Below are 56,382 nucleotides of genomic sequence, written 5' to 3' on the forward strand. Positions count from 1 at the left end.
CGGCTGACTCGTTGGGGGCGCGACGGCTGGGCGACATCGCGTTCGCTGCTGCGGTCGACTGCGAGGTGCGCTCGGTGCTGGTCAGCGACCAGGCGATCGTCGAAGCGCGACAACGGCTCTGGCGCGAGCTGCGACTGGTCGTCGAGCACGGCTGTGCCGCTGCGGTCGCCGCCCTGGCCACCGGTGCCTATCGTCCCGGTCCTGCTGAGCGGGTCGGGGTGGTGCTCTGCGGCGCCAACACCGACCCCGCCGATCTGGGCTGACCCGTGGCCGGTCCGCAGGTGGTAGCGCTGGTGGTCTCCCCCGGCCACAACTACTGGTTCCACTCGCCGGACCCGTCCGTCGGCGTCGGCCCGCACCCGACGGTCTATCCCGATCACGTCGATCTCGTTGCCGGGCAAGGGATTCGCGGCGACCGCTTCTACGGCAAGGTGTCCCGGTTGGCGTCCGCGGTCAGCTTCTTCGCGGCCGAAGCACTGGAGGCGGTCGAGGACGAGCTCGGGCTCGCCAGTGGTTCGCTCGACCCGCGGCTGACCCGGCGCAACGTCATCGTCCGCGGCATCGACCTGAACACCCTGCGGCACAATACTTTCAGCCTGGACACCGGGGACGGACCGGTGCAGTTCGAGGCAGCCGGCGAGACCTCGCCGTGCGCCTGGATGGACGACCAGCTGGCCCCGGGCGCCCGAGACGCGCTACGCGGGCGTGGTGGGTTGCGCGCCAACCCGACCACCTCCGGGGTGCTGCGAGTCGGACCCGCACGGCTGGTCACGGACGTCGAGCAGGACCCGGCCCGGGCCGGTGACCGGGTGCGCCGGCGCTCCCGACTCCCGTGAGCCCCGGCCCGAGCGGGGCTACCGGGTGCGGACGACGAGGCTGGGCAATCCTGCCCGATCAGCGGAACCGGCGCAGCCGCAGGCTGTTCGTCACCACGAAGACCGAGCTGAGACCCATCGCCGCACCGGCCACCATCGGGCTCAACAGGCCCGCAGCCGCGACCGGGATCGCGGCGACGTTGTACGCGAAGGCCCAGACCAGGTTGCCCTTGATGGTGCGCAGCGTCGCCCGGGACAGCCGGATGGCGTCCGCCGCGAGGCGCAGGTCGCCGCGCACCAGCGTCAGGTCGGAGGCCTCGATCGCGACGTCGGTTCCGGTACCCATCGCGATGCCGAGATCGGCCGCCACCAGTGCCGCCGCGTCGTTGACCCCGTCGCCCACCACCGCGACGACCGCCCCCTGCGCCTGGAGGCGGCGCACCACGTCCAGCTTGCCGACCGGCAGCATTTCGGCCACCACGTCGTCCGGTTCGATCCCCACCTCAGCGGCCACTGCGAGCGCTGTACGGCGGTTGTCGCCGGTGAGCAGGAGCGGCCGCAATCCCAGGCGCCGCAACGACTCCACCGCCTGCGGCGAGGTGTCCTTCACTCGGTCGGCAAGCACCAGCAGTCCGCGTGCCCGGGACTGCCAGGCTACCCAGACCACGGTGCTGCCGGCCTGCTCGGCGCGTTCCGCGGCGGCCAGCAGGACGTCGTCCAGGTCGATCCCTTCGGCCTGCAGCCAGCTGCGGCGCCCGACCTGCACCAGCCCTGCGGGCACGATGCCGTGCACCCCGAGCCCGTCCAGGCTGACGAACGACTCCACGGGCGCGGGGGCAGCGTCGCGGGCGGCGGCAAGCGCAACGGCCCGGGCGATCGGGTGCTCCGAGGCGTGCTCGACGGCACCGGCCAACGCCAGCACCTGCTTGGTCGACTCACCGTCGGCGGCGACGACGTCCTGCACGCTCATCCGACCGCTGGTCACGGTGCCGGTCTTGTCCAGCACGACGGTGTCCACCCGACGGGTGGACTCGAGCACCTGCGGACCCTTGATCAGGACGCCGAGCTGCGCGCCGCGTCCGGTGCCGACCAGCAGCGCAGTCGGGGTCGCGAGCCCCAGCGCGCACGGGCAGGCGATGATCAGCACCGACACCGCAGCGGTGACTGCCGCGGACGCCGAGGCACCGGACAGCAGCCAGCCCGCGAGGGTCAGCGCCGCCACCACGAGGACGAACGGCACAAAGACGCCGGACACCCGGTCCGCCAACCGCTGGACGTCGGCCTTGCCCGCCTGGGCCTGCTCGACGAGTCGGGCCATCTGGGCCAGCTGGGTGTCGGCACCGACCCGCTCTGCGCGGACGACGAGCCGGCCACCCGAGTTGAGAGTGGCGCCGACGACCTCGTCGCCGGGACGCACCTCGACCGGGACCGGCTCGCCGGTCAGCATGGACGCGTCGACGGCCGAGCTGCCTTCAACCACGACGCCGTCGGTGGCGACCTTCTCACCCGGCCGGACGACGAACAGGTCGCCGACGACGAGCGCTGACGCCGGAACCCGGCGCTCGGTCCCGCCGTCGAGCAGCGCTACGTCCTTGGCGCCGAGGCCGACCAGCGAGCGCACCGCCTCGCCGGAGCGGCGCTTGGCCCGCGCCTCGGCGTACCGGCCGGCCAGCAGCAGCACGGTGACGACGGCGGCCACCTCCAGGTAGCTCGCCTGATCGAGCCACCAGCCGGCGATCGACCACAGGTAGGCGGCGGCGACGCCGAGGCTGACCAGGGTGTCCATGGTCGCGGTGGCGTGCCGGGCGTTCAGCCAGGCGGCGCGGTGGAACGGCCACGCTCCCCACACCGCGACCGGTGTGGCCAGCGCGAGCGCCACCCAGCGCCAGCCGACGAACTGCAGCGCTGGGACCATGGACAGCAGCAGCACGGGCGCAGCCAAGACCGCCGAGACGACCAAGCGGCGACCGAGCGAGCGGATCTCGGCCAGCTGGTCGTCCTGGTCGACCGGTTGGCCGACCTGGTCAGCCCGGCGCGGCACGGCGCGGTAGCCGATCGCCTCGACGACCGCGACCAGCTCGGCGGTGGGGGTCGACGTGGCGGTGGCCACGGTCGCGGTCTCGGTGGCGTAGTTGACGGTGGCGGTCACCCCGTCGATCCGGTTGAGGCGCTGCTCGACCCGTGCGGCGCAGGACGCGCACGTCATGCCCCGGATGTCGAGCTCGACCTGGCTGCTGTTCATCGGACTCCCGCTCAGCTCGCCACGCCGGCGCTCACGAGCGCACCAGCCGGGCGATCGCGTCGGACGCCTCGCGCAGCTTGGCGTCGCCCCGCTCGCCACCTTCGGCGACCGCGTTCGCCACGCAGTGCGACAGGTGCTCGTCGAGCAGGCCGAGGGCGACCGCCTGCAGGGCCTTGGTCGCGGCGGAGACCTGGGTGAGGACGTCGATGCAGTACTGGTCCTGCTCGACCATCCGGGCGATCCCGCGCACCTGGCCCTCGATGCGGCGCAACCGCTTGAGGTGGGCCTGCTTGGTCTCGCTGTAGCCGGGGACCGCCGGGTCGGCCGACGGCGTGGTCGAGTCGAGGTCGAGGTCGAGGTCGGACACGGCAGGCTCCTGGGTCGGGACGAGTTCCGTCCTGACCCACTATACCCCTAGGGGGTAGTGCCGCCCATCCGTTGGTGATCGTGACGTAGTCGACGAACCCCATCGTGGCCCCAAAGGCCGTGTCGTAGGGTTGCGCTGGTTACCGACCAGTAGCATCATGGGAGTTACTGGTGGGTAACTGCACCCGCAGAGACCGCGCCGGCACGCAGCCGGGCCGCTAGCTGGAAGGACCGCGACCATGGGCCACTACAAGTCCAACGTCCGCGACATCGAGTTCACGCTCTTCGAGATGCTCGGGCGCGACGACCTGCTGGGCCATGGCCCCTACGGCGAGATCGACGGCGACACCGCGCGCGAGATGGTCCGCGAGGTGGCCCGGCTCGCCGAGCACGAGCTCGCCGAGAGCCTGCTCGACTCCGACCGCAACCCGCCGGTGTACGACCCGAAGACCTACGAGGTCACGGTGCCGCCCTCGTTCCGCAAGAGCTACCAGGCCTACCTGGACGCCGAGTGGTGGCGCACCGACATCCCCGCCGAGCTCGGCGGCACCGTCATCCCGCCGTCCCTGCGCTGGGCCATCGCCGAGCTGGTCCTGGGCTCCAACCCCGCCGTGCACATGTACTCCGCCGGCTTCGCCTTCGCCAAGGTGATGTACACCCTGGGCACGGACGAGCAGAAGGAGCTCGCCAAGCACCTGGTCGACAACCACTGGGGCGCCACCATGGTGCTCACCGAGCCGGACGCCGGATCGGACGTCGGCGCCGGCCGCACCAAGGCCGTGCAGCAGCCGGACGGCACCTGGCACATCAGCGGCGTCAAGCGCTTCATCACCAGCGCCGAGGCCGACTTCTACGACAACGTCGTGCACTTCGTGCTGGCCCGCCCCGAGGGTGCCGGCGCCGGCACCAAGGGCCTGAGCCTGTTCATCGTGCCGAAGTACCACGTCGACCTCGTGACCGGCGAGAAGGGCGAGCGCAACGGCGCCTTCGTCACCAACGTCGAGCACAAGATGGGGCTCAAGGTCTCCACCACCTGCGAGGTGCGCTTCGGCGAGGTCGACGCCATCCCAGCCGTCGGCACCCTGCTCGGCGAGGTGCACGACGGCATCGCGCAGATGTTCAAGATCATCGAGTTCGCCCGGATGATGGTCGGCACCAAGGCGATCGCCACCCTGTCCAGCGGCTATCTCAACGCTCTCGACTTCGCCAAGGAGCGGGTGCAGGGCGCCGACCTGACCCAGATGACGGACAAGGCGGCGCCGCGGGTGACCATCACGCACCACCCCGACGTCCGCCGTTCGTTGATGTTGCAGAAGGCGTACGCCGAGGGGCTGCGCGCGCTGGTGCTCTACACCGCCAGCCAGCAGGACACCGTGGACGTCGCCGCGCACAGCGGCGGCGGCAGCGAGGAGTTCGAGCCCGGCTCGGCCGCGGACATGGCCGTGCGGGTCAACGACCTGCTGCTGCCGCTGGTCAAGGGCTGCGGCTCGGAGCGGGCCTGGGTGCTGCTGGGCACCGAGTCGCTGCAGACCTTCGGTGGATCGGGCTTTCTGCAGGACTACCCCATCGAGCAGTACGTGCGCGACGCCAAGATCGACACCCTGTACGAGGGCACCACGGCGATCCAGGGCATGGACTTCTTCTTCCGCAAGATCGTGCGGGACAAGGGCCAGGCGCTCGGTCACCTGGCCACCCAGATCCAGGAGTTCGCCAAGGGTGGTGGCGGCGACCTCGGCACCGAGCGCGAGCTGCTCGGCAAGGCGCTCGAGGACGTGCAGGGCATCGTCGGCACGATGGTCGCCTCGCTGATGGCGTCCGACACCCGCCAGGGCGGCGACGTGACCAACATCTACAAGGTCGGACAGAACGCGTCCCGCCTGCTGCTGGCCACCGGTGACCTCGTCGTCGGCTGGCTGCTGCTGCGCCAGGCCGAGGTGGCCGGCGAGGCGCTGAAGGGCGAGGTCTCCAAGGCCGACAAGGCGTTCTACACCGGCAAGATCGCCGCGGCGTCGTTCTTCGCCCGGACGGTGCTGCCGAAGATCGCCGCTGAGCGCGCTATCGCCGAGGCCATGGACAACGCGCTGATGGACGTCCCGGAGGACGCCTTCTGAGTCACCCGATCGGATGAATCGGCCGAAACCTGCCCTTTTCGAAATGCGGTCCGAAGCCCCCTGTGAGTAACTGAGAGCCTTCGAGGGCAGCACTGACCCTCACGAGCTGGAGGTACTGACAATGGGCATCGGCGCGAGCGTCTTCTTGATCGCCGTCGGCCTCATCCTGGCACTGGCCGTGAACGTGGACATCTCGGGGCTGGACATCGCGGTCATCGGATGGATCCTGGTAGCGGCCGGCGCACTCGGCCTCATCCTGACCCTGGTGATCTTCGCCCCACGGCGCAGGCGAGCGGTCAATGGTGGCGTGGTCGAGGAGCGCCGCGTCTACGACGACCGCGACGTCGTCTGAACGAACCTCCGCAGCAAGGGCCGGCTCCAGCGTGGAGCCGGCCCTCGCGCGTTCCTGACATTGCCGCGATGGCCGAAGCCTCCGCGGCCGCACTGCGCCGTCAGGCCCTCACAGGTCAGGCACCTCGCAGGTCGAGATGCAGCACGGTCGGGGAACCTGGCGCCAGTTGCACCGGGATGCCCCAGTCCTGCTGGTAGAGGTGGCACGCAGCGAACTCGGGAACCTCGCCGGTCTCGGGGTCGCCATCGCAGGCGGCGGCCTGCACGCTCACGTGCAGCACCCCGCCGTCGGGCAGATCAGCCAGCCGCAGCGTTCGACGCAGCCCCGGCTCGCTGCCGGCTCCGTCGAGAAGCAGCTCAGGTGGCGTCGCGCCGACCACCAGCCGGGACGGGTCGCCGTATCGGTGGTCCAGCTTCTGACCCGTCGGCGGGACGAACCCGACGATCAGCTCGACCGTGCCCGGCGCCAGGTCGGTGGCCGGGCGCTGGGTCCGCCGGGCACCGCCGTCCATCCGCTGCGCGTCGGCCGGCACCGCCACCCGTGTCAGCCGGTGCGCCGCGGACTCGACGACCACCAGCACCGGATCGCCGGAGGTTGCGTCCACCACGGCGTCGCTCGGCTCGAGCAGGCCGGTGGCCAGCGTGGTCACCTCGCCGGACAACGGGTCGAACCGCCGCACCGCGCCGTTGTAGGTGTCGCACAAGGCGACCGAGCCGTCCGGCAGCACCGCGACGCCCAACGGGTGCTGCAGCAGTGCCTGCGCGGCGGGGCCATCCACGTGCCCGAAGTCGAACAGACCGGTGCCGACGTCGGTCAGCACCTCGAACCGGGAGCCGTCCACCTCGCGGGCGTGCACGTGCCGCAGCGCGGAGGTCTCGGAGTCCGCCACCCACAGCGTCGCGCCGTCCGCCGAGACGGCCAGACCGGACGGCTGGGCGAACCACGCGTCCGCCGCGCCGCCGTCCCGGATTCCCTCGGCGCTGGTCCCCGCGAGCACCTCGACGGTGCCGGCGACCGGGTCGAACCGCCAGAGCTGGTGGGTGCCGGCCATCGCGACCACCACCGCGTCGTCGAACCACGCGAGGTCCCACGGCGACGAGAGGTCTTGTGCTGCAGCGGATCCGCCGCCAGATCGCTGGCGCAGCTGGCGTCCGGTGCCGGCCACCGTGCTGACCCGCCCGTCGGACAGTCGCAGTCCACGCAGCGCATGGTTCACGGTGTCCGCGACCACCACGTCGTAGCCGACCTGCGCGGCCACGGCCTCGGGCAGCTGCAGCAGCCCCTGCGGCTCGCTCAGCTGAGCCTGGGCGGCCATGCCGTCCGCCGGACCCCTTGTGCCAGAACCGATCCGCCGGCGCTCGGTGACCAGGTCGGCATCCAGCTCGACCAGCTGATGGTGGGCCGTGTCGCTGACCAGGAACCTGCCCTCGGGCAGCGCGAGCAGCTTGCCCGGGAAGCGCAGCGACGTGGACGGCGGCGCCGGCGGCACGTACGGACCGCTGCCCCGGTGCAGCGTGCCCTTGACGTCGTGCTCGGCCACCAGCTCGTCGAGCAGGATGGCGAGCCCGTGCGCGTGACCCTCGCCGGACAGCTGGGCGACCACGTAGCCCTCGGGATCGATCACCGTCAGCGTCGGCCAGGCCCGTGCCGCGAAAGCCTTCCAGGTCACCAGATCCGGGTCGTCCAGCACCGGATGACGCACCTCGTACCGCTCGACCGCCGCCACCAGCGCGTCGGCGTCCGCCTCGTGCTCGAACTTCGGCGAGTGCACGCCGATGGTGACCAGCACGTCGCCGTTCTTGTCCTCCAGCGGGCGCAGCTCGTCCAGCACGTGCAGGCAGTTCACGCAGCAGAAGGTCCAGAAGTCGAGCAGCACGATCTTGCCGCGCAGGCCGGCCAGGCTGAGCGGCTCACCGCCAGTGTTCAGCCAGCCGCGCCCGGTCAGCTCGGGGGCGCGGACGCGGGCGCGGGTTGGGCTCGACATGGTGATCACATCCTACGAAGCACGCTCACTCGGTCTCGTCGTCGCCCCGAGCGCGAGCGTCAGCATCGGCCCTGGCCTGCAGGCGCATCAGGTAGACCTGGACGAATGCGGTGCCGATCAGACCGCCAACGAACAGCTGCACGGCAAGCGCGTCGTTACCGGCCAGGGCGATGGCCCACGAGACCAGGCTCGCGGCCAGCAGCAGCACCCACATCACCGGCGCACCGGTGTTGACCACGTAGCGCGTCATGCTGCCTGAGCGGCGGTACGAGATCGGCAGCAGCACCACGGAGATGGCCGCGAACACGAGGAACGCCACGGACTACAGCCGCCGATCAGCGAGCACCGGGAACCGCCCGCGCACGCCGGCCAGACCCGCGACGTCCAGCTCGACGGACAGCACCTGCGCACCGTCGCCCGCCTCGGCCAGCACCTCACCGCTCGGCCCGACGACCTGGCTGGCACCGCCCATGGCGTGCCCGCTGTGCGTGCCGGCCGTGTTGCAGGCGACCACGAAGACCTGGTCCTCGATCGCCCTGGCGCGGCTGAGCAGCGTCCAGTGCCCTACTCGGGCAGCCGGCCAGGCCGCGGGCATCACGACGACCTGCGCGTCGGCGTCCAGCAACCGCCGGAACAGCTCGGGGAACCGCAGGTCGTAGCAGGTCGCCAACCCGAGCCGGACGGCGTCCCCGCCGGTTGCGGACTGCGGGACGTCTAGCACCACGACGTCCTCGCCGGCCTCCAGCAGCTTCGGCTCGCCCTCACCGAAACCGAACCGGTGCACCTTGCGGTAGGTGCCCAGCAGCGCGCCGTCCGGGCCGAACACGAGCGAGGTGTTCCACAGGCCGCGGCCCTGCGCACCGCGGTCCGCGCCGTCGGGTGCCCGCTCGATGATCGAACCGGCGTGCAGCACCACACCGGCGTCGCGGGCCGCCGCGCTCATCGCGATGGCGGTCGGGCCGTCCAGCGTCTCGGCCCGGTCCGCCCACAGCCGGTACGAGAAGCCCTCGGGTGCCCACAGCTCGGGCAGCACGACGAGGTCGTGGCCGGCCAGGGCCCGGACCTGAGCCGCGACGCGCTCGATGCGATCCCGGACCGGCTCGCCGTCGCCGTACTCGACCTGCACCACGGCCACCCTCACCGGCGGACCTCCCTGTCGTCGTCGTGCGCGGCCAGCTCGGCCAGCCGGGCGTTGTACTCCGTCAGCTCGGCCTCGCCGTCCCGGTCGGCCTGGCGGTCGCGCCGCTTGGCCTCCCGGTCGTCCGACCGGACCCAGGCGATCGCGATGCCCATGCCGAGCAGCAGCACCGGCAGCTCACCGACCCCCCACGCGACCGCGCCACCGTACTGCTGGTCGGCCAGTGGCGAGCGCCCCCAGGTGCGGCCCAGCTGGGTGAGCACGTCCGGCGCGAGCAGCTGGCTGCCCTGCACGAGCGCGACGCCGAAGAAGGCATGGAACGCCATCGTGGCGAACAGCAGCAGCAGCCGCATCGGGTACGGCGGGCGGGCCGGCCCGGGGTCGACGCCGATCATCACGTTCGCGAACAGGTAGCCCACCAGCAGGAAGTGCGAGTTCATCAGCACGTGGCCGGTGTGCGTGCGCAGCGACAGCCCGAACAACGGCGAGTAGTAGAAGGCGATGAGGCTGCCCGCGAACAGCGCGCAGGCGACCAGCGGATGGCCGAGGACGGCCAGCACCCGGGAGTGGACGACGCTCAGCAGCCACTCGCGCGGACCGCGGCTGCCGTCCTGGCGGGCCGGCAGGGCGCGCAGCGCGAGCGTCACCGGTGCGCCCAGCACGAGCAGCGCGGGCACGACCATCGACATGGTCATGTGGCCCATCATGTGCGCGCTGAACAGCACGCGTCCGTAGATTCCGGGCGCGCCACCCGTGGCCCAGACCAGCACCAGGCAGCCGGCCACCCAGGAGACCGTCCGCAGCACCGGCCAGCCGTCGCCGCGGCGGGTCAGCCGTGCGGCGCCGACGAGGTAGAGCACGAGCAGCAGGCCGGCCACCGTCGTCCAGAGCAGGTCCAGCCGCCACGCGGTCAGCCAGGACGCCAGGTGCAGCGGCGCCGGCATCGGGTAGCCGGTGAGCACCAGGGCCGCGTCCGTGCTGACCGTCTCCGCCCGGGGCGGTGCGCTGTTGGCCAGCGCCACGGCGACGCCGATGGCCACTCCCATCACGACCAGCTCAGCGGACACCAGCCGCCAGAACGCCGCCCGGGCAGACGCCGCAGCACCCTGTGCCGCAGCGGTCGTGGCCTCGATCGCCGCGATGGTACGGCGTCGGTGCAGCAGGCCGGCGAGGCCGAGCAGCAGCAGCGCGACGACCTTGGCGATCACCAGCAGGCCGTACCGGGTGGCCAAGCCCTCCCAGCCGCCCAGGCGCAGCCAGGCGTTGACCGCACCGGACGCCGCGACGGTGACGAACGCCCACAGCGCCATCGTCGAGTAGCGCCGCACCACGGCGATCTGGCCGCCGCGCACCGAACCTCGAAGCAGCACCAGCGCGGCCAGCCCGCCGACCCACACCGTGACGCCGACCAGATGGAACGCGAGGCTGTCGACGGCGGCCTCGTGGTCCAGCGAGCCCGCGGCGTGGCCGGTCAGGGCCACCGGCAGCAACGCCCCGACGGCCAGCACGGCCATCCAGCCGACGGTGTTCACTCGCGTGGCCACGATCGCGCCGGTCGCGACGACCACCACGACCAGCGAGCTGATCAGCAGCGAGCGCAGCAGGTCGATCTGGGTGATGAACTGGCCGAGCTGCTCGGCGAACCCCGGCGCACCCGGCGCGATGCCAGCCAGCCGGGCGTAGCTCAGCACCAGCACGGCACCACCGGCCGCCGCCCACACCAGCGCCGTCCCGCCGGCCAGCCGGACCATCGCGAGGGTGACGCCCTCGAGCTGCGGGGAGCCGGCACCGCGCGCCGCCGGGCCCGCCCCACGGCGTCCCGTGCCGTTCGGTGGCAGTGCGACCGCGGCCAGCACGAGCAGTCCGACCGTCAGGCTCGCGGCGACGTCGCTGAGCACCCGGACCAGCGGCAGGCCCCACCGAGTCAGCGCTCCGGCGTCGGCCAGCGCGAGCGAGTCACTCGCGCCCGTGAGCAGCAGTCCGGCCACCGCGGCGAGCACGGCAGCCGCCGTGATCGTCGCCGCCACCGTGGTGAGCCGCAGCCCACGGGGGAGCGTCTCGGTGGCGGCCATGTCTCAAAGGGTAGGCGCCGAACCGAAGGCGATTTGCTCCAGAGTCGGAACAGGGTGCACTCTGGAGCGGTTGTTTGTATCAAGCAACTATTCATGGATGCCGAAGGAAACACGTATGTCCGATCTCGTCCCCGCTACAGCCGAGCTCGGCGAGCAGGTCGTGAGGCTGACCCGGCAGATGGGTGCGCTGAAGGCCCACGCGTCGTCCAAGCACCGGCACGGCGTCGAGTGGTCGTCGTACGTGCTGCTCTTCCACCTCGTCAAGCACGGCCAGCCCATGCGGGCGAGCCTGCTCGCCGAGGTGGTCTGCGCGGACCCGTCCACGATCAGCAGGCAGACCGCCTCGCTGGTCGAGAACGGGCTCGTGGAGAGACGTCCCGACCCGGACGACGGTCGCGCGGCTCAGCTCGTCGCCACCACCAAGGGACGGGAGCTCTACGCGCAGGTGCGGACCAACCGCGACGAGCTGTTCGCCGGCGTCCTGGCGGACTGGCAGGCGGACGACGTCCGCCAGCTGGCCACCTTGCTCGACCGCTTCACCACTGACCTCGAACGGCACCGCCCCCACTTGCTCAAGCAGATCGAAACTCAGGAGACCGCATGACCACCGACGCCCCGGCGTCCATCGAGTCCGTGGACGACGGAGGTCTGTCCCACCGACAGATCATGACCATCCTCGCCGGCCTGATGATGGGGATGTTCCTGGCCGCACTGGACCAGACCATCGTCGCCACCGCCATCCGCACGATCGCCGACGACCTGAACGGGCTGTCCGTCCAGGCCTGGGTGACCACCGCGTACCTCATCACGTCGACGATCGCGACGCCGCTGTACGGCAAGCTGTCCGACATCTACGGGCGCAAGCCGCTCTTCATCACCGCGATCTCGATCTTCGTCATAGGGTCACTCGCCTGCTCGTTCGCCACCTCGATGTACCAGCTCGCGGGATTCCGTGCGCTGCAGGGCATCGGCGCCGGCGGCCTGTTCTCCATGGCGCTGGCGATCATCGGCGACATCGTGCCGCCGCGTGAGCGCGCCAAGTACCAGGGCTACTTCCTCGCGGTCTTCGGCACCTCGAGCGTGCTCGGCCCGGTCGTCGGCGGGTTCTTCGCCGGCCAGGCCACGATCCTGGGCATCACCGGCTGGCGCTGGGTGTTCCTGGTCAACGTGCCGATCGGTATCGCGGCCCTGTTCGTGGTGAACCACACGCTCAACATCGCGCACCACCCGCACCCGCACCGGATCGACTGGAAGGGCGCCGTCGCGCTCACCGTGGGCCTGGTGCCGCTGCTGACCGTCGCCGAGCAGGGCCGCTCGTGGGGCTGGGACTCGCCCTGGGCGATCACCTGCTACGTCATCGGCCTGATCGGTGTGGCCGCGTTCTTCCTCGCCGAGCGTTCGATGGGTGACGAGGCGCTGATCCCGCTGCGGCTGTTCAAGGACCGCACGTTCTCGATCAGCACCGCCTCGAACGTCGTGCTGGGCATGGGCCTGTTCGGTGGCGTCTCGGTGCTGCCGCTCTACCTGCAGATCGTCAAGGGCTCGACCCCGACGCAGGCCGGCCTGCAGTTGCTTCCGCTGACCCTGGGCATCATGGCCGGCTCGATCGCCTCGGGCCAGCTCATCTCGCGCACGGGCAAGTACCGGATCTTCCCGATCATCGGTGCCTCGCTGATGCTGGTCGGCCTGCTGCTGTTCGCCCAGGTCGGCGCGGACACGCCCATCGCGCAGACCATGGTCGTCATGCTGATCTTCGGTCTGGGCCTGGGTAACTGCCTGCAGCCGCTGGTGCTCGCCATCCAGAACGCGGTCTCGCCGCGGGACATCGGTGTCGGAACGGCGTCCGCGACGTTCTTCCGGCAGATCGGCGGCACGCTCGGCGTCGCGATCTTCCTGTCGATCCTGTTCAGCAGCCTGCCGAAGAACATCGCGGCGGCCTTCAGCTCGGCGAAGAGCTCGCCGGACTTCCTCGCTGCGATCAGCGACCCCAAGAACGCCGAGTTCGCCAAGCAGCTCAAGTCCGGTGCCGTGGGCGGCTCCAGCTCGACGCTGAACGACTCGTCGTTCCTGAACGGCCTGGACGAGCGCCTGGCGCACCCGTTCCTGGTCGGCTTCTCCGAGTCGATGCAGCTGGTGTTCCTCAGCGCGGCCGTCGTGGTGGCCATCGGGCTGGTCGTGGTGTGCTTCCTGCCGGCGAAGGAGCTGCGCACCGTGTCGGGTCTGCAGGCCGCGCAGGCCGAGCGCGAGGCCGCTGCCCTCGAGGCGGGCCCCGCCCTCTAACCCCCGCACCTACCGCGCCCGCGTCGCGCGAAACAAGAGAAGTGGGGTATCTGAGCCACCTCAGGTGCCCCACTTCTCCTGTCTCGCCGAGCCTGTGGACAGGCGACGACACCGCGCAGGGGGTTCTGTCAGGGTCTGCTGGTGCCTGCAGCCAGCCAGCTTCCTGACGCCCTGATCGGCCGACCGTTCACCGTCGCGGACGCACTCGCACTCGGAGTGCCGCGAGACGTACTGCGGGGCAAGAGGTTTCGCAGCCCGTTCAGAGGCGTCCGGGTTCCCGCGGAACTGGAGGACACGCTGGCGACGCGTTGCCTTGCCGCCGCGCTGGTACTGCCGAAGGACGCCGTCTTCAGCCACTCAACGGCCGCCAGACTGCACGCGCTGCCCGTTCCCGGGGCTTGGCCGGACGAGCCGCTGCACGTAACGACCGGCTCGCTCGGGCTGCGACACAGCGGCATGGCCGTGCATGCGGCCAGCGAATTGCTGCACGAAGTGGACGACGACCACACCCTCCCTATCAGGACGGCCGCCCAGTGTTGGGCAGAACTCGCGACCGCACTCGCGGTGGACGACCTCGTCGTGGTCGGGGACGCCGCGCTACGTCGCGGGCTCGTGACCGACGTCGAACTCGAGACTCTGGTGAGCACACTGTCCGGACGCCGCGGCGTCAGGCGGCTGGTCAAGGCACTGCCGCTGCTGGAGCCGGCGACCGACTCGCCGATGGAGAGCCGGACCCGCCTGCTGCTCGTCGGAGCCGGGCTCCCCCGCCCGGTCGCAAACCGGGACGTCGTCGTCGACGGCTTGTGGATCGCTCGACCCGATCTGAGCTACCCGGAACTGAGGATCGCGATCGAGTACGAGGGTGACCACCACCGCAGCGACCGCCGTCAGTGGTTGCGCGACAAGACCCGCCGCCGGCTGCTCGAGGATGCCGGGTGGCTCGTCATCGAGATCACCTCGGTAGATGTGTACGTGACCCCGATCGCCACCGTCGCCCGAGTGCGCGCCGCGATCGCCTCCCGAAGCCCCCGTTGATCAGCGAAACCAGAGAAGTGGGGCACCTGGCCTGAGCCTGGTACCCCACTTCTCTGGTTTGGACGTCGCGTGGCGGTGCGGGTGCGGGTGGTCAGGCCCAGACGAGCGCCCGCTCGGGACGCTCGAGGACCGCGGCGACGTCCGCGATGAAGCGGCTGCCCAGGTCGCCATCCACGAGCCGGTGGTCGAAGCTCAGCCCGAGCGTTGTCACCTGCCGCACGGCGAGCTTGCCCTTGTGCACCCACGGCCGCTCAGCGATCTGCCCGATGCACAGGATGGCGGCCTCGCCCGGGTTCAGGATCGGCGTCCCGGTGTCGACACCGAAGACCCCGACGTTGGTGATCGACATCGTCCCGCCGGACATCTCGGCCGGCTGGGTCCGTCCGGCTCGCGCCGTCTCGGTCAGCGCGGCCAGCGCGTCGGCGAGCTCACGCAGCGACAGGGTGTGCGCATCCTTGATGTTCGGCACGACCAGGCCTCGCGGGGTGGCGGCGGCGATGCCCAGGTTCACGTAGTGCTTGACCACGATCTCCTGGTTCGCCTCGTCCCAGGAGGCGTTGATCTCCGGGTTGCGCTTGGCCGCGATGAGCATCGCCTTCGCCACGATCAACAGCGGCGAGACCTTCACGTCCCGGAACTCGCGGTCCGCGCGCAGCCGCTCGACGAGCTTCATGGTGCGGGTCGCGTCGATCGTCACGAACTCGGTGACGTGCGGTGCGGTGAACGCCGATCCGACCATTGCCTGCGCGGTCATCTTGCGCACGCCCTTGATCGGCACCCGCGTCTCGCGCTCGCCCGCAGCCCGGACGACGACCGGAGCCGCCTGCGCGGCCGGCTCAGCGACGCCGGAGGCATGCGCCTGCACGTCTTCACGGGTGACGACGCCTCCAGGCCCCGACGCCGGCACCGAGGTCAGGTCGATGCCCATGTCCTTGGCGAGCTTGCGCACCGGGGGCTTGGCCAGGGCGCGGACGTGCGCGACGGGCTGCTCGTCGTGCCCGAGGTGCCCGGGCAGGTCGGTGTGCGGGGCGCGGTGCGGCTCCACCGGCGGGAGCTCGGCCTCCTCGGCAAGCTCCTGGGAGACCATCCGACCGATCTCGAACCCGCCGTGCCGGACGGGCTTGACGCCCTCCTCGGTGAACGTGTCCATGTTGGCCTTGCGTGGCCGGCGCTTGGCGGACGTCGTCCGCGGGCCGTAGCCGACCAGCACCGACGTGCGCCCGCCCGGGGCGGGGCCACCGATCAAGCCGGGCTCGATGGCGCCCTCCTCTGGCGCCACCTCGACGTCCGTCGCGCCCTGGACCGCACCCGGCGGCTCCTGCGCGCGGTGCGAGCCGGCGTCCGGGGACGTCGCTGGCGCCGAGCCGGACGGGTCGACGTCCACCGAGATGATCGGCGTGCCGACGTCCACCGTGGTGCCCTCGGCCACCAGCAGCTCGGTGACCACACCGGCGAACGGCGTGGGCAGCTCGACGAGCGACTTCGCGGTCTCGATCTCGACCACGATGTCGTTCGTCCGGACGGTGTCGCCCGGCTTGACCTTCCAGGTCACGATCTCGGCCTCGGTCAGACCCTCACCGACGTCGGGCAGGCGGAACTGCTTCACATCAGGCATGTCCTCCCCTTCCTCAGTAGGCGAGCGAGCGGTCGACGCCGTCGAGCACCCGATCGAGGTCCGGCAGGAACTCCTCCTCGAGCTTGCTCGGCGGGTACGGCAGGTTGAAGCCGCCGACCCGGAGCACCGGGGCCTCGAGGTGGTAGAAGCACCGCTCGGTCAGTCGGGCGGCGACCTCGGCACCCATGCCGAGGAACGTCGTCGCCTCGTGCACGACGACCAGGCGGCCGGTCTTCTCCACCGACGCGGCGATGGTGTCGACGTCCAGCGGGGACAGCGTGCGCAGGTCGACGACCTCGATGCTGCGCCCCTCCTCCGCGGCGGCGGTGGCGGCCTCGAGGCAGGTCTTCACCATCGGACCGTACGCCGCGACGGTGACGTGCTCGCCCTCGCGGACCACCTTCGCCTTGTGCAGCGGGAACGCGCCGGCCAGCGTCGCGTCCTCGGGCAGGTCGGCCTTCTCCCAGTAGCGCCGCTTGGGCTCGTAGAAGATCACCGGGTCGTCGCTGGCGATGGCCTGCTGGATCATGAAGTGCGCGTCCACCGGGTCGGCGCAGCAGACCACGCGAAGGCCCGCGGTGTGCGCGAAGTACGCCTCGTTGGACTCGCTGTGGTGCTCCACGGCGCCGATACCGCCACCGACCGGGATGCGGACGACGACGGGCAGCTTCACCTTGCCGAGCGCCCGAGCGCGCATCTTGGCCAGCTGGGACACGATCTGGTCGAACGCGGGGTAGACGAACCCGTCGAACTGGATCTCGCAGACGGGCCGGTAGCCGCGCAAGGCCATGCCGATCGCCGTCCCGATGATGCCGGACTCCGCGAGCGGGGCGTCGATGACGCGGTCCTCGCCGAAGTCCTTCTGCAGGCCGTCGGTGACCCGGAAGACGCCGCCGAGCTTGCCGATGTCCTCACCCATGATGAGGACCTTGGGGTCGGCCTCCATGGCGGCCCGCAGTCCAGTGTTGATGCCCTTGGCCAGGCTGATCTGCGCCATCTCAGTGCCCTCCCTCGTGGCCGGCATCCGCAAACGACTCGAGGTACTCGGCGAACTCCGCCCGCTCCTGCTCCACCAGCGGGTGCTCGTCGACGTACACGTGGTCGAACATCGACAGCGGCTCCGGGTCGGGCAGGCTCAGGCAGCCCTGACGCACGTGCGCGGCGAGCTCGTCGCTCTCGACGTCGAGGGCGTCGAAGAAGTCCTGGTCGGCCATGCCGTTGGCGACCAGGTGCGCGCGCAGCCGGGAGATCGGGTCGCGCTCCTTCCACACCTCGACCTCGGCCGAGACGCGGTAGCGGGTCGGGTCGTCCGACGTCGTGTGCGCGCCCATCCGGTAGGTGTAGGCCTCGACGAACGTGGGCCCGTTGCCGTTGCGCGCGTTGTCCAGCGCCGCCTTCGTCACCGCGTACACCGCGAGGACGTCGTTGCCGTCCACCCGCACGCCCGGGAAGCCGAAGCCCGCCGCGCGCTTGTACAGCGGGATGCGGGTCTGGCGCTCGCTCGGCTCGCTGATCGCCCACTGGTTGTTCTGGCAGAAGAACACCACGGGTGCGTTCTGCACCGCCGCGAAGACGAAGGCCTCGTTCACGTCGCCCTGCGACGTCGCGCCGTCGCCGAAGTAGGCGATCACGGCCGCGTCGCGTCCCGGCTCGCCGGTGCCGACCGCGTGGTCTCGCTGGATGCCCATGGCGTAGCCGGTGGCGTGCAGCGTCTGCGCGCCGATCACGATCGTGTAGAGGTGGAAGTTCTTCTCGTTCGGGTCCCAGCCGCCGTGGTTCACGCCACGGAACAGGCCGAGCAGGTTCAGCGGGTCGACCCCGCGGCACCAGGCGACGCCGTGCTCGCGATAGGTCGGGAACGCGTAGTCCTGCGGCGCCATGGCGCGACCGGAGCCGACCTGGGCGGCCTCCTGGCCGAGCAGGCTGGCCCAGATGCCCAGCTCGCCCTGGCGCTGCAACGCGGTGGCCTCGGCGTCGACGCGGCGCACCAGCACCAGGTCTCGGTAGAGGGAGCGCAGGTCTTCGGCCTGCAGGTCCGCCACGTAGTGCGAGTACTCGGGATGCTCGACGCGCTCACCGGTAGGGGTGAGCAGCTGGACGAGATCGGGGCCGCCGTCGGTGGTGCTGACGCCGACCTCGCTCCCGACGACGCTGTCGGTCACGTGTTCTCCTTCGTCGACCCCGCGCGAGGGTGACCCGTCGCGGGAACTGACCAGTGGTGCCGCCGTGCCGGCCGGGGGGTGCTCCGGACGGACGTCGGGTGCAGCCGGGACCGCCTGTGGCGCGCGTCACGACCGCTCAAGGGACAACGTACCCGGCCCGGTGGGGCCCGGGCGAACGGGCGGGACCCGAAGGGGTAACGCTCCGCGTGGCGAGGCGCGTCTCACCAGGTGAGAGATCAGGCGCGGTGCTGGCCGCGCGGGCGACGTCCGGGCGCTGTGCCCTGGTCGTCCCCTTCGTCCCCGTCGAGCTCGATGCGACGGCCGGCCTTGGCGGTGTCCGAGCCGCTGGTCGAACCAGCGGGCTGCGGAACGTCCTTCTGGTCGGACTTGTGGTCGTTCGGAGCGTCCGGCGCCGACGCGCCGTCCGTGCCCGAGTCAGTACCCGCGTCCGTACCCGCGTCACCGGTCGCGAGCACACCGGTGCTCGGCGCCACCGTGGACTCCGTGGTCGGCGACGCAGCCGGGGTGGTGGCGGTGTCGCTCGGCGACGCCGTCGGCGACGTCGTCGGCTCGGACGACGGGGAGTCGGTCGGGTCGTTGGTGTTCGTGGGGTCCGCCGTCGGGTCCGTCGGGTCCGTCGACTCGGTCGGCGAGTCGGTCGGTGTCGCGGTGTCCGTCGCGGACGGCTGCGTCTCGGTCGGGGTCGGCGTCTCGGTCGGCGTCGGGGTGTCGGTCGGCGTCGGCGTGTTGGTCACCGTCTGCGTCACCTGCTCCGCGACGGTGTCGGTGGTGGCCGCGGCCACCTCCTGGGTCGCGACGAAGGTCGCGGCCTCGACCAGCACCGCGACGGTGTCCGGCGACGCGACGTCCGGGGCCTTGTCGGCGACGGTCGCGCTGACCACCGGGCTGACCGTCTCGTTGAGCGAGGCGGGCAGGGCGGCCTTGAACGTGGTCGACGCGACCTGGCTGATCGCGCGCGGTGATCCGCCGATCTGGTGGGAGAACAAGAGCGCCTTGTCGTAGGCCATCGAGGCCGCATTCGTCATGGCCGTCTCGACCGGGGCCTTGAGCGCCTCGTTGAGCGCTCGGTCGACCCGACGCACCTGGCTCTTGGCGATCGGGTCATGACCGGCGACCACCATCAGGGAGTCGCTGACCTTGCTCTGCACCTCAGCGGAGGCGGCCGCGACCTGCTCGACACTGAAGCTGACGACGAACGGCTGATGGGTGGGCGGCCGGGTCGTCGTGGGACGCGGCTTCGGGTGGCCCGGGTGGGTGGGGCGGGTCGTGGGGTGGGTCGTGGGGTGTGAGCTCGTCGGCGACGTGGTCGGCTGCGATGCGGAGCCGAAGTGGGGGCCCGAGCTCGTGACCGAGCTGCGGGGGGCCAGGGTTTCGCTGGAGATGCCAGGGCCGCCCAGGCCGCCGGTGCCACCGAAGGCACCCGCTCGGCTGCCGCCGGTCAGCGCGCCGGCGCCGATGTTCCTGGTGGGCGCTGAGGGCAGCTCGATGGCACGCACGGAACCGGGCGCGTCGACAGAGGTCTGACCGCCGGCATCCTGGAGCCGGAAGGCGTCCTGGGTGAACCCGAGGGCCGCGGCCCCGACCAGCGCGACCGAGGTCACTGCGGCGAGCGCAGCCGCCGAGCCGTTCGAGCGCAGCCGAAGGACATGATTCGCGCGTGTGCGCGGCAGCTGCTTCGCTGCACTCATGACCATCGCCCCCGGTGGCGGCTCGGAGGAACGGCCAGTAACAGCCGCTCCATGTTGATTAACACTACGCTACTGATCGAACGCATTCGGTGAGTCTTGAGAACTAGCCTAGATGCTTCTGGGGCGCTCGCATATGCCCCATCCGGACTAGCCCGGTGATGACCCGACAGGACTACGTCGGCAGGTCAGGCGGAAACCTGTAGCCCCTTTTAGCCCCGTTCGCGAGCACGAGCACGGAGTTCAGTGCTTTCGAGCCACTGCGCGGCCACCGCGACCAGCCGGTCGTTGGCCTCGGTCTCGCCGATGGTCACCCGGACGCCGTCGCTCGCGTAGGGGCGCACGACCAGTCCGGCCGCGTCGCAGGCGGCCGCGAAGGCGGGGGTGTCCGCCCCCAGCGGGAACCAGACGAAGTTGGCCTCGGTGGCCGGCAGCTGCCAGCCCTGCGCAGTGAGGGCGGACACCACCCGACCTCGCTCGGCCACCAGCGCCTGGACCCGCTCCGCCAGCTCCGCCGAGGCGCCGAGCGAGGCGACCGCCGCGTCCTGCGCGATACCGGACACCCCGAACGGCACGGCCGTCTTGCGCAGGGCCGCGGCCACCGGGGGGTGCGCCACCGCGAAGCCGACCCGCAGGCCGGCCAGCCCGTAGGCCTTGGAGAAGGTGCGCAGCACGGCGACGTTGGGCCGCTCGCGCATCAGGGTCAGCGCGTCGGGGGCCTGCGGGTCGTGGACGAACTCGACGTAGGCCTCGTCGATCACCACCAGGATGTCGCGCGGTACCCGGTCCAGGAAGGCGACCAGCTCGTCGGTGTGCACCACGGGTCCGGTCGGGTTGTTGGGGGTGCAGACCAGCACCAACCGGGTCCGGTCGGTCACGGCGTCCGCCATCGCGTCCAGGTCGTGGCGGGCGTCGGCGGCCAGCGGAACGGGGACCGGTACCGCGCCGGCGGCCTGGGCGACGATCGGGTAGGCCTCGAACGAGCGCCACGCGAAGACCACCTCGTCACCCTCGCCACAGGTCGCGGCCACGATCTGGCCGAGAACACCGACACTGCCCGTACCGGTGGCGACGAACTCAGCCGGGACGCCGAGGTGGTCGGCGATCGCCTGGACGAGCCCGGTGGCGAACATGTCCGGATAGCGGTTCATCGAGCCGGCGGTCTGCTCGACGACGGCCCGCACCGCAGGCAACGGGGGGTACGGGTTCTCGTTCGACGAGAGCTTGTACGTCGTCTGACCCGGCTCGGCCTGTGCGGGCTTGCCGGGTACGTAGGCCGGGATCGCGTCGAGGGTGGCCCGCAGCCGGACCTGGACGTCGTCGTCGCTCATGGTCGAAACCCTAGGACACCGTGGCGTTCCGGTGACGCTGGTCACTCCTCGTGGCCGCTCGGTCGCATTCAGTTGCTTTCGCGAGCAAATGACCGATTGTTATCTAGTTTCGCCTTTCCAGACCTTCACAGGACCTTTACGTTGTCGCTGGTTGCCCTCGGTTCCAGCGCCCGCATCGGACGTCGTACCCGAGGGCTTCGCTTGATCCCGTCGAAACGCACCACGAATGGAGATCATCTGTGCGTAAGGTCACCGCGGGGGTCGTGAGCCTTGTGCTCGCGTCCGGCGCGGGCGCAGCCTTCGGGCTCGCTCCCGCCTCAGCCGCACCACACGTGAATGGAGCGTCGGCGTCACAGGCCAAGAGCCTGACCCCGGCCTCCGACGAGCTGAACAACCCACTGGAGTCGAAGCGGCGCGATCTGCGCGAGGCGGCTCTCACCCAGGTCCTGACCGGCAAGGCCAAGCCAGTCACCAAGGACGGCAGCACTGTCGTCAAGGTCGGATCCGGCGCCACGTCGCGGAAGGCGGGCCAGAAGTCCGTCACCAAGAAGAAGGACCAGTACGTCGAGCTCCGGCGAGAGAAGACCGACAGGATCTTCGTGATCCTTGCTGAGTTCGGCAACGAGCGAGCCACCGACATCGATCCGCGCTACGGCGACCAGGACACGGACCCGACTACTGCGGGGCCGACGACCTTCGACGGTCCCCTGCACAACGCCATCCCCGAGCCGAACCGCGCGACGGACAACTCCACCGTGTGGCAGGCCGACTACAACCGGCAGCACTATCAGGACCTCTACTTCGGCACGGGCGAGAACTCGGTCGCGTCGTACTACAAGAAGCAGTCGTCCGGCCGGTACACGGTGAACGGCGAGGTCACCGACTGGGTCAAGGTGAAGTACAACGAGGCGCGCTACGGCCGCAGCAATGGCTTCCCCTGCAGCGGCATCGTCTGCTCCAACACCTACGACCTCGTCCAGGACGCGGTGAACCAGTGGGTCCTCGACCAGAAGGCCGCCGGTCGCACCACCGCTCAGATCAAGGCCGACCTGGCGACGTTCGACCAGTGGGACCGCTACGACCACGACGGTGACGGCGACTTCAACGAGCCGGACGGCTACCTCGACCACTTCCAGATCGTGCACGCCGGTGGCGACCAGGCCGACGGCGACCCGCAGCAGGGCGAGGACGCGATCTGGAGCCACCGCTCGTACGTCCAGCGTGGGGTCGGCTCCACCGGTCCCGCGGACAACCCGCTCGGCGGCGCGCAGGTCGGTGACACCGGGCTGTGGGTCGGCGACTACACCGTCCAGCCGGAGAACGGCGGACTCAGCGTCTTCACCCACGAGTTCGGCCACGACCTCGGCCTGCCGGACCACTACGACACCGCCGGCGGCGACAACGGCGTCGAGTGGTGGAACCTCATGGCACAGAGCCGGCTGAACGCACCGGGCAAGGCCCTGGGCACCCGCCCCGGCGACCTGTCCGCCTGGGACAAGATTCAGCTGGGCTGGCTGGACTACGAGATCGTGCCTGCCGGCACCAACCGCACGTTGGAGCTCGGCCCGCACGAGTACAACTCGAAGAAGGCCCAGGGGGTCGTCGTCCCGTTGCCGAACAAGACAGTGGTCACCGACCTCGGTGCTCCGGCGTCCGGGACCATGCAGTGGTTCAGCGGCCAGGGCGACGACCTGAGCACCTCGCTGACCCGTTCGGTGGCCCTGGCGGCCGGCACGTCGACCCTGACGGCGCAGGCGCGGTGGAACATCGAGGACTGCGAAGCTGACCCGTGCGACTACGCGTACGTCGAGGTCAACGACGGCACCGGCTGGGTCGCGGTCGCGGGCACCAACACGCAGGCGGCAGAGGGCAACGGCATCGACGGCGTCCAGCCGTCGTACGTGCCGGTCAGCTACGACCTGTCGGCGTTCGCGGGCAAGACCGTCCAGCTCCGCTTCCGGTACAGCACGGACGGCGCGGCGCAGGGCACCGACCCGGGCCTCGGCTGGAGCGGCATCTTCCTGGACGACGTCACGCTCACCTCGGGTGGCGCGACGGTGTTCACGGACGGCGCCGAGACTGCCGACCCGGCGTGGACCGCGGCCGGCTTCACCCGAGTGGGCGCGAGTGTCAGCAACTCGTACCCGAACTTCTACGTGGCGTCCAACCGGTCCTTCGTGTCCTACGACCGGTGGCTGCGGTCGGGTCCGTACCAGTTTGGTTGGGCGAGCACCAAGCCGGACTTCGTGGAGCACTTCTCCTACAACCCGGGCCTGCTGATCTCGTACTGGGACACCTCCCAGTCCGACAACAACACGAGCCAGCACAACGGTGCGGGCCTCGTGCTCCCGATCGACGCGCACCCGGCGCCGATCTACCGGATCGACGGTCTGCCCTGGCGCTCGCGGGTCCAGGTGTACGACGCGACGTTCTCGCTCAAGAAGGCCACCTCAATGACGCTGCACGTCAACGGGGCCGCCAGCTACGTTCGCGGGCAGAACGCGGTGTCGACGTTCGACGACCGCAAGTCGTACTGGAACTCGGTCATCCCGATGACCGGCGTCAAGGTGCCGAACGCGGGCGTGAAGATCCAGGTGCTGTCGCAGAACGGCACCTCGATGAGAATCAGGATCAGCTCGACCAAGTGACCGTCAGGTCATGAGCTGATCGCGAACGACGCGGCGGGCCGGGAGGTTTCGACCTCCCGGCCCGTCGCTGTTTCTGCCAGGATGCGCGGATGCGCTTCGTGATCAACGTCTTCGTGTGCTCCATCGCCATCTGGGTGACCGACCTGCTGTTCGATGGCATCTGGATAACCGGCACCAACGACACCACCGCCAACAAGTTGCTCGCCTACCTGGTGATCGGCGCGATCATCGCCGTGGTCAACACCTTCATCAAGCCGATCGTGAAGCTGATCGCGCTGCCATTCGTGATCCTCACCCTTGGCTTCCTGACCCTGATCATCAACGCCGGGTTGCTGGAGCTGGTGGCGTGGCTGTCGAAGGCGACCCCGCTGACGCTGCACATCGACGAGTTCTGGTGGACGGCGATCTGGGCCGCGCTGATCCTGACCATCGTCCAGATGATCCTCAACTCGATCCTGCCGGACGACATCAAGGACTAGCCGCCCCCGCCGCCCACTGATGTCGCGGCGCAACGCCTCTCCAATAGGTGCGTAGTAACGGCCCGCAGTGACAACCAGCGCCCTATGTCACGGCGTGCCGTAACTCCAATAGGTTCGTAGTGGCGTTGCGCTGCACCAACAGTGGGGGTGCGGGTCAGGTGTGGCGGCGGCTGGTGACCACGCGGAACCTGCTGGCCACGAACGCCCCGTCGGTGTAGGCAGCGTTGGCGGCCGGGTTCGCACCTGTGCCGTGGAAGTCGCTGAACGCAGCGGTCTGGTTCACGAAGACCTGGCCGTTCAGGTTCTCGCTGAGCGCGACACCGGCGTCCGCGGCCGCCTCGCGCGCTTCGTCCAGTACCTGCTCGGACGTCGAGTAAACGGCGGCGGTCATCGCGCCGTGCTCGCGCACGGTGTCGCGGAACGTGTCCAGCGACTGGCGGGTGGAGTCCGTCGCGATCAGGAAGCCCACCGGCCCGAAGCACTCCTGGCTGTACGTGGACTCGGCGCTGACGTCGAGCGCGACCAGGCCCGGCGTCCGCACGACGGCGTCGGGGTAGCGCGGGTGGACGACCTTGCGCGAGTCGACGACGACCCGACCACCGGCGGACGACGCGAGGTCGGCCAGCCCGGCTGCGCGCTCACGCACTCCGTCGTTCACCGTGGCACCGAGCAGCTCGACCGCCTTGGCGTCGTCCCCGGTCAGCCGACCGATGGCGCCCGCCAGCTTCTCGCCGAGCTCGTCGAAGCTCAGGTGCCCCTCGTCGGTCTCGACGCCGGCCCGCGGCACGTAGACGTTCTGCGGGGTCGTGCACATCTGGCCGCTGTACAGGGTGAACGAGAAGGCCAGGTTTCCCAGGGCGCCCCGCAGGTCAGGGATGGAGTCGATCACGACCGTGTTCACGCCGGCCTTCTCGGTGTAGACGGCCTTGCCGGCCGCGCCGGCGTGCTGCTCGAGCCAGTTCCCGAAGCCGGGGCCACCGGTGTAGTCGATGACCTTGACCGCCGGGTGCAGGGCGAGCGTCTTGGCCAGTCCCTCGCCGTCCGCGTCGACGGCCAGGGTGACCAGGTCGGGGTCGAAACCGCTGTCCCGCAGGGCAGAGCGGATCGCCGAGACGCTGATCGCCAGCGGCAGCACGGCCCGCGGGTGCGGCTTGACCACGACGGCGTTGCCGGTCGCCAGCGACGCGAACAGACCGGGGTAGGAGTTCCAGGTCGGGAAGGTGTTGCAGCCGATGACGAGCGCCACCCCACGCGGGACGACGCGGTAGTCCTTCGTCATCCGCAGCGGCTCGCCCTTGGCCGGCTTCTCCCACTGAACGGACGCCGGCACCCGTCGCTGCTCGAACAGCGCGTACGCGATGGCCTCGAGCGCGCGGTCCTGGGCGTGCGGACCGCCGGCCTGGAACGACATCACGAACGGCTGCCCACTGGTGTGCATCACCGCGTGCGCCATCTCGAACGAGCGCGCGTGGATCCGGTCCACCGCCTCGAGGCAGACCGCGGCGCGCACCTCGGCGCCAGCGTCCCGCCAGGCCGCGATGGCGGCCTGGGCCGCCGTCATCAGCCGCTCGACGTCCTGGTGCGGGTAGGAGATCCGCAGGTCCGGCCCGTACGGCGAGTGCTCGTCGCCGACCCGGCCGTCGGTGGCCGGCTGGTCGTCCAACTCGGCGAACTCGCGGGTCAGGTGCGCCTCGAAGGCATCCTCGCCCACCTCGGCCGCGTCCTCGCCGTACACCCGCGGCGAGGGTGACTCGGGGTAGCGCGAGAGGTAGGCCCGGCTGGTCACCGCCGCCAGGGCCGCGTCGAGCGCCTCCCGATGGGTCTCGACCAGCGCCCGGGCCGCCGCGGGAGCGGACTCGGGCACCGGGTGCGGCTGGGGGACGAGCGCCTCGTGGGCGTAGGTTCCTGCGTGCGACTCTGCACTCATAGCTCGACCCTATCCGCCCCAGATGCACCGATCTCACCGAGGAGGACCCCGCGTGAGCGCAGTCCAGGCCGGCCCCCCCGTCGCCGTGGTCGGTGCCGGCACCATGGGCGCCGGGATCGCCCTGGTCGCCGCCCAGGCCGGGCACCCGGTGCGGCTGCTGGACGTGCGCGAGGGCGCCGCTGCCACCGCCGTGCAGACGCTGCAGGACAAGCTCGCGACGCTGGCCGCGAAGGGCCGGATCGACGCGGACGAGGCCGCGGCGGCCGCGGCCCGACTCTCGGCCGCGGGTTCGGTGAGCGACCTGACCGGCTGCGCCGTGGTGATCGAGGCCGTGGCCGAGCGGCTGGACGTCAAGCAGGCGTTGTTCACCGACGTCGAGGCGGTGGTCGGCCCGGACGCGGTGCTCGCCACCAACACCTCGTCGCTGTCGGTAACCGCCATCGCCGCCGCGCTCGCCCACCCGGGCCGGGTGGTCGGGCTGCACTTCTTCAACCCGGCCGACCGGATGCGGCTGGTCGAGGTGGTTCGCGGGGACGCAACGGACCCGAGCGTGGTCGAGGCTGCCGTCGACCTGGCGCGCGCCTGGGGCAAGACGCCCGTGGTGTGCACGTCGACGCCTGGCTTCATCGTCAACCGGGTGGCCCGGCCGTACTACGGCGAGGCGCAGCGGATGGTCGAGGAGGGGGTTGGCGACCCGGCGACGATCGACGCGATCCTGCGCGAGGCCGGCGGCTTCCCGCTCGGCCCGTTCGAGCTCACCGACCTGGTCGGTCAGGACGTCAACCTCGCGGTCTCGCGGTCGGTCTGGGAGCAGACGTTCGGCGACCCGCGGTACGCGCCAACGGTGTTCCAGCAGCGGTTGGTGGACGCCGGGCGGCTGGGTCGCAAGTCCGGCCGCGGGGTGTTCGCCTACGGCCCCGACGGCACGGCGACCGACGCGACGCCGGCCACCGAGCCGCCGCGCGCCGCACCGGACCGCGTGGTGCTGCGGCACGACGAGGACGGCGACGGGTTCCCGGTGATGAGCGGCTTCCTGCGCCGGGTCGAGGCGGCCGGCGTGACCATCGAGCGCGTGCTGCTGGACGAGGAGGACCTCGTCGACGACGACGTCCCCGGCATCGAGCTGCCCGGCGGCGCGATGCTGCGCGAGGACACCGGTGAGCTGGCCTCCGAGAGCTGGACCCAGGACGCCGCCGGGGCCGTGCTGCTGGACTGGGCCCACGACCCCGACACCTGCACGCGGGTGTCGCTGTCGCCGTCCGCGGACTGCCCGCAGGAGTCGCTGCTGGCTGCCGTCGGACTGTGCCAGGCCGCCGGCGTCCAGGTCAGCGTGGTCGGCGAGAGCCCGGGCGGCGTGGTGGCCCGCACCGTCTGCATGCTGGTCAACGAGGCGGTCGAGCTGGTCACCAGGGGCGAGGCCACGGCCGAGGACGTGGACGTCGCGATGATCCTGGGCACCGGCTACCCGTCCGGCCCGCTGCAGTGGGGCGACCGGCTGGAGGCCGCCGGGGTCGACGTGGAGACGATGCTGCGTGAGTTGAACACCACGTTCCCCACCGGCCGTTACCGGCCCAGCCCGGCGTTCCTGCGGATGTCGCGGGCGGGCGCCCGGCTGCGCGACGTCCAGGCCGGTGGTCGGCGTGGCTGACCTGGACGACCCGCACGACCTCGCGCAGCGCAGCGCCGAGGCGATGCTCGGCGAGGACCTCGCCAGCGCGGGCCTCGGCATCACCCTGGACGACGTCGCGCCGGGGCGTTCGCGGCTGCGGATGGCGGTGCGGGATGACATGGTCAACGGGCATGCCATCGTGCACGGCGGCCTGGTTTTCACGTTGGCGGACAGCGCGTTCGCGGTGGCCTGCAACAGCCACGGCGTGGTGACCGTCGCCGCTGGGGCGGACATCACGTTCACCGCCCCGGCCCGGCTCGGCGACGTCCTGGTCGCCGAGGCCGTCGAGACGGATACCTTCGGGCGCAGCGGCGTGACCGACGTCCGGGTGACCCGCGAGTCCGACGGCGTGGTGATCGCCGTGTTCCGCGGTCGCTCTCGATCACTGAGCCGGCCTATTCCTGGTGTGGCACAAGGGCTTCCCGAGGAGGACTGATGGCGCTGCCGGTGATCGACGAGCGGCCCGACCTGTTCGACGCGGCCGAGAAGTGGTCCCTGGACGAGCTGCGCGAGCACCAGCTGCAGCGGCTGCGGTGGTCCCTGACGCACGCCTACAACCACGTGCCGCACTACCGGAACGCCTTTGACGCCAACGGTTTTCACCCCGACGACCTGACCAGCCTGGCCGACCTGCGGCACGCGCCGTTCACCGCCAAGGCCGACCTGCGAGCGAACTACCCGTTCGGCATGTTCGCGGTGCCGCGCGAGAAAGTCAGCCGGGTGCACGCGTCGTCCGGAACCACCGGCCGGCCCACGGTGGTCGGCTACACGGCCGATGACCTGCGCACCTGGTCGCGACTGATGGCCCGCTCGATCCGCGCGGCCGGCGGTCGCCCTGGCGACGTCGTGCACGTGGCGTACGGCTACGGGCTGTTCACCGGCGGGCTCGGCGCGCACTACGGCGCCGAGGCGCTGGGCTGCACCGTGGTCCCGATCAGCGGCGGTATGACCGAGCGCCAGGTGCAGCTGATCGGGGACTTCCAGCCGCGGGTGATCATGGTGACTCCGTCCTACTTCCTGTCCGTGCTGGACGAGATGGAGCGGGTCGGCGTCGACCCGGCCGCGTCGTCCCTGCAGGTGGGCATCTTCGGCGCCGAGCCGTGGACGGACGCGATGCGGCACGAGATCGAGCAGCGCGCAGGCATGCACGCCGTGGACATCTACGGCCTGTCCGAGGTGATGGGGCCCGGCGTCGCGCAGGAGTGCGTGCAGACCAAGGACGGGCTGCACATCTGGGAGGACCACTTTTACCCGGAGATCGTCGATCCGATCACTGACGAGCCGCTGCCGGACGGCGAGCTCGGCGAGCTGGTCTTCACCTCGTTGAGCAAGCAGGCGATGCCGGTCGTCCGGTACCGCACCCGCGACCTGACACGGCTGCAGCCGGGCTCCGCGCGGCCGGCGATGCGACGGATGCAGAAGGTCACCGGACGTACCGACGACATGATGATCGTCCGCGGGGTCAACGTGTTCCCGACGCAGGTCGAGGAGATCGTGCTGGCGACCGACGGGCTGACCCCGCACTTCCAGTGCGTGCTGACCCGCCCCGGCCGAATGGACGAGCTGACCGTGCGGGTCGAGTCCGGTGAGGGCGTCGGCGCTGACCAGCGCGCCGCGCTGGCCCGGGTGGTTGGGCAGCAGATCAAGGACCGGATCGGCGTGACCGCCGCCGTCGAGGTGGTCGAGCCGGGCGGCGTGGAGCGCAGCATCGGCAAGGCCAGGCGGATCGTCGACCAGCGCCCGCACTGACCCGAGCTCCGCGAGCTTTCGGCGTCCGCGATGATTCCGCTGTGACCATGCGCATCTGCTTCGTCTGCTCCGGCAACATCTGCCGCTCACCGATGGCCGAGGTGATCACCCGGGCCATGCTCGACGACGCCGGGCTGAGCGACGTCTTGGTCAGCAGCGCCGGGACCGGCGAGTGGCACGAGGGCGAGGGCGCCAACCCGCCCGCCGTCCGGGCGCTGGCGGACGCCGGGTACGACGGGTCGACGCACCGCGCGCAGGGGTTCGACCGGACGTGGTTCGACCGGCTCGACCTGGTCGTCGCGCTGGACCGGGGACACGAGCGGGCGCTGCGCTCCTGGGCACGCACCGATGCCGAGCGGGCCCGGGTGGTCCTGCTGCGCAGCTTCGACCCGGTCGCGGACGGCGACGAGGTGGCCGACCCGTACGGACACGGGCCGGAGGTCTTCGCGGCCTGCCTGGACGAGGTCGAGGCAGCCTGCCGTGGGCTGGTCGACCGGCTCGTGGAGGGCGGGTCACTCACCCAGGCTGGGTGATCCCGACGTACTCGCGGGCTGCCTACGCTCGTCGTCATGGCGAACGAACCGGCACCCTTCACCAGCGGGGACTACGCGGACCGCATGCGCCGGGCAGTCACGGACGCGGAGCGGGCAGGACTGGCCGGTGTGCTCGTGATGCCCGGCCCCGACCTGACCTGGCTGACCGGCTACCAGGTCACCGCAGTCACCGAGCGGCTGACCGTTCTCGTGCTGCGACCGGACGTCGAGCCCACCCTGCTCACCCCCCACGCTGGAACGACCGGACGCCGAGGGCGCGCGGGGTGCCCCTGCCCTGTCGATCACGGACTGGGCGGACGCGAGCGACCCGTACGACGCGGCCCGCCGGCTACTGCCCACGTCGGGCCGGTTCGCCATCTCGGACTCGGCGTGGGCCATGCACCTGCTCGGGCTGCAGTCCACGCTGCCCGACACCCGGTACGTGTCGCTGACCGAGGCGCTGCCGATGCTGCGCGCGGTCAAGGACGCCGACGAGCTGGCGCGCCTGGCCGCCGCCGGAGCTGCCGCCGACGCGACGTTCCACGAGATCGTGAAGGTGCGCTTCGCCGGACGGCGGGAGCTGGACGTCGCCGCCGACCTGGCCGACCTGCTGCGCCAGCACGGCCACGAGCAGGTCGACTTCACCGTGGTCGGCTCGGGGCCGAACGGCGCCAACCCGCACCACGAGGCGGGTGAGCGGACCATCGAGGCCGGCGACGCAGTGGTTCTCGACTTCGGCGGCCTGATGTTCGGGTACGGCTCGGACACGACGCGCACGGTCGCGGTCGGCGAGGTGTCCGACGAGGTGCGGACGGTTCACGAGATCGTCCAGCAGGCTCAGCAGGCGGGCGTGGACGCCGTCCGCCCCGGCGCCACCTGCCAGGACATCGACCGAGCGGCGCGAGCCGTGATCACCGAGGCCGGCTACGGCGAGCAGTTCATCCACCGCACCGGCCATGGCATCGGCGTGACCACGCACGAGCCGCCGTACATGGTGGAGGGCGAGGAGCAGGAGCTGGTGCCCGGGATGTGCTTCTCGGTCGAGCCGGGGATCTACCTGGCTGGGCGGTTCGGGGTGCGGATCGAGGACATCGTCACCGTGACCGAGGACGGCGCCCGCAGCTTCAACAACACCGACCACGCGCTGGCCACGGTCGAGTAGTGCCCGCCAAGAGTCTGCCGTCGAACGGGGCACCTGATGAGGCTCGAGCCGCTGTACCGCCTTCGCTTCACCTACCCGCAAGGATGGTCGGTGGCTCTCGACGGAGGCTGGGAGCAGCATCTGTACCTGGCTGAGGGGCTCTGCGAAGGCCTGATCAACGGACGTTTTCGTGGCGCGAACTACCCCCAGCGCCGGACGCCGCAGGGGTCGTTCTGCCCCGACCTCCGCGGCGTCATCGAGACGGACGACGGGGACACGATCCTGCTCGAGCTCCATGGCTACGGGCGTCCCTACCCGCCCGGACGACGGCAGATCGTCGGCTTCGTCTCGCACCTGTGCGACAACGAGCGCTACCGCCGTCTGAACGACAGCGTCTGCGCTTGCGTGGGAGAGGTTCGGGCGGCCGTAGATCCCGACGGAGCCAGCCCCGACCTGCTGATCGACGTCGCCGAGCTCATCTGGGAGCCGATCCCTGATCACGCGCCATGACTGCCCTCGGCCAGGCGTCCAGGCCATGTCGGGCCTCCTCCTCGCGGATCGCCCGCAAGCCGGGCGAGATGTCGCCATCTGGGACGACCCGGAAGCCGAGGCGCTCGTAGTACGGCCCGTTCCACGGCACGTCCACGTAGGTGGTCAGCGTCAGCCCGGGTAGTCCGCGTTCCGCCGCGAGACGGTCCGCGTGGTCGATGAGCTGTCGTCCTAGACCGCGTCCTGCGTTGCAGGGGTGCACCGAGACCTGCTCGATATGAAGCCAGCCGTCGACGAGGTCCACCAGCATGTAGGCGACCGGCTCATCGTCCTCGTCGACACAGACCCAGGCACGACCGTCCTGCTGGTAGGCGAGGAGCTCCTCGGCCGTGCCCGGCTCGGCGTCAGCCACGAGATCCATGCCCAACTCTCGAAAGGACTCCCCCGCGGCGCGCTCGATGTCCAGCAGCGCAGACAGCTCATCCTCACGGGCGGCACGGATCACCCTGACTGTCTACAACACCGCGCGTCGGGGCCGGTGCGCGGCCCGGCCGACAGGACCGGATGCACTTTCGCGCCTGTCAGGGCCCTCGAACGCCATCCCATCCTGTCCGGAGAACCGCTGCCGGATAGCGTCACCGCGTGACGACGACCCGGCGTTCCGCAACCGGCGTGGCCTTCGCAGTCGGCGCCGCGTTGCTCTTCTCGATCAACGCCACGGTCAGCAAGATCGTGCTGCAGAACGGCCTGAACCCCGTCCAGCTCGTCTCGCTCCGCTCGGCCGGCGCGGCCATCATCCTGATGGGATACACCGCCATCACTCGACCCGCGGCACTGCGCGTCGGCCTGCGAGAGCTGGCCTTCCTGGCGGTTTACGGGATCTGCGGCATCGCGATGGTGCAGTGGCTCTACTTCGTGGCCATCGCCAGGATGCCGGTCGGCGTCGCCCTGCTGCTGGAGTACACGGCACCGCTGATGGTCGCGCTGTGGGTGCGTTTCGCGCGCGGCGAGCAGGTCCGGTCGCGGGTGTGGCTCGCGCTCGCGCTGTGCCTGGTCGGGCTGGCGCTCGTCGCCCAGGTCTGGGACGGCCTGACCCTGGACCGCATCGGCGTGCTCGCCGCCCTCGGCGCGGCCGCGGCACTGGCCACCTACTACCTGATGGGCGAGGCCGGGCTGGGCCAGCGCGACCCGGTCAGCCTGATGGGCTGGATCTTCACCTTCTCGGCGCTGCTGTGGGCGATCGTCGAACCCTGGTGGCAGTTCCCGTTCCACGTCCTGGACGACGACGTCGCCCTGCCCGGCGCCCTGGAGGGCATCACGGTCACCGTCGGAGCCATGACGGCCTGGGTGGTGCTGCTCGGCACCGTCGCGGCGTTCGGCCTGGTGCTGCTCGCGGTCGGACGGGTCGGCGCCGCGCGGGTCGGCGTCCTCGGCATGATCGAGCCGGTCGGCTCGGCACTGGTCGCGTGGTGGGTGCTGAGCGAGCAGCTGGCCGCGGTGCAGCTGCTCGGCGGGGCCGTCGTCCTGTGCGGCGTGGCACTGGCCGAGACGGCCCGTCGCCGGCCGGCGGGCGCGCCGTCCTCCCCGATGCCCGAGGGCATCGCGCCCTAGCCGGCCGCTAGGAGACCGTGGCCCGCAGGAAGTCCACGGTGCGCGACCACGCCAGCTTGGCGGACTCGTCGTCGTAGGTGCCCAGCCGGTCCTTGTCGTTGTGGAAGGCGTGGCCGGCTGGGTAGTAGAAGAACTGGACGTCGACCCCGGCCTCGTCCCGGATCTGCTGCTCGAGCGCGCGGGCGGCGTCCGCCGGGTAGAAGGCGTCCTGCTCGCCGTAGTGGCCCTGCACCGCCGCCCGAAGCCCGCGGAACTCGTCCGGCACGCCCTGACCCACGCCGTAGAACGGCACTACAGCACTGACCTTCTCGCCCTGTTGGGCGGCCAGCAGCAGAGCGAAGCCGCCACCCATGCAGAACCCGACGACGCCGACCGTGGACGACGACACCCCCTCGTGCCCGAGCAGGAAACCGACCGCACCGCTCAGGTCGCGGGCCGCCTGCTCGACGGGCAGCGCACTCATCATGGCGCCGGCCTCGTCGGAGTCGTGCGTGGTGCGTCCGCCGAAAAGGTCTGGAGCCAGGATGGTGAAGCCCTCGGCAGCCAGCCGGTCGCAGATGTCGACGATGTGGTCGTCCAGTCCCCACCACTCCTGGACGACGATGACGCCCGGGCCGGTGCCGGCGGGCGGGGTGGCCAGGTAGCCGTGCGCCTGGTCGCCGTTGCTGGCGAAGGTCACGTTCTGGCGCGGGTTCTCAGCGTGGGAGTCAGCCATGCGCTGATGCTAGCCAGCCGCACCGGATGCGGCGCCCGCAGCGGTCCCTAGAGTTGCGCCATGACCATCGAGAGCCGCCGTCGTCCGCGTGTCGTGGTGGTCGGGGGCGGGTTCGCCGGGCTCGCCGCGGTCCGCCAGCTCAGCGTCGCGGACGTCGACGTCCTGCTGATCGACCGCAACGGCTACAACACGTTCCAGCCGCTGCTCTACCAGGTGGCGACCGGCGGGCTGAACCCCGGCGACGTGACCTTCGCGCTGCGCGCGTTCACCAGCCGGTTCCGCAACGCGGACTTCCTGCGCGGCGCCGTGACGAAGGTGGACGCCGACGCGAAGGTCGTGCACCTCGACCAGCACGAGCCCATCGAGTACGACTACCTGGTGGTCGCCTGCGGGGTCACCGCGAACTACTTCGGCATCCCCGGCGCCCAGGAGCACGCCCTGGCGATCTACACCCGAGCCGGAGCCATCGCGACCCGCGACCGGGTGCTCACCGCGATCGAGAACGCCAACCAGAAGGTCGCCGGCGCCCCTGAGCCGACGATCGTCGTGGTCGGCGGCGGCGCGACCGGGGTGGAGATGGCCGGCGCGCTCGCCGAGCTGCGCAACGCGGCGGTGCCGATCGCGTACCGCCAGCTCGACCCGCAGCGGGTGCGCATCATCCTGGTCGAGATGGTCGATCACGTGCTCGGCCCGTTCCACCCGAAGCTGCGCGCGTACGCCGCCAAGCAGCTGCGCAAGCGCGGGGTCGAGCTGCGGCTGAGCACCTCGTTGAAGGAGGTCCGCGAGGACTGCGTCATGGTCGAGGGCCCCGGCGGCGAGCAGGACCAGATCGAGTGCGCGGTCGTGGTGTGGGCCACCGGGATCACCGCCGGACCGATCGTCGGCGGCTGGGGGCTGCCCACCGGTCGGGGTGGGCGCATCGAGGTCGGCGCGGACCTACGCGTCGCAGGCCATCCCGAGGTGTTCGCGGTCGGCGACGTCGCGCTCGACCCCGAGGGCCTCGCTCAGGTCGCGCAGCCCGCGATCCAGGGCGGCAAGCATGCGGGGGTGCAGATCCGACGGCTGCTGGCCGGGGCGCCGACCGAGCCGTTCAAGTACTTCGACAAGGGCACGATGGCCACGATCGGGCGAAGCGACGCGGTCGTGCAGTTCCCGTTCGGGCTTCGACTGCGCGGGCTGGTGGCCTGGCTCGCCTGGCTGGGCCTGCACATCATCGAGCTGATGGGGGGCCGCAACCGGCTGGCCACCCTGATCAACCTGTCGGTGCGGTACTTCTCCTGGCCGCGCAGCCTGAACATCGTCGTGGGCGATCCTGCTGACTGACGGTCACGATTCGGCTGCACAGCGACATGTACCTGTCGGTAACGGCCCGGACAGGGCATGCTGGGAGAATGAACGTACGCGCAACTGGGGGCCGCAGAGTCATACCAGGGAGTCCGTTCAACCGGCCAGACGAGCAGCTTCCTGCCGAGATCTTCGAAATCGGTGACCAGGTGTGTCACGACCGACACGGTCTCGGCAAGGTGTTGCAGATCAGCGACGGCTCGGAGCTGGTGGCCGACTTCGGCACCACGGTGCGGCGGATCCAACTTCCGTGCACCAAGTTGACCAAACTCTGACCGTCAGGCTCACATCGCAGGGGACCGAGCACGCCGGCGCACTCGCGCCGACGGACGATCGAGCACGCCTGGCCGCTGTCGGTGGCCCGTGCCAGGGTGATTGGCATGAGCACCCACGAAACCCCCTGGCCCACGGGAACGCCCTGCTGGGTCGAGCTGTCCTCTGACGACCCCGCAGCGGCGAACGCGTTCTACTCCGGCCTGTTCGGCTGGGACGTCCAGGTCGCCGGTCCCGAGTTCGGCGGCTACGGCGTCGCCCGGGTGGACGGCCACCGGGTCGCGGGCATCGGCGGCAAGATGGGCGACGGCGACCAACCCACTGCCTGGACGACGTACCTGGCCTCGGACGACGTCGACGCGACCGCCGCGGCGGTCGCCCAGCATGGCGGGCAGGTCCTCGCGCCGCCCATGGACGTCGGCGACCTGGGCCGGATGATCATCGGCCTCGACCCGGCCGGTGCCAGCTTCGGTGTCTGGCAGTCCGGGTCCAACACCGGCGTCGGGCTGGTCAACCAGCCCGGCGGGGTGGTCTGGAACGAGCACACCAGCAACGACTTCGCGGCCGCCAAGTCGTTCTACTCCGCCGTGTTCGGGCTCCGGGTCGAGTCGATGGAGGGCGCCCCGGCCGACCTGGAGTACGCCGTCCTGGCGCGCTCCGGCGGCCAGATGGTGGGCAGCCTTGGCAAGACGGGTATCGGCACCTCGCTCGACGACCCGCCGAACTGGTTGATCTACTTCGGGGTCGCCGATGCAGATGCCACCGCGGCCAAGGCCGTCGAGCTGGGTGGCGCAGTTCTGGAGGGGCCGCGGGAGTCGGCGTACGGGCAGCTGGCCGTGGTCGCCGGCCCGGAGGGCGAGCACTTCGTGGTGGTCCAGACGGCCCCCGAGGGCTACGGGCACTCCGACGGGCCAGACGCGCAGAGCATCGACTGAGCGGGTGCGCGAGGCGGCTTCGGCGTCTGGGACCATGGGGCACGTGACCTCGACGCCCCCCAGCACCGACCCTGCCCGCCGCTCCCAGACGCCCCTGGCGGACGCCGGGATCGCCCTCGGTGCGCTGGACGGCCGCTATCGCGCAGCCGTCGCGCCGCTGGTCGAGCACCTGTCCGAGGCGGCGCTGAACCGCGAGCGGGTCCGGGTCGAGGTCGAGTGGCTGGCCCACCTCGCCGCGGTCGACGCGGTGCCCGGCGCCCGGGCGCTGACCGAGCCCGAGCTCGCACGGCTGCGCGCCGTCGTGCAGGACTTCGGCGCGGACGACGTCGCCGAGCTGGCCGAGATCGAGCGCGAGACTGTGCACGACGTCAAGGCCGTCGAGTACTACCTGAAGCGTCGGATGGCGGGGACGTCGCTGGCCGACCTCACCGAGCTCGTGCACTTCTGCTGCACCAGCGAGGACATCAACAACCTGTCGTACGCGCTGATGGTGCGCGGCGCAGTGCAACAGGTGTGGCTGCCGGCTGCGGGCCAGCTCGTCGACCAGGTCGCCGCGATGGCGACCGAGCTGCGCGACGTCCCGATGCTGGCCCGCACCCACGGCCAGCCGGCGACGCCCACCACGCTCGGCAAGGAGCTCGCCGTCCTCGCCCACCGGCTGCGCCGCCAGCTGGCGCGGATCGAGCGTGCCGAGTACCTGGGCAAGCTCAACGGGGCGACCGGCACGTACGGCGCGCACCAGGCCGCCGTACCCGGCGCCGACTGGGTCGAGGTCTCCCGCACCTTCGTGGAGCAGCTCGGGCTGACCTGGAACCCGCTGACCACCCAGATCGAGTCGCACGACTGGCAGGCCGAGCTCTACTCCGACGTCGCCCGGTTCAACCGAGTGCTGCACAACCTGTGCACCGACGTGTGGACCTACATCTCGCTGGGATACTTCGTGCAGGTGCGCGGCCAGGGCACGGTCGGATCGTCGACCATGCCGCACAAGGTCAACCCGATCCGCTTCGAGAACGCCGAAGCCAACCTCGAGATCTCCGGGGCTCTGCTCGACGTGCTGGCCCAGACCCTGGTCACCAGCCGGCTGCAGCGCGACCTCACCGACTCCTCGACCCAGCGCAACATCGGCACCGCCTTCGGCCACTCGTTGCTCGCCATCGACAACGTGCAGCGCGGGCTGTTCGGGCTGGACGCCGCGCCCGAGGCGATGGCCCGCGACCTGGACGCGAACTGGGAGGTGCTCGGCGAGGCCGTCCAGTCGGCGATGCGTGCCGCCGGGATCGCCGGGACGCCCGGCATGGACGAGCCTTACGAGCGGCTGAAGGAGCTCACTCGTGGACGGCGCGTGGACGGCGCAGCCATGCGCGAGTTCGTCGCCGGCCTGGGGCTACCCGACGACGTCGCGGCCCGGCTGACCGCCATGACCCCGGCCACCTATACCGGCCTGGCCTCGGCCCTGGTCGACCACCTCGACTGAGCGGTCAGCCCGACTATCAGATGGTGACGGAGCCCTCAGATGGTGACGGAGCCGGCCGCGGTGTCGAAGCGGCAGGCCAGCAGGCCCGGCGTCCCGTGCGGCGCAAGGAACTCGAACTCGACCTCCTGCGACGTGTAGCCGGCCGGCAGCCCGAGCCAGTCCGTCACCCGACGCGGGTCACCGGCGATCTGCAGGCACGACAGCCGAACCACAGTCCGGCCTGAGGCCGACGGGTGAAGGTCCGCCTCGACCTCCCACTGCACCAGGTACGGCAGCTGCGGGTCGGAGATCAGCCCCTTGACGCCGATCTGCCTCCAGCGCAGCTCCACGCCGTCTGGACGGTGCCGGTTGCCCTGCGCGGCCTCGCGCCCGAGGCGTTCCTCGGCCGGCGTCAGGTCGTCGACGGCAACCACCCACCCGAGCCAGCCGCCGCCGTCCTCGCTGCGCGCCCGCACGGCCTGCCCGAAGGGTGCCTTGTCGGACGCCGGGTGATCGAGCACCTCTACGACCTCGAGGTAGCGGCCCTCGGCGAGCGGCAGGATCATGTTGCGCGTGCCGAACCGTGGGTGGACCCCACCGTCCACTGCTTCAACGCCGAGTGCGTCCGAAAGGCGTTGCGCGGTCTCGCGCAGACCGCCCTGCTCTGCGGCGTAGGACACGTGGTCGACTCGCATGCTGGAAGCGTGCCACACGCGTTGCGAACCCTGACGGGCAGGTCCGCAGATCGCCCAATGGGCTCAGCGGCGGGCCGCCAGGAACGTCGCGAAGCGGTCGATCGCGTCCCGCAGGTCCTCCACGTGCGGCAGCGTGACGATCCGCAGGTGGTCCGGGTCGGGCCAGTTGAAGCCGGTGCCCTGCACCAGCAGCAGGTGCTGCTCGCGCAGCAGCTCGAGAACCAGCCGCTGGTCGTCCTTGATCGGGTAGACCTCGGGGTCCAACCGCGGGAACAGGTACAGCGCCCCCTTCGGGCGCACGCAGCTGACGCCGGGAATCTCCTCCAGCAGCGCCAGTGCAGTGTCCCGCTGGTCGCGCAGCCGGCCGCCCGGCAGCACGAGCGACTCCAGCCCGTGGTCGCCGCCCAGCGCGGTCGCGACCGCGTGCTGGGCCGGCACGTTCGCGCACAGCCGCATGTTGGCCAGGATGGTCAGACCCTCGATGTACGAGCGGGCGCGCTCAGTCGGCCCCGACACCACCAGCCAGCCGGACCGGAACCCGGCCAGCCGGTACGCCTTGGACAACCCGTTGAAAGTCAGGCACAGCACATCCGGCGCCAGCGAGGCGGTCGCGACGTGCACCGCGTCGTCGTACAGGATCTGGTCGTAGATCTCGTCGCTGAACAGCACCAGCCCGTTCGTGCGGGCCAGCTCGACGATCCCCTCGAGCACCGGCAGGCCGTAGACCGCACCGGTGGGGTTGTTGGGGTTGATCACCACGACGCCGCGGGTGCGCGGCCCGATCTTGGCGGCCAGGTCGTCCAGGTCGGGCTGCCAGCCCTCGCCCTCGTCGCAGCGGTAGTGCACGGGCCGGCCACCGGCGAGCGAGACGGCTGCCGTCCACAGCGGGTAGTCCGGCGTCGGGATCAGCACCTCGTCCCCGTCGTCCAGCAGCGCCTGCAGCGCCATCACGATGAGCTCGCTGACCCCGTTGCCCAAGTAGACGTCGTCCACGTCGATGCCCTCCACGCCCTTGGCGTGGTGGTACTGGACGACGGCCCGACGGGCCGAGACCAGGCCCTGGGAGTCGCAGTAGCCCTGGGCCGTCGGCAGTGCGGCGACCACGTCGGCCAGGATGCCCTCGGGCGCATCGAAGCCGAACGGCGCGGGGTTGCCGATGTTGAGCTTGAGGATCCGGTGGCCCTCGCGCTCCAGCCGTTGGGCCTCAGCCAGCACCGGGCCGCGGATGTCGTAGCAGACGTCGGCGAGCTTGCGCGATTGCAGGACGGTCACCGGCCCAGTGTTCCAGCCGGGCCGGCACACGCGTACGGCGCGTCTTGGACCCCTTCAAGCCCCGGGGGTGCCCGGACACGGCTAACGTGGGACGCGGGGTGGAGCGGTCCGCCGGGCCGAGCCATCGCGGGCGAGGAGCCAGGATGACCGTGCGCGTGGTGCCGGCCGCCGAGCCGCCTACGGGCGAGCCGGTCGGCAACTGGCCGCTGCGCCCCGACGCGAGCAGCGCCCGGCTGGCACGACGGCTGGTCACCCAGGCGATGGACGGCGCTCAGGAGCCCGCACTGCGCCGGGCGGCCCTGGTCACCAGCGAGCTGGTGGCCAACAGCGTGCGGCACGCGCGCGGCGGGATGTCGCTCGCACTGAACCGGCTCAACGGCGGCTGGCTGGTGACCGTGGCCGACGACAGCAGCGCGCCGCCGCAGATGCGGGACAACGGGCCGCTGTCCGAGAACGGGCGCGGCATGCTCATCGTGGCCCGGGTCAGCGAGCAGCTGGGGTGGTCCCGCACGCCCACCGGCAAGGTGGTCTGGGCGCGCTTCGACGACCGCTGAGCCGCCTCAGCCTCGCAAGCCTGCGCGACCGGTGACCGGCCGGTGGTTTCGGCGAGCGTCGATTCCGCGATGGTTGCAGACGTCGTTGCAGCGAACTGGTGGTGATCACCCCCGCGCGGGTGCAACCACGGCTGCAACGACTCGGCCAGCAGTGCCCGCGCTCGTCGGGCCGCCGGGGCGCGACGCCGTCCGGAGCGCGGCCACCGTAGGGTCAGCCGGGTGAGTGACCCGGACGACGTCGACGTACCGCTGCTGGACGCGCTCGCCGAGCGCGACCTGGTGTTCGTGCGCGAGGACCAGCGGCACAGCTTGGTCGTCGATCACGAGGGACGGCGGGTGATGGTGGCCTTCACCGACCGGGAGGTGCTGGCCACCTGGTGGGTGCAGCGCGGAGCCCCGGAGTCCGAGCCCCCGCCGATCGCCGAGATGCCGTTCCGGCAGATGGTCGCGCTGTGGGCCGTCGAGGGCGTCGACCTGCTGGTCGACCCCGGCCCCGGCGGCGGCGTGCTCGTGTCGATCGCCGCCGCCCGCCGGCACCTGGGCTACGGGCCGCTGGTGCCAGAGCCGGACTCCACCGAACCGTTGCCGTTCGTCGGGTTCAGCGGCGGCAGACAGTCAGTGCGGGTGCCGCTCGTGCTGCTGGCTGCGTGCGCCGGGCTGCTGCTGATCGGACTGACCGGTGGCTCAGCGTGGCTGCTGCTGGTGGCGGTGCTCGGCGTGGTCGCTGCCGTGGGGCTGGGGAACCGGGCCTTCGCCGAGCTGAGGCAGGCGCGGCGCGCGACCCGCCGGTTGTCCAGGTCGCAGCGGCTCCAGCGCGAGCAGCGCGGGCGGGACCAGCAGGACGACGCGAGCTAGCCGTTCAGCCGACGGGCAGTCCGTAGGTGCGCGTCACGGTGAACCGCAGCACGAGCCGCTGCTCGGCGACCATCGCGGCCCGGAACTCCGCCCAGTCCGGGTGCTCGCCGTTGAGCGTGCGGTAGTGCTCGACCAGCTCCTCCACCACGGCGTCGTCCGGCTGCTGAGCGACCGGTCCGACCTCGGCGTCCCCCTCGGCGACGACGTAGGGGCGCAGGTGCTCGGTGGTGGCCAGCAGGCTGACCCGCGGGTCGCGCCGGGCGTTCGCCGTCTTGGCCAGCGGCGACCGCGTGGAGATCCGGACCAGCGCGGTCGCCGGGTCGCAGTGGTACGACACGACCGACAGCTGGGCTCGTCCGTCCCGCTTGAGAGTGGTCAGGACGCCACGCCGCAGCTGGGCGAGCAGCGCCAGCTGGGCGTTCGGCTGGTCCATAGGCCCATCCTCATGCCCGACCTGGCCGCCCACAACCCCACCAGCCCGCCGTCCGCCGTCCGCCGTCCGAAGTTGATCACGTTAGGTGTGTCGACACCTGCTTCCCCAGGTGTCTACGCCTCGAGAAGCGGGTCTTCGCACACTTAACGTGATCAACATCCCGATCGGGTCAGAAGAGGAGGTCGGCCTCAAGGTCGAGCAGCAGACGCTTGCGCTGCAGACCACCGCCGAAGCCGGTCAGCGAGCCGTCGGCGCCGATCACCCGATGGCACGGGATGACGACCGGGATGGGGTTCGAACCGTTGGCCGAACCGACCGCGCGCGCTGCTTCCGGCCCCAGTCCCAGCTTGGACGCGACGTCCCCGTAGGACCAGGTCGTGCCGTACGGGATCTGGGTGAGCACGTGCCAGACCCGGCGCTGGAAGTCGCTGCCAGGAGGGTCCAACGGCACGTCGAAGGCCTCGCGCTCCCCGGCGAAGTACTCCGCGAGCTCATCGGACAGCCGCGCGAACAGCGGGTGGTCGTCGTCCCGCTCCGGGTGGCCCAGGCGCTCCAGCAGCCCGTCGTGCGGGGTGAAGTAGAGGCCGGCCAGCGCGTCCCCGTCGGCGACCGCGAGCAGATCGTCGACGGGCGAGCCGATCACGGTCCAGACGGTCATGCCTCAGCCTGACGCACACCGGTGACAACCGGCTCGGTCGGACGCCGGACCCGGCGCGAGATCGCCACGCCGACCAGGCAGACCGCGCCGCCGACCAGCGCCCAGCCCGCTGGGGTCTCGCCGAGCAGGGCCCAGCCGAGCACGATCGTCAGCGGGGGCACCAGATAGGTCGTCGACCCCAGTCGCCCCGCCGTGCTGCGGGCCAGCGCGTACGCCCAGGTGGTGAACGCGACCGCGGTCGGCATCACCCCCAGGTAGACCACCCAGCCGAGCGCAGAGAGTCCGGCTGCATGCAGGTCGTGCCAGAGCGCCCCAGCGAACGGCAGCGCGCACAGTCCGCCGATCGTGCACGCGATCCAGGTCACCTCGAGGGCCGGCAGGCTCGCCAGCAACGGCTTCTGCGCGATCACGCTGACCGCGTAGGCGGCTGCCGCACCGACGCAGAGCACGACGCCCCACGCGTCGGCCGTGTGCACCGCCCCCGGTGACGAAGACGAGACCCCGATCAGCACCACGCCGGCGAAGGCGACCAAGCTGCCGACCAGCAGCCGCTGCGGGAAGCCTTCACCGAGCAGCAGCCCAGCCAGTACGGCGATCATGATCGGCCCGACATTGACCAGCATCGCGGCCGTACCGGCGTCCAGTCGCTGCTCGGCGGCGTTCAGCGCGACGTTGTAGGCGCCGAACCAGAGCACCCCGACGATCGCCAGCCGGAGCCACTGCCCGCGGGTCGGCCGGACCACCGCGACCGGCCCCCGCAGGTGCCGGACCACCAGCAACGCCCCCAGCACCACGCTGGCCACCACGCATCGTCCGAGCGTCAGCGCACCCGGCGAGACCTGGTCGCCGACGTGCCGGATCGCCACGAACGCGGACGCCCAGAGCAGCACGGTCACCGAGATCGCAAAGATCGGGGTGAGCCGGCCGCGCAGCCCGGCGCCGGACGAGGGGGTGGCCTGGGAGGTCGTGGTTGCCATACCTGGAGAACGCGTGGGCGCGACGTTTCGTGAGGTGCCCGGGCTCAGCAAACCGGTCCGGCGCCGAGCTCGTACTCCCAGCCCTCCTGCCAGACGAACTCCTGCGCCAGGAGCTGCTCCAACGACCGGCCGAGCAGCCCCACCTCCAGCCCGTAGCGGGTCGCGACGTGCCCGATGACGAGCACCCGGCGACCGTCCCAGCGGGTCGGCAGGTCGGCCAGGAACCGGCCGACCCGGACTACCGCCTGCCGCCAGCTCTCCCCACCCGGGTAGGGCTGGTCGAGGTGGTCGACGCGGTCACCGAGCACGGTCGCCCGGTCGCGGCCGTTCCAATCGCCGTAGTCGCACTCACGCAGCCGCCAGTCGGCGAGCACGGGCAACTCGTCGCTAAACGCGACCTGCGTCGTCTCGCCGGCCCGGGCCAGGTCGGAGGTGAACACCGCTGCCAGGCCGTCCGGACGTCGGCGCCGACCGAGCTCGCGGGCCTGCTCGCGACCCACGGCGGACAGCTCACCCGGCAGCCACCCGGTGGCCAGACCGCGTTCGTTGTCCAGCGTGGTGGCATGGGTCTCGAACACGATGCTGACCGCCACGTGGTCACGCTATGGCAATGCCATGGCGATATACCTCAACTGCCCGGGTTCCGCAGCCGATGAAACGTTCGTGCGCACCGACCAGCGAAGGCCCGCCTCGGTCGGCCGGGTCTTCGCCTCGTTCGCCGCGATCATGCTTGTCGTCGTGGCGGCCATGGGCGTGCTCCTGGGCACGTCGCTGCGCTCCGGCGCCGAGGACCGCGCGCTCAGCGCGGCCAGGGTGCGGGCGCAGATCATCGCCGCATCGGCCATCGAGCCGGCCCTTGACGGCCACCCCGCCGCCGCAGACCTGGCACCCACGACCATCCGGGCCCTGACGACGGTGACCGACCAGCTGACCGCGGAGAGCCAGGTGCTGCGGCTGCGGGTCCGCTCCCCGCAGGGCCGGGTGGTCTTCTCGGACGACGGGTCCGGCTTCACCGGCGAGATCGACGACGAGGCGCTCGAGGCCGCCGAAGGCCATGTCGAGGCGCACCTGACCCGGCTGAACGCCGACGACGACGACACCGGTGCGGTGGGACCGCGCGCCGTGGAGGTCTACGAGCCCCTGCACGCGGGTGGCTCGGTCATCGGCGTCCTCGAGCTCTACGTGCCCTACGCGCCGATCGCGGCCGAGGTGCAGGCCGGCTACAAGCGGCTGTACCGCGACCTGACCATCGGCCTGGTGGCCCTGTACCTGGTGCTGCTCGGCCTCACCCTGACGACGACCCGGCGACTGCGGCAGAGCGCCCGCGGGAACGCCTACCTGGCCGACCACGACCCGCTGACCGACCTGCCCAACCGGCGCGCGTTCCTGCGCGATCTCGACGAGGTCGCCCAGGACGCGACCCAGGACGGCGGCGCGGTCGCGGTCATCGACATGGCCAGGTTCAAGACGGTCAACGATTCGCTCGGACACCACAACGGGGACGCCCTGCTGCTGGCGCTGGGCGTCCGGCTGCGGGCGGCCGCCGGGCGTGACGACCTGCTCGCCCGGCTCGGCGGGGACGAGTTCGGCATCGTGCTGCCCACGGTGCGGGACGACGCGACGGCCGAGCGTGTGCTGCGTCGGGTGCTGCGCGAGCTGGGTGCCCCACTGCTGCTCTCTGGCATCGCGATCGAGCCGGAGGCTAGCGCCGGCTTCGCGATGATCGGGGTGGACGGGGCCGACGCGACCGCGCTGCTGCGCCGTGCGGACATCGCCCTGTCCACCGCCAAGGCCAGAGGCGCAGGCGTCGTCCGGTTCGACCCGGAGCAGGACCACTACGACCCGGAGCGGCTGGCCATGGTCGGAGAGCTCGGTCGTGCGATGGCCATGGACGAGCTCGTGCTGCACTTCCAGCCCAAGGTGTGCCTGGATACCGGCGCCTTGGTCGGCGCGGAGGCCCTGCTGCGCTGGCAGCACCCACGGCACGGCCTGCTCTACCCGGATGCGTTTCTGCCGCTGGCCGAGCAGACCGGTCTGATCGACCCGCTCACCGAGTGGGTGCTGGACCACGCGCTCGGCCAGGTGCGCTCGCTCGGCCTGCCCAAGCACGCGCGGATGTCGGTGAACATCTCGGCCCGCAACCTGGGGCAGCAGCAGTTCGCCACGCGGGTGCTGGACGCGTTGGGGCGTCGGGGGATCGAGTCCAGCCGCCTGGTGCTGGAGCTGACCGAGACCGCCGTGTTCGCCGACGTGCAGCGCGCCACGGCAGTGCTCGAGGAGCTCAGCGCCGCCGGCGTCGCGATCAGCCTGGACGACTTCGGTCAGGGGCAGACGTCCATCGGGCACTTGGCCAACCTGCACGTGCGCGAGCTGAAGATCGACCGCGCCTACGTGCGCGACATGCTGACCGACGACCGGCACGCCGCCATCGTCCGCTCACTGATCGAGCTCGCGCACAACCTCGCGTTGACCGTCGTCGCGGAGGGCATCGAGGACGATGAGACGCGGGAGGCGCTGCGCGAGCTCGGTTGCGACGAGGGCCAGGGCTACGGCCTGGCCCGCCCGATGCCGGCCGCCGCGATGATCGAGTGGATCAAGCGCCACGAGGTCGAGCAGGCCCTGCGCTGAGTCAGCACGAGCCAGCCAGACGCGCCGGTCAGTAGAAACCCAGGCGCGCCAACGGTTCGACGAGCTCGCGCTCCTCGTAGGACAGGTGCGAGAGCAAGGTGTCGCTGAGCAGGTCCAGGGCCGCGCTCACCGCGGCCAGACCCTCGCTCCCGCTGACCAGCTGCACCAGGGCCGAGTCGACCCGCTCGAGCACCTCGCTGATCACCAGGTGCTCCTGCTCCAGCCGGTCGATCACCGGGGCCAGGCGCGGGTCGCGCGAGCGCAGGTGCGGGAACACGCTGGCGTCCTCCAGGCTGTGGTGCCCGGTGACCACCCGGCAGTACTGGGCGCAGTAGACGCCGAGCGTCCAGTCGTTCTGCCGCAACGCCATCGAGGCGATGTGCGAGCGGACGGCGCCCGGGTCGCCGTGCCCGGCAGCGACCTGGTCGACCAGGTCGCGGAGCTGGGCGAGCTCGCCGCGCAGGTGGTCGTGCACGTCGACCAGGTGCCGGCCGGCCGCCTGCTCGTGCGCGGAGTACTCGCGTCCCGGTTCGGTGGTCGGCCCGGTCGGACGGGTCGACTCGTCCCAGAGCTGCTCGGCGGAGCGCCGGCTGCCGTCGTCCGGGGTCGCGGCGACCTCCAGCCCGCCGACCGGCACGGCGATGTTGATCTGCCCAGGGTGGTTCTCGCGCAACGGAACCGGGTCGCGGGGCTGGGTGCGCTCGGCCTGCACCAGCTCGCGGACGCCGGGCACGACCTCGGCCGCGAACCGGCGGATCGTGTCGGCGTCGTCCGAGCCGAGGATGTAGGTGCTCATGCCCTCGGCCAGGGTGAGGTCGGCCAGCTGCTCGACCCACACCGACGGCGGACCCTGCAGGAACTCGCTGCCGTCGCCGACGAACGAGCCGCTGATGTTGTAGAGCCGTCGGACCGCCGCCGGCTCGCGCCCGGCGGACTCGGCAGCCTCGTCGATGGCCGCGTTCATCGCGGGCAGCGTCTCCGGCGCCGCATAGCTGGCGGTCGGCAGCCAGCCGTCGGCGAGCGCGCCGGTCAGGGCGAGCATCCGCGGCTTGTAGGCGCCGAGCCAGATCTCGATGCGGTGCGATGGTGCCGGGCCGGGGTGGGCGCCCTTGAGCTGGTAGTGCTCACCGTCGAGCCGGATCGAGCCGGCATTCTCGTCCCACACCGCGCGAATGACCTGGATCGCCTCGACCAGGGCGTCGACACCCTGCGCCGCAGTCAACGTGGGACCACCGATGGCGGCGATCGCCTCGCGGAAACCCCCGGAACCGAGCCCGAGCTCGACCCGGCCGCCGCTGAGCAGGTCGAGGGTCGCCGCGCTCTTGGCCAGCACGAACGGCGGCCGCAGCGGCACGTTGGCCACGTTCGGCGACAGCCGGACCCGCGAGGTGTGCGCGGCGATCACGGACAGCAGCGTCCAGGTGTCGGCGAACTTCGCCTGGTAGGGGTGGTCCTGCAGGGTGACCAGGTCCAGCCCGACCTGCTCGGTGAGGACCGCGAGGTCGACGACCCGCTGGGCCCGGGCCGCGAGCGGGGTCAAGAAGGTGCCGAAGACGAGATCCTGCCCGTAGTCCATGAGTGCAGCCTGTCACTCATCGAGCGATCGGTGACGAGCGGCACCCCCGTGCGCGAGGATGGCGGGATGGCCGTTCAGGGAGTCCACCGGATCACCGTGTCCGTCGCCGACCTCGACGTTTCGCTCGCGCTGTACCGCGACGCGTTGGGGCTGGCCGAGCTGTGGCGCCAGGACGGCCTGGCCGCCCTGGAGGCCCCGGATGGCACCCAGGTGCTGCTGCACGAGCGCGAACCCGCACCCAGCCTGGCCGGGGTGGTCGCGAGCCTGTCCGTGGACGACGTCGACGAGATGACGCAGGCGGCCGTCGCAGCCGGGGCCACCTTGCTGGACGCCCCGCAGGACCAGTCCTGGGGCGAGCGGCAGTCCGTCCTGCTGGACCCGGACGGCCATGTGCTCTGCCTGGTCGCGCCGCTGCCCACGGCGGCATGACCGACCCGAGCGTCCTCGACTGGACCTGGCGCCAGGCGCTGTCTCGGCGGTTGCACCGGCACCTGCTGGACGAGCCGTCGGCCACGGCCGGCCCCGGCGAGGTCGCCGCGGCCATCTGTGGGGTGCACGCGCAGGTGATGTCCGCCGCCGAGGTATCGATCGGCATCCGCAGCAGCGACGGCGACGCCGGCACGGTGCGGTCCGCCTTGTGGGAGAGCCGCGAGCTCGTGAAGACCTACGGCCCACGCGGCACTGTGCACCTGCTGGCTGCACGGGACCTGCCGATGTGGTCGGCCGCGCTGGGTGCCACGCCGTCCACCAGCCCGTTCGCCGCGGACGTGCGGATGAGCCCGGAGCAGACCGACGCCGTGGTCGCGGCGGTGGCAGACGCCCTGAGCGGGGACGAGCTGACCCTGGACGAGCTCAGCGATGCCGTGGTCGAGCGAGCGGGCTCCTGGGCGGGCGAACTGGTGATACCGGCGTTCCAGACCTTCTGGCCGCGCTGGCGCCAGGCCGTCACGGTGGCGGCCTGGCGCGGAGCGCTGTGCTTCGGCCCTCCGCGCGGGCGACAGCTGACCTTCACGTCGCCGCGCCGCTGGATCGGCGAGACCGCAGCACTGGACGCGCAGACCGGGCTGGACGGCGCGGTGCTGGCCTACCTGCGCAGCTACGGGCCGGCGACACCGGCCCACTTCGCCCGCTGGCTGGCCAGCCCGAAGCCTTGGGCCGCAGCGGCTTTCAGCTCGCTCGGCGACCGACTGCGGCAGGTGCGCCTGGAGGGTGCGGCCGCCTGGGTGGTGGCCGGCGACGAGCACCCGGACGACCGCGCCCCAGCCGGCGTTCGCCTGCTGCCCTACTTCGACGCGTACGCGGTCGGCTGCCACCCGCGCGAACGGCTCTTCCCCGGCGCCATGTTCGAGCGGGCCACCGCTCGCGGGCAGGCCGGCAACTTCGCGGTCCTCCTGGTCGACGGCGAGGTCTTCGGCGTGTGGCACCAGAAGGTGTCCGGACGCCGGCTGGACGTCACCGTCGAGCCACGCGCCGACCTCAGCGCCAGGCGTCAGCGGCTGCTGGCCGAGCAGGTCGAGCGGATCGGTGCAATCCGTTCTGCGACACCGCGGTTGACCATCGGCCCGGTGACCAGCGGAGCACACGCCTGAGTCCGGCTTCTGCTCAGCCCGTCGTCTCCAGGTCGATCAGCCAGCGCTTCGCCTCGTCGCCGCCGCCGTAGCGACCCAGCGTCCCGTCGCTGCGCACCACCCGGTGGCAGGGCAGCACCAGGGGCAGCGGGTTGGTGGCGCAGGCCGTGCCGACCGCACGCACCGCGCGGGGGCTGCCAACCGCCTGCGCGACGTCCGAGTAGCTCTCGGTGCGCCCGTACCCGATGTCGCGCAGGTGCTCGATCACCGAGAGGCGGAAGCCGTGCGCCAGGCGCAGGTCGAGCGGCACGTCGAAGTCGTGACGACGTCCGGCGAAGTAGTCGTCGAGCTCGTGGGCCACCGCGTCCAGCCGGCGCGGAGCGAGCAGGATCCGCGGGCTCACCGACGTCGCCAGCTTGTCCAGCACCTGCTCGTGGCCCTCCCGCTCGAACGAGACCTTGACCAGCCCGCGCTCGGTCGCGGCCAGCAGCAGCAGGCCGACCGGTGAGTCGAGCGTCCGGTAGGCCACGTCCAGCAGCTCGCCGGCCTCAGCCGCCGCGGCCAGCCTTTCGTGCAGCAGGCGCAGGGTGGCGTCGTCACCGCGCGGCAGGGATGCGAACAGCGATGCGACGTCCTGGGTGCTCATACCGAAACCTCCTGTGCCGCAAGGAACGTGCGCAGCGACGCGATGCCGTCGGCCGAAGCCCGCCGGGCGGCGTCCGCTGTCCCACCGACGATCCGGGCCACCTCGGCGTAGGGCAGGCCGACGAGGTGGTGGTACGCGACGCACTGGCGCTGTTTGGCGGGCAGCTGCTTCAGCGCCTCCCACAGGCCGGACTCCCAGCCGCCGGGCTGACCGACCGTCGAGGGCCGCTCGCCGAGCTCGTCGGTCGGGCGCGGACGACGTGCTGCGGCCCGGGTCTGGTCGATGGCCTTTCGGTGCGCGATGGTGACCAGCCAGGCTTGGACGTCGCTGTCCGGGCGAAGGCGCGGATAGGCCTGCAGGGCCGACAGGAACGTCTCCGACCACGCGTCGTCCGCCGCGTCCGGCCCGACCACCGCGCGGCACACGCGCAGCACCATCGGCCCGTAGCGGGACACGACAGCCTCGAAGGGTTCGACGCTCACAACAGGTAAACGTGCCACACCGGCGGTTCGTGAGGTCAGCCGGCGCCGCGCGGTCAGGAGTTTCGTTCGACGTAGTCCTCGGGGTCCTTGTCCCGCGGGGTGATGCCCTCGGCGGCCTTCTCGGACTCGAAGCGCAGGAACTCGACGGCGATGTCGTGCCGCAGCCCCAGCGGCGCGTGCAGCCGGAAGTCCGCCAGGTCCTGACGCTCCTCCTCCGCCATGTGGTCGTCGTTCTCCAGGCGGGCCTTCGCCACCGCCTCCCACCACACCTTCGCGCCCACCCGGTGCTTGGCGGCCTCGCGGATGCCGTCGCGGATCTTGTTGTGGTCCTTGACCGCGTCCTCGACCTCCTCCTCGACGCTGTCGGCGTCCGCCTCCCCCGTGCCGAGCTTGAGCAGATGCGGGTAGAAGAACCGCTCCTCGGCCTCGGCGTGCGTTTCGAGCAAGATCTCCAGCCGTCGCCAGATCGCCGCCAGGGTCCGGGTGTCGTCCCGGTCGACCTCGTCGAGCATGGCGAACATGCGCCGCTGCTCCATGTGCTGGTGCAGGATCACCTCGGTGATGTCCACGCCTGACTCCTCCTGTTGTGCGCCGACCCGGTTCCTGGGCCAGTGTGAAGGAGTCGGCAGGCTCGCGCCCCTCGACGTGAAGCCCCTACCGAGTCAGAGCCGACGACCGCTCAGGAGCTCGCCCGCCGCGGACCGCCACTGCGCGCTGGAGCACGAGGTGTAGTTCGTCCAGGTGGCGCCGAGCTGGATGGCCATGCAGTCGGCCGCCCGCTCCGCGCCGGTCATGCCGGAGCCACCGAAGACCCGGTTGGTCGCCGCCATCATCGCGCTGTAGCTGCCGCCGTACACGCGCACGGACAGGATGTGCGACCACTCGTGGCGGACCACCGAGTCCAGCTTGGACGAAGGCACTGCGGGGTTGATGTAGACGTTGTTGCTGGCCAGATCCGTTGCGCCGTAGTGCCCGTAGCGGCCGGTGGAGACCCAGTTGGCCGGACGGTGGGCGCCGTAGCCGGGGATCCGCGCGACCGCATTCTCGAGCGCGCTACCGCCACCACTGGAACCACTGGTGTGCCCGGACGACGCCCGCTGGGCGCCCTTGCTGGACGATGCAGGCTTGACCGAGCCGGCCTTGTCGGCCTTGGCGGCACTGCGCTTCACGACGGTCCTGCGCGCGACCGAGGCCTTGACCTGCACGCGGTGCTCGGCGACGTCCGCGGCGACCAGAGCGCTGCGGCGCACGGCAGCGGAGGGCAGGTCCAGGGCGGCGTCGAGCCGAACGAGGGGGCTGCCCGAGCTGGGGGCCCGGAAGGACGCCGTCCAGCTGGGCTGGGGCAGCGCGCCCGTGGAGCCCGCTGGGGAGGCACCGGCGGTGGCGGCACCCGACAGCATCGCCGCGGCGAGCGTGGTCGCCAGCGCCGCAGGGACGACCAGCCGACGTACCTGGTGGACTGCGGCCATGCCAGCACCCCTCGACAGTCGGTGGGCGCCCCTGAACAGGTGCGCTGACTGTCCCTCGGCAGGGTCGCGACCGCCCTTTACGTACCAAGCCGGGTGGATGCAGGGGCGTCCTGGTGAAGATCGTCCCCTTGAACCGGACAAATCGCCAGTCGAGTTTCGGCAAGACCATGCGCGGTGGCCACGTGTTGTGGTACGTCGCGGCTCAGGTGATAGCGGTTCTGCCTCAGTCGTCGACGGCGCGGGTGGACTGCCGCACCACCAGGTGGGTCGGCAGCGGGATGTCCTCGGTGAGCGTGTCGGGCTCCTCGACCGCGATCAGCACCTTCTGCATGATGATCTCGCCGAGGGTTGCGAAGTCCTGCCGGATGGTCGTCAGGGGCGGGAAGAGATACCCGGCCTCGGGCACGTCGTCGAAGCCGACCACGCTGACGTCGTCCGGCACCTGCAGCCCGCGTTCGCGCAGCGCCGAGAGCAGCCCGATGGTCATGTGATCGTTGCCCACGAAGACTGCGACCCCGGGCTCGATGTCCAGGCTGGATCCGAGGCGGTGACCGCTCGCCGCCGACCAGTCGCCGAACAGCGGCTCGCTGATCTCCAGGCGGTGTGCGGCCAACTCGTCGCGCCAGCCACGGACCCGCTCGACGGCGTCCAGAGCGGTCCTCGGCCCGGCGACGTGCAGGATCCGGGTGTGCCCCAGCTCAGCGAGGTGCCGCACCGCGGTGCGCGCACCGCGGTACTGGTCGATGGACACGATCATCGGACTGCGTCTGGCCGCGGAGGCCGCGGCCACGACGGGGATGCGCAGGTCCAGGCTGCGCACCAGCTCGAGCACCGCGACGTCGACGACGACCAGCACGATCGCGTCCACGCGCTGGCGGAGCAGACCGTCAACCACCCCCCGAATGGCCTTGGGGTCGTCGGAGGGGGCGCTCACCGTCTCGACGTTGTATCGGGCGGCCCGCGCGGCGAAGTTGAAGTGCATGGCGATCGAGGTCGGCCCGTAGTCCGAGATACCCGGCGTCACCAGGCCGATCGAGCGGGTCCGCCGGGTCACCAGCGCGCGGGCTGCGGGCGAGGGGCTGTACTGCAGCTGGGCGATGGCCTGCTCGACCCTGGCCCGCGTCGACGGCCGCACGTTGGGCATGTCGTTGATCACGCGCGAGACGGTCTGGTGGGACACCCCGGCGAGGCGGGCCACGTCGAAGATGTTCGCCGTCCGGCCCCGGCCGGGCTTGCTGGCGCCGCCGGCGGGCCGCGGCTCACTCATCGAACTCGTCCGGTCTGGCCACGAGCGCGGTCAACGTGTCGGCGTTCAGCGAGTCGGACGGCACGATGTCCACGATGCGGCCGTCCAGCAGGATCGCGACCCGGTGCCCGACGCGCAGCACCTCCTCCAGCTCGGCGGAGATGAACATCACCGAGAGCCCGTTGTCCGCGAGCTCGCCGACGAGGTTCTGCACCTCGACCTTGGCGCCGATGTCGATCCCGCGCGTCGGCTCGTCCAGCACCAAAGCCCGCGGTGACAATGCCAGCAGACGGGCGAGGAGGACCTTCTGCTGGTTGCCACCGGACAACGTGCCAGCCGGGCGGTCCGGGTCCGCGGGACGGACGTCCAGCGCGTCGATCCAGCTCAGCGCGAGCTCGCGCTGACGCGACGACCGGATCCGGCGCAGCATTCCGCGCTCGGCCTGCAACGCGAGCGTGATGTTCTCCATGACGCTCAGCTCGCTGATGATGCCCTCGGCGCGCCGGTTCTCGGAGGAGTAAACGACGCCGAGCGACATCGCCGATCGCGGTCCCGCGAAGCTCTCCGCCCGGCCCTGGACGTGGATGATCCCCGCGTCCAGCTTGTCGATCCCGGTGATCGCGCGGGCGAGCTCCGTGCGACCCGAGCCGAGAAGCCCGGCCACTCCGAGCACCTCGCCCTCCATCAGGTCGACGTCCGCACCGTCGATACCGGCGCCGACACTGACGCCGCGGGCGCTCAGGAAGGGACGGCGGTCGTCCTCAACGATGTGCAGTCGCGGCTTGGCGCGCAGGGACTCGGCGCTGCGCCCGAGCATCGCCTGCACCAGGTCGATGCGCAGCAGCTCCTGGGTGAGGAACTCGCCCACGAGCTTGCCGTCGCGCAGGACCGTGACCCGGTCGCTGATCTCGTAGACCTGGTCGAGGAAGTGCGAGACGAACAGGATCGCCACCCCGCGCTGCTTGAGGTCACGGACCACCCGGAACAGCTCGGCGCACTCGTCCAGGTCCAGGCTCGAAGTCGGCTCGTCGAGCACCAGGACCCGGACGTCGGTCGAGATCGCCCGGGCGATGGCGACCAGCTGCTGCACGGCGAGCGAGTGGCGACCCAGCAGAGAGGCGGGGTCGATGTCCAGCCCGAGGTCGCTGAGCACGTCCTGCGCCCGGCGACGCATCTCGGCCCAGTCGATCATGGCGAACCTGCGCGGCTCGCGGCCCAGCGCGATGTTCTCCGCCACCGACACGTTGGGCAGCAGGTCGATCTCCTGGTAGACCGAGCTGACGCCGGCCCGCTGCGCGTCGTGCGGGGACCCGAAGCTCACCACGCCGTCGCCGAGCCGCAGGACTCCCGCGGCCAGAGGCAGGGCGCCGGTGATGGCCTTGATCAGCGTCGACTTGCCGGCACCGTTCTCGCCCATGAGCGAGTGCACCTCACCGGGGAACATCCGGAAGTCGACCCCGTCGAGCGCCGCATCCACCCCGAAGTAGACGGTGGCTCCGGTGAGCTCCAGGAGGGGCCGCGCGTCCATCCGGCCATTATGGTCCGCGCGGGCGACCTCTATCGTCGACGCTCCGACCGCACGACGATCACCCGTTGGACGACGATGAACAGCAGCAACAGCAGCCCGATGATGATCCGGGTCCAGGCCTGTTCGGCGCCCATGAACGAGATCACCGTCTTGATGGTGCCGTAGACGAACACCCCGATCATCGAGCCGAGGACGTAGCCCGTCCCACCGGTCAGCAGGGTGCCGCCGATCACCACCGCAGCGATGACGTCCAGCTCGGTGCCGATCCCGTTGCGGGGGTATCCGGCGCCCGAGTAGGCGGTCAGCACCAGCCCGGCCAGGCCGCCGCACGCGCCGCTGATCACGTACACCAGCACCTTGGTGCGGGCCACCTCCAGACCCATCAGGCGGGCGGACTGCTCGTTGCCGCCCACCGCGTAGATGGTCCGGCCGAACCGGGTGGCGACCATGACGAAGGCGCCGATCAGGACGACCAGCAGCGCGATGATCCCGGTCGGCGTGATGTACCACTGGCCGACTGCGAAGCGCTTGGTCTCCAGCCACAGCACACCGGAGTGCTCGACCCTGATCGACTTCAGGCTCACCACGTACGCGAGTCCGCGGGCCAGGAACAGACCGGCCAGCGAGGCGATGAACGGCTGCACGTCGAAGAACTGCACGAGGACGCCGATGACCAGCCCGATGGTGGCCCCGACGAGGATCGTGAGCGGAACCACCACGAACGGGCTGACCCCCGCACTGAGCAGCTTCGCGCACAGGATCCCGGTGAGTGCGAGCACCGAGCCCACGGACAGGTCGATGCCGCCGGTGACGATGACGAACGTCATGCCGACCGCGAGGACGAGCAGGAACGCGTTGTCCAGTAGCAGCGCCGACATGTTCAACGGCGTGATGAAGTTGCCGAAGTAGATCTGCGCGCCGACCAGCAGCAGGACGAAGATCGTGAGCGCGGCGAACGTCGGCATCAGCGACGAGCGCCGGCTCAGGAACGCGCGGAATGCCGAGGGAAGCGACGAGAGGCGCCTGCCGTCAGCGGTCACGCTGCTCATGCCGCGACCTTCTGCTTCTCGACGTGGGAGTCGGCTTCTCGGGCCCGACCCCGTCGCACCAGCGAGCTGGCCATCCGGTGCACGCGAGGCGCCTGGATGAGCACGACGAGGATCACCACGGCGGCGAAGAACACCGGCGCCTCCGCCGACGGCACGCCGAGGAAGAGGATCGTGGACTGCAGGGTCTGGATGATGAGGACGCCGATGACGGTGCCGGCGATGCTGAACTTTCCGCCCAGCAGCGAGGTCCCGCCCAGCACCACGGCCAGGATGGCGTACAGCTCGATGAGCTCGCCGGCTGCGTTGGCGTCCGCAGCCATGATGTTCGAGCTGTAGATGATGCCGGCGACGCCGGCCAGCCCGGCGCTCGCTACGTACGCGGTGAAGATGATCCCGCGCGAGCGGACGCCGGCCAGCCGGCTCGCCTCGGGGTTGATGCCCACGGCTTCGGTGAGCACCCCCAGCGCGGTCCGCCGCTCGACCACCGCCACCACGATGATCGCGACCAGCGCGATGATGAACGCGAACGGCACCCAGAACAGGTAGCCGCTCGCAAAGTACTTCAGCG

Annotated in this window: 52 protein-coding genes and 1 pseudogene (2 of these 53 only partly in view); 24 read left to right on the forward strand and 29 right to left on the reverse strand. The window is 71.1% G+C overall.

Features of this window, described 5'->3' with window-relative positions:
• Both ACPPVT_RS21870 and ACPPVT_RS21875 read left to right on the forward strand, forming a co-directional pair.
• Positions 1–263, forward strand: partial view of a threonine/serine dehydratase gene (locus ACPPVT_RS21870; RefSeq protein WP_426564058.1) — the final stretch only. 706 nt of this gene lie to the left of the window's left edge; only the last 263 of its 969 coding nucleotides appear in the window; the start codon falls outside the window, past its left edge; its stop codon occupies positions 261–263.
• A 3-nt stretch (positions 264–266) separates the two neighbouring features.
• Positions 267–836: an MOSC domain-containing protein gene (locus ACPPVT_RS21875; RefSeq protein ID WP_426564060.1), complete on the forward strand. Its 570-nt coding sequence runs from the start codon at positions 267–269 to the stop codon at positions 834–836.
• A gap of 58 nt (positions 837–894) precedes the next feature.
• Here the strand turns inward: ACPPVT_RS21875 and ACPPVT_RS21880 are convergent, their stop codons facing one another.
• Together ACPPVT_RS21880 and ACPPVT_RS21885 are read right to left on the reverse strand one after the other, a co-directional pair.
• On the reverse strand, positions 895–3,057 hold the full coding sequence (locus ACPPVT_RS21880) for a heavy metal translocating P-type ATPase (protein WP_426564062.1): 2,163 nt from the start codon (positions 3,055–3,057) through the stop codon (positions 895–897).
• Between the two features lie 31 nt (positions 3,058–3,088).
• Positions 3,089–3,424, reverse strand: coding sequence for a metal-sensitive transcriptional regulator (locus ACPPVT_RS21885; RefSeq protein ID WP_426564064.1), 336 nt, complete (start codon positions 3,422–3,424; stop codon positions 3,089–3,091).
• Between the two features lie 238 nt (positions 3,425–3,662).
• Between ACPPVT_RS21885 and ACPPVT_RS21890 the strand changes: the two genes are divergently transcribed.
• On the forward strand, positions 3,663–5,534 hold the full coding sequence (locus tag ACPPVT_RS21890; protein WP_426564066.1) for an acyl-CoA dehydrogenase: 1,872 nt from the start codon (positions 3,663–3,665) through the stop codon (positions 5,532–5,534).
• 121 nt (positions 5,535–5,655) lie between these two features.
• On the forward strand, positions 5,656–5,886 hold the full coding sequence (locus ACPPVT_RS21895; protein ID WP_426564068.1) for a DUF6458 family protein: 231 nt from the start codon (positions 5,656–5,658) through the stop codon (positions 5,884–5,886).
• A 115-nt stretch (positions 5,887–6,001) separates the two neighbouring features.
• Here the strand turns inward: ACPPVT_RS21895 and ACPPVT_RS21900 are convergent, their stop codons facing one another.
• The 4 genes from ACPPVT_RS21900 to ACPPVT_RS21915 are packed head-to-tail and all read right to left on the reverse strand — an operon-like array spanning position 6,002 to position 11,080.
• The gene (locus tag ACPPVT_RS21900) at positions 6,002–7,870 is read right to left on the reverse strand and encodes an NHL domain-containing thioredoxin family protein (protein ID WP_426564070.1); all 1,869 of its coding nucleotides are present in this window, start codon (positions 7,868–7,870) and stop codon (positions 6,002–6,004) included.
• A 25-nt stretch (positions 7,871–7,895) separates the two neighbouring features.
• Positions 7,896–8,189 (reverse strand): hypothetical protein, encoded by a 294-nt coding sequence (locus tag ACPPVT_RS21905; RefSeq protein WP_426564072.1) that lies wholly within the window; start codon positions 8,187–8,189, stop codon positions 7,896–7,898.
• 3 nt (positions 8,190–8,192) lie between these two features.
• Entirely contained in the window at positions 8,193–9,011 is an 819-nt protein-coding gene (locus ACPPVT_RS21910; RefSeq protein ID WP_426564074.1) for a carbon-nitrogen family hydrolase, read from the reverse strand.
• The gene (locus tag ACPPVT_RS21915; protein WP_426564076.1) at positions 9,008–11,080 is read right to left on the reverse strand and encodes a cytochrome c oxidase assembly protein; all 2,073 of its coding nucleotides are present in this window, start codon (positions 11,078–11,080) and stop codon (positions 9,008–9,010) included. The genes ACPPVT_RS21910 and ACPPVT_RS21915 overlap by 4 nt, the downstream gene beginning before the upstream one ends.
• A gap of 115 nt (positions 11,081–11,195) precedes the next feature.
• Between ACPPVT_RS21915 and ACPPVT_RS21920 the strand changes: the two genes are divergently transcribed.
• The 3 genes from ACPPVT_RS21920 to ACPPVT_RS21930 all read left to right on the forward strand — a co-directional run bounded on the left by ACPPVT_RS21920 (position 11,196) and on the right by ACPPVT_RS21930 (position 14,395).
• Positions 11,196–11,684 (forward strand): MarR family winged helix-turn-helix transcriptional regulator, encoded by a 489-nt coding sequence (locus ACPPVT_RS21920; protein WP_426564078.1) that lies wholly within the window; start codon positions 11,196–11,198, stop codon positions 11,682–11,684.
• Positions 11,681–13,360: an MDR family MFS transporter gene (locus tag ACPPVT_RS21925; protein WP_426564080.1), complete on the forward strand. Its 1,680-nt coding sequence runs from the start codon at positions 11,681–11,683 to the stop codon at positions 13,358–13,360. Before ACPPVT_RS21920 ends, ACPPVT_RS21925 begins: the two co-directional genes overlap by 4 nt.
• A 141-nt stretch (positions 13,361–13,501) precedes the next feature.
• Positions 13,502–14,395: a hypothetical protein gene (locus ACPPVT_RS21930; RefSeq protein ID WP_426564082.1), complete on the forward strand. Its 894-nt coding sequence runs from the start codon at positions 13,502–13,504 to the stop codon at positions 14,393–14,395.
• Positions 14,396–14,486: 91 nt separating this feature from the next.
• Here the strand turns inward: ACPPVT_RS21930 and ACPPVT_RS21935 are convergent, their stop codons facing one another.
• The 5 genes from ACPPVT_RS21935 to hisC all read right to left on the reverse strand — a co-directional run bounded on the left by ACPPVT_RS21935 (position 14,487) and on the right by hisC (position 21,209).
• The gene (locus ACPPVT_RS21935) at positions 14,487–16,010 is read right to left on the reverse strand and encodes a dihydrolipoamide acetyltransferase family protein (RefSeq protein WP_426564084.1); all 1,524 of its coding nucleotides are present in this window, start codon (positions 16,008–16,010) and stop codon (positions 14,487–14,489) included.
• A 13-nt stretch (positions 16,011–16,023) separates the two neighbouring features.
• Positions 16,024–17,007 carry an alpha-ketoacid dehydrogenase subunit beta gene (locus ACPPVT_RS21940; protein ID WP_426564086.1) on the reverse strand — a complete coding sequence of 328 codons (984 nt, stop codon included), beginning with the start codon at positions 17,005–17,007 and terminating at the stop codon, positions 16,024–16,026.
• A gap of 1 nt (position 17,008) precedes the next feature.
• Positions 17,009–18,172 (reverse strand): pyruvate dehydrogenase (acetyl-transferring) E1 component subunit alpha, encoded by a 1,164-nt coding sequence (gene pdhA / locus ACPPVT_RS21945; RefSeq protein WP_426564088.1) that lies wholly within the window; start codon positions 18,170–18,172, stop codon positions 17,009–17,011.
• A gap of 236 nt (positions 18,173–18,408) precedes the next feature.
• On the reverse strand, positions 18,409–19,881 hold the full coding sequence (locus tag ACPPVT_RS21950) for a hypothetical protein (protein ID WP_426564090.1): 1,473 nt from the start codon (positions 19,879–19,881) through the stop codon (positions 18,409–18,411).
• Positions 19,882–20,090: 209 nt separating this feature from the next.
• Positions 20,091–21,209, reverse strand: a complete 1,119-nt coding sequence (hisC, locus tag ACPPVT_RS21955) for a histidinol-phosphate transaminase (RefSeq protein ID WP_426564092.1) — start codon at positions 21,207–21,209, stop codon at positions 20,091–20,093.
• A gap of 263 nt (positions 21,210–21,472) precedes the next feature.
• Between hisC and ACPPVT_RS21960 the strand changes: the two genes are divergently transcribed.
• On the forward strand, positions 21,473–23,857 hold the full coding sequence (locus ACPPVT_RS21960; protein WP_426564094.1) for an immune inhibitor A domain-containing protein: 2,385 nt from the start codon (positions 21,473–21,475) through the stop codon (positions 23,855–23,857).
• Positions 23,858–23,946: 89 nt separating this feature from the next.
• Complete coding sequence (locus tag ACPPVT_RS21965) at positions 23,947–24,336, forward strand: phage holin family protein (RefSeq protein WP_426564096.1); 390 nt, start codon at positions 23,947–23,949, stop codon at positions 24,334–24,336.
• Positions 24,337–24,490: 154 nt separating this feature from the next.
• On the opposite strand, the gene paaN is transcribed toward ACPPVT_RS21965, so the two are convergent.
• A complete protein-coding gene (paaN, locus tag ACPPVT_RS21970) occupies positions 24,491–26,263 on the reverse strand; it encodes a phenylacetic acid degradation protein PaaN (RefSeq protein WP_426564098.1) in 1,773 nt (590 codons plus the stop codon).
• 52 nt (positions 26,264–26,315) lie between these two features.
• Here paaN and ACPPVT_RS21975 point away from each other — a divergent pair, with 52 nt between their 5' ends.
• The 6 genes and pseudogenes from ACPPVT_RS21975 (at position 26,316) to ACPPVT_RS22000 (ending at position 31,865) form a co-directional block, all read left to right on the forward strand.
• Positions 26,316–27,911: a 3-hydroxyacyl-CoA dehydrogenase gene (locus ACPPVT_RS21975; protein ID WP_426564100.1), complete on the forward strand. Its 1,596-nt coding sequence runs from the start codon at positions 26,316–26,318 to the stop codon at positions 27,909–27,911.
• Between the two features lie 43 nt (positions 27,912–27,954).
• Complete coding sequence (gene paaI / locus ACPPVT_RS21980) at positions 27,955–28,368, forward strand: hydroxyphenylacetyl-CoA thioesterase PaaI (protein ID WP_426567235.1); 414 nt, start codon at positions 27,955–27,957, stop codon at positions 28,366–28,368.
• On the forward strand, positions 28,368–29,681 hold the full coding sequence (paaK, locus tag ACPPVT_RS21985) for a phenylacetate--CoA ligase PaaK (RefSeq protein WP_426564102.1): 1,314 nt from the start codon (positions 28,368–28,370) through the stop codon (positions 29,679–29,681). Before paaI ends, paaK begins: the two co-directional genes overlap by 1 nt.
• Positions 29,682–29,722: 41 nt before the next feature.
• Positions 29,723–30,214, forward strand: coding sequence for a low molecular weight protein-tyrosine-phosphatase (locus ACPPVT_RS21990; RefSeq protein WP_426564104.1), 492 nt, complete (start codon positions 29,723–29,725; stop codon positions 30,212–30,214).
• 36 nt (positions 30,215–30,250) lie between these two features.
• Positions 30,251–31,376 (forward strand): annotated as a pseudogene (locus ACPPVT_RS21995) (aminopeptidase P family protein).
• A 36-nt stretch (positions 31,377–31,412) separates the two neighbouring features.
• Positions 31,413–31,865 (forward strand): hypothetical protein, encoded by a 453-nt coding sequence (locus ACPPVT_RS22000; RefSeq protein ID WP_426564106.1) that lies wholly within the window; start codon positions 31,413–31,415, stop codon positions 31,863–31,865.
• Here the strand turns inward: ACPPVT_RS22000 and ACPPVT_RS22005 are convergent.
• Positions 31,831–32,349 carry a GNAT family N-acetyltransferase gene (locus ACPPVT_RS22005; protein ID WP_426564108.1) on the reverse strand — a complete coding sequence of 173 codons (519 nt, stop codon included), beginning with the start codon at positions 32,347–32,349 and terminating at the stop codon, positions 31,831–31,833. The two genes, ACPPVT_RS22000 and ACPPVT_RS22005, sit on opposite strands and share 35 nt — an antisense overlap.
• 137 nt (positions 32,350–32,486) lie before the next feature.
• Between ACPPVT_RS22005 and ACPPVT_RS22010 the strand changes: the two genes are divergently transcribed.
• Entirely contained in the window at positions 32,487–33,455 is a 969-nt protein-coding gene (locus ACPPVT_RS22010; RefSeq protein WP_426564110.1) for an EamA family transporter, read from the forward strand.
• A gap of 7 nt (positions 33,456–33,462) precedes the next feature.
• On the opposite strand, the gene ACPPVT_RS22015 is transcribed toward ACPPVT_RS22010, so the two are convergent.
• Positions 33,463–34,170, reverse strand: coding sequence for a dienelactone hydrolase family protein (locus tag ACPPVT_RS22015; protein ID WP_426564112.1), 708 nt, complete (start codon positions 34,168–34,170; stop codon positions 33,463–33,465).
• Between the two features lie 60 nt (positions 34,171–34,230).
• On the opposite strand from ACPPVT_RS22015, the gene ACPPVT_RS22020 reads away from it, so the two are divergent.
• From ACPPVT_RS22020 to purB, 3 genes are all read left to right on the forward strand, one after another.
• Positions 34,231–35,493: an NAD(P)/FAD-dependent oxidoreductase gene (locus tag ACPPVT_RS22020; protein ID WP_426564114.1), complete on the forward strand. Its 1,263-nt coding sequence runs from the start codon at positions 34,231–34,233 to the stop codon at positions 35,491–35,493.
• A gap of 401 nt (positions 35,494–35,894) precedes the next feature.
• Entirely contained in the window at positions 35,895–36,722 is an 828-nt protein-coding gene (locus ACPPVT_RS22025; RefSeq protein ID WP_426564116.1) for a VOC family protein, read from the forward strand.
• A 34-nt stretch (positions 36,723–36,756) separates the two neighbouring features.
• Positions 36,757–38,199: an adenylosuccinate lyase gene (purB, locus tag ACPPVT_RS22030; RefSeq protein ID WP_426567236.1), complete on the forward strand. Its 1,443-nt coding sequence runs from the start codon at positions 36,757–36,759 to the stop codon at positions 38,197–38,199.
• Between the two features lie 35 nt (positions 38,200–38,234).
• On the opposite strand, the gene ACPPVT_RS22035 is transcribed toward purB, so the two are convergent.
• Both ACPPVT_RS22035 and ACPPVT_RS22040 read right to left on the reverse strand, forming a co-directional pair.
• Positions 38,235–38,873: a VOC family protein gene (locus ACPPVT_RS22035; protein ID WP_426564118.1), complete on the reverse strand. Its 639-nt coding sequence runs from the start codon at positions 38,871–38,873 to the stop codon at positions 38,235–38,237.
• Between the two features lie 63 nt (positions 38,874–38,936).
• Positions 38,937–40,145: a pyridoxal phosphate-dependent aminotransferase gene (locus tag ACPPVT_RS22040; protein WP_426564120.1), complete on the reverse strand. Its 1,209-nt coding sequence runs from the start codon at positions 40,143–40,145 to the stop codon at positions 38,937–38,939.
• A 143-nt stretch (positions 40,146–40,288) separates the two neighbouring features.
• On the opposite strand from ACPPVT_RS22040, the gene ACPPVT_RS22045 reads away from it, so the two are divergent.
• Both ACPPVT_RS22045 and ACPPVT_RS22050 read left to right on the forward strand, forming a co-directional pair.
• Positions 40,289–40,699: an ATP-binding protein gene (locus ACPPVT_RS22045; RefSeq protein ID WP_426564122.1), complete on the forward strand. Its 411-nt coding sequence runs from the start codon at positions 40,289–40,291 to the stop codon at positions 40,697–40,699.
• A gap of 219 nt (positions 40,700–40,918) precedes the next feature.
• Positions 40,919–41,554 carry an SseB family protein gene (locus ACPPVT_RS22050; protein ID WP_426564124.1) on the forward strand — a complete coding sequence of 212 codons (636 nt, stop codon included), beginning with the start codon at positions 40,919–40,921 and terminating at the stop codon, positions 41,552–41,554.
• A 4-nt stretch (positions 41,555–41,558) separates the two neighbouring features.
• Here the strand turns inward: ACPPVT_RS22050 and ACPPVT_RS22055 are convergent, their stop codons facing one another.
• The 4 genes from ACPPVT_RS22055 to ACPPVT_RS22070 all read right to left on the reverse strand — a co-directional run bounded on the left by ACPPVT_RS22055 (position 41,559) and on the right by ACPPVT_RS22070 (position 44,215).
• Positions 41,559–41,987 carry a PPOX class F420-dependent oxidoreductase gene (locus ACPPVT_RS22055; RefSeq protein ID WP_426564126.1) on the reverse strand — a complete coding sequence of 143 codons (429 nt, stop codon included), beginning with the start codon at positions 41,985–41,987 and terminating at the stop codon, positions 41,559–41,561.
• Positions 41,988–42,156: 169 nt separating this feature from the next.
• Positions 42,157–42,645, reverse strand: coding sequence for a methylated-DNA--[protein]-cysteine S-methyltransferase (locus ACPPVT_RS22060; protein ID WP_426564128.1), 489 nt, complete (start codon positions 42,643–42,645; stop codon positions 42,157–42,159).
• Entirely contained in the window at positions 42,642–43,622 is a 981-nt protein-coding gene (locus ACPPVT_RS22065; protein ID WP_426564130.1) for a DMT family transporter, read from the reverse strand. The genes ACPPVT_RS22060 and ACPPVT_RS22065 overlap by 4 nt, the downstream gene beginning before the upstream one ends.
• Before the next feature lie 44 nt (positions 43,623–43,666).
• Entirely contained in the window at positions 43,667–44,215 is a 549-nt protein-coding gene (locus tag ACPPVT_RS22070) for a histidine phosphatase family protein (protein WP_426564132.1), read from the reverse strand.
• 70 nt (positions 44,216–44,285) lie between these two features.
• Here ACPPVT_RS22070 and ACPPVT_RS22075 point away from each other — a divergent pair, with 70 nt between their 5' ends.
• Positions 44,286–46,250, forward strand: a complete 1,965-nt coding sequence (locus ACPPVT_RS22075) for a putative bifunctional diguanylate cyclase/phosphodiesterase (protein WP_426564134.1) — start codon at positions 44,286–44,288, stop codon at positions 46,248–46,250.
• Positions 46,251–46,278: 28 nt separating this feature from the next.
• Here ACPPVT_RS22075 and ACPPVT_RS22080 read toward each other — a convergent pair whose 3' ends face one another.
• Positions 46,279–47,826: an LLM class flavin-dependent oxidoreductase gene (locus ACPPVT_RS22080; protein WP_426564136.1), complete on the reverse strand. Its 1,548-nt coding sequence runs from the start codon at positions 47,824–47,826 to the stop codon at positions 46,279–46,281.
• 66 nt (positions 47,827–47,892) lie between these two features.
• On the opposite strand from ACPPVT_RS22080, the gene ACPPVT_RS22085 reads away from it, so the two are divergent.
• Together ACPPVT_RS22085 and ACPPVT_RS22090 are read left to right on the forward strand one after the other, a co-directional pair.
• A complete protein-coding gene (locus ACPPVT_RS22085) occupies positions 47,893–48,255 on the forward strand; it encodes a VOC family protein (protein WP_426564138.1) in 363 nt (120 codons plus the stop codon).
• A complete protein-coding gene (locus ACPPVT_RS22090; protein WP_426564140.1) occupies positions 48,252–49,415 on the forward strand; it encodes a winged helix DNA-binding domain-containing protein in 1,164 nt (387 codons plus the stop codon). Before ACPPVT_RS22085 ends, ACPPVT_RS22090 begins: the two co-directional genes overlap by 4 nt.
• A gap of 13 nt (positions 49,416–49,428) precedes the next feature.
• Here ACPPVT_RS22090 and ACPPVT_RS22095 read toward each other — a convergent pair whose 3' ends face one another.
• From ACPPVT_RS22095 to ACPPVT_RS22130, 8 genes are all read right to left on the reverse strand, one after another.
• Positions 49,429–50,040 carry a methylated-DNA--[protein]-cysteine S-methyltransferase gene (locus tag ACPPVT_RS22095; RefSeq protein WP_426564142.1) on the reverse strand — a complete coding sequence of 204 codons (612 nt, stop codon included), beginning with the start codon at positions 50,038–50,040 and terminating at the stop codon, positions 49,429–49,431.
• Positions 50,037–50,522, reverse strand: a complete 486-nt coding sequence (locus ACPPVT_RS22100; protein ID WP_426564144.1) for an RNA polymerase sigma factor — start codon at positions 50,520–50,522, stop codon at positions 50,037–50,039. Before ACPPVT_RS22100 ends, ACPPVT_RS22095 begins: the two co-directional genes overlap by 4 nt.
• A 53-nt stretch (positions 50,523–50,575) precedes the next feature.
• Positions 50,576–51,091 carry a hemerythrin domain-containing protein gene (locus ACPPVT_RS22105; protein WP_426564146.1) on the reverse strand — a complete coding sequence of 172 codons (516 nt, stop codon included), beginning with the start codon at positions 51,089–51,091 and terminating at the stop codon, positions 50,576–50,578.
• A gap of 93 nt (positions 51,092–51,184) precedes the next feature.
• Positions 51,185–51,991, reverse strand: a complete 807-nt coding sequence (locus tag ACPPVT_RS22110; RefSeq protein ID WP_426564148.1) for a hypothetical protein — start codon at positions 51,989–51,991, stop codon at positions 51,185–51,187.
• A 223-nt stretch (positions 51,992–52,214) separates the two neighbouring features.
• On the reverse strand, positions 52,215–53,258 hold the full coding sequence (locus ACPPVT_RS22115) for a LacI family DNA-binding transcriptional regulator (protein WP_426564150.1): 1,044 nt from the start codon (positions 53,256–53,258) through the stop codon (positions 52,215–52,217).
• Positions 53,251–54,765, reverse strand: coding sequence for a sugar ABC transporter ATP-binding protein (locus ACPPVT_RS22120; RefSeq protein ID WP_426564152.1), 1,515 nt, complete (start codon positions 54,763–54,765; stop codon positions 53,251–53,253). The genes ACPPVT_RS22115 and ACPPVT_RS22120 overlap by 8 nt, the downstream gene beginning before the upstream one ends.
• Positions 54,766–54,794: 29 nt before the next feature.
• Positions 54,795–55,814, reverse strand: coding sequence for an ABC transporter permease subunit (locus ACPPVT_RS22125; protein ID WP_426564154.1), 1,020 nt, complete (start codon positions 55,812–55,814; stop codon positions 54,795–54,797).
• Positions 55,811–56,382: the 3' portion of an ABC transporter permease gene (locus ACPPVT_RS22130; protein ID WP_426567237.1), read on the reverse strand. 466 nt of this gene lie beyond the right edge of the window; 572 of the gene's 1,038 nt are visible here — the last part of the coding sequence; its start codon lies beyond the right edge, outside the window — the gene reads right to left on this strand; its stop codon occupies positions 55,811–55,813. Before ACPPVT_RS22130 ends, ACPPVT_RS22125 begins: the two co-directional genes overlap by 4 nt.

Origin of the sequence: Angustibacter sp. McL0619 (assembly GCF_049994355.1) — a bacterium.
Lineage (GTDB): Bacteria > Actinomycetota > Actinomycetes > Actinomycetales > Angustibacteraceae > Angustibacter.

Bases quoted from the DNA above. Each gene is read 5' to 3' on its own strand.
- ACPPVT_RS21880 (WP_426564062.1), bottom strand. From the start codon at position 3,057: ATGAACAGCAGCCAGGTCGAGCTCGACATCCGGGGCATGACGTGCGCG.
- ACPPVT_RS21890 (WP_426564066.1), top strand. From the start codon at position 3,663: ATGGGCCACTACAAGTCCAACGTCCGCGACATCGAGTTCACGCTCTTC.
- ACPPVT_RS21895 (WP_426564068.1), top strand. From the start codon at position 5,656: ATGGGCATCGGCGCGAGCGTCTTCTTGATCGCCGTCGGCCTCATCCTG.
- ACPPVT_RS21900 (WP_426564070.1), bottom strand. From the start codon at position 7,870: ATGTCGAGCCCAACCCGCGCCCGCGTCCGCGCCCCCGAGCTGACCGGG.
- ACPPVT_RS21915 (WP_426564076.1), bottom strand. From the start codon at position 11,080: ATGGCCGCCACCGAGACGCTCCCCCGTGGGCTGCGGCTCACCACGGTG.
- ACPPVT_RS21920 (WP_426564078.1), top strand. From the start codon at position 11,196: ATGTCCGATCTCGTCCCCGCTACAGCCGAGCTCGGCGAGCAGGTCGTG.
- ACPPVT_RS21925 (WP_426564080.1), top strand. From the start codon at position 11,681: ATGACCACCGACGCCCCGGCGTCCATCGAGTCCGTGGACGACGGAGGT.
- ACPPVT_RS21935 (WP_426564084.1), bottom strand. From the start codon at position 16,010: ATGCCTGATGTGAAGCAGTTCCGCCTGCCCGACGTCGGTGAGGGTCTG.
- ACPPVT_RS21940 (WP_426564086.1), bottom strand. From the start codon at position 17,007: ATGGCGCAGATCAGCCTGGCCAAGGGCATCAACACTGGACTGCGGGCC.
- ACPPVT_RS21950 (WP_426564090.1), bottom strand. From the start codon at position 19,881: ATGAGTGCAGCGAAGCAGCTGCCGCGCACACGCGCGAATCATGTCCTT.
- hisC (WP_426564092.1), bottom strand. From the start codon at position 21,209: ATGAGCGACGACGACGTCCAGGTCCGGCTGCGGGCCACCCTCGACGCG.
- ACPPVT_RS21965 (WP_426564096.1), top strand. From the start codon at position 23,947: ATGCGCTTCGTGATCAACGTCTTCGTGTGCTCCATCGCCATCTGGGTG.
- paaN (WP_426564098.1), bottom strand. From the start codon at position 26,263: ATGAGTGCAGAGTCGCACGCAGGAACCTACGCCCACGAGGCGCTCGTC.
- paaI (WP_426567235.1), top strand. From the start codon at position 27,955: ATGCTCGGCGAGGACCTCGCCAGCGCGGGCCTCGGCATCACCCTGGAC.
- paaK (WP_426564102.1), top strand. From the start codon at position 28,368: ATGGCGCTGCCGGTGATCGACGAGCGGCCCGACCTGTTCGACGCGGCC.
- ACPPVT_RS22000 (WP_426564106.1), top strand. From the start codon at position 31,413: ATGAGGCTCGAGCCGCTGTACCGCCTTCGCTTCACCTACCCGCAAGGA.
- ACPPVT_RS22015 (WP_426564112.1), bottom strand. From the start codon at position 34,170: ATGGCTGACTCCCACGCTGAGAACCCGCGCCAGAACGTGACCTTCGCC.
- ACPPVT_RS22020 (WP_426564114.1), top strand. From the start codon at position 34,231: ATGACCATCGAGAGCCGCCGTCGTCCGCGTGTCGTGGTGGTCGGGGGC.
- ACPPVT_RS22025 (WP_426564116.1), top strand. From the start codon at position 35,895: ATGAGCACCCACGAAACCCCCTGGCCCACGGGAACGCCCTGCTGGGTC.
- purB (WP_426567236.1), top strand. From the start codon at position 36,757: ATGGGGCACGTGACCTCGACGCCCCCCAGCACCGACCCTGCCCGCCGC.
- ACPPVT_RS22035 (WP_426564118.1), bottom strand. From the start codon at position 38,873: ATGCGAGTCGACCACGTGTCCTACGCCGCAGAGCAGGGCGGTCTGCGC.
- ACPPVT_RS22045 (WP_426564122.1), top strand. From the start codon at position 40,289: ATGACCGTGCGCGTGGTGCCGGCCGCCGAGCCGCCTACGGGCGAGCCG.
- ACPPVT_RS22055 (WP_426564126.1), bottom strand. From the start codon at position 41,987: ATGGACCAGCCGAACGCCCAGCTGGCGCTGCTCGCCCAGCTGCGGCGT.
- ACPPVT_RS22060 (WP_426564128.1), bottom strand. From the start codon at position 42,645: ATGACCGTCTGGACCGTGATCGGCTCGCCCGTCGACGATCTGCTCGCG.
- ACPPVT_RS22065 (WP_426564130.1), bottom strand. From the start codon at position 43,622: ATGGCAACCACGACCTCCCAGGCCACCCCCTCGTCCGGCGCCGGGCTG.
- ACPPVT_RS22080 (WP_426564136.1), bottom strand. From the start codon at position 47,826: ATGGACTACGGGCAGGATCTCGTCTTCGGCACCTTCTTGACCCCGCTC.
- ACPPVT_RS22085 (WP_426564138.1), top strand. From the start codon at position 47,893: ATGGCCGTTCAGGGAGTCCACCGGATCACCGTGTCCGTCGCCGACCTC.
- ACPPVT_RS22090 (WP_426564140.1), top strand. From the start codon at position 48,252: ATGACCGACCCGAGCGTCCTCGACTGGACCTGGCGCCAGGCGCTGTCT.
- ACPPVT_RS22095 (WP_426564142.1), bottom strand. From the start codon at position 50,040: ATGAGCACCCAGGACGTCGCATCGCTGTTCGCATCCCTGCCGCGCGGT.
- ACPPVT_RS22110 (WP_426564148.1), bottom strand. From the start codon at position 51,991: ATGGCCGCAGTCCACCAGGTACGTCGGCTGGTCGTCCCTGCGGCGCTG.
- ACPPVT_RS22115 (WP_426564150.1), bottom strand. From the start codon at position 53,258: ATGAGTGAGCCGCGGCCCGCCGGCGGCGCCAGCAAGCCCGGCCGGGGC.
- ACPPVT_RS22120 (WP_426564152.1), bottom strand. From the start codon at position 54,765: ATGGACGCGCGGCCCCTCCTGGAGCTCACCGGAGCCACCGTCTACTTC.
- ACPPVT_RS22125 (WP_426564154.1), bottom strand. From the start codon at position 55,814: ATGAGCAGCGTGACCGCTGACGGCAGGCGCCTCTCGTCGCTTCCCTCG.